51 protein-coding genes and 1 other annotated feature (1 of these 52 running past the window's edge) are annotated in these 57671 nt (G+C 42.4%); of the genes, 14 read left to right on the top strand and 37 right to left on the bottom strand.

The window, feature by feature from the left end; genetic code table 11:
- On the bottom strand, positions 1-2973 hold the 5' portion of the coding sequence (gene dnaE, locus DYE48_RS14200; RefSeq protein WP_115824199.1) for a DNA polymerase III subunit alpha. It extends 381 nt beyond the left edge of the window; 2973 of the gene's 3354 nt are visible here — the first part of the coding sequence; it begins with the start codon at positions 2971-2973; its stop codon lies beyond the left edge, outside the window.
- A 130-nt stretch (positions 2974-3103) separates the two neighbouring features.
- Here dnaE and ytrH point away from each other — a divergent pair, with 130 nt between their 5' ends.
- Entirely contained in the window at positions 3104-3436 is a 333-nt protein-coding gene (gene ytrH, locus DYE48_RS14195) for a sporulation membrane protein YtrH (RefSeq protein WP_089650537.1), read from the top strand.
- Positions 3436-3933, top strand: a complete 498-nt coding sequence (gene ytrI / locus DYE48_RS14190) for a sporulation membrane protein YtrI (protein WP_115824198.1) — start codon at positions 3436-3438, stop codon at positions 3931-3933. Before ytrH ends, ytrI begins: the two co-directional genes overlap by 1 nt.
- Positions 3934-3947: 14 nt before the next feature.
- Here ytrI and DYE48_RS14185 read toward each other — a convergent pair whose 3' ends face one another.
- Entirely contained in the window at positions 3948-4907 is a 960-nt protein-coding gene (locus DYE48_RS14185; protein ID WP_115824197.1) for a DHH family phosphoesterase, read from the bottom strand.
- 119 nt (positions 4908-5026) lie between these two features.
- Between DYE48_RS14185 and DYE48_RS14180 the strand changes: the two genes are divergently transcribed.
- Complete coding sequence (locus DYE48_RS14180) at positions 5027-5329, top strand: YtpI family protein (protein WP_089650534.1); 303 nt, start codon at positions 5027-5029, stop codon at positions 5327-5329.
- 38 nt (positions 5330-5367) lie between these two features.
- Here the strand turns inward: DYE48_RS14180 and DYE48_RS14175 are convergent, their stop codons facing one another.
- From DYE48_RS14175 to DYE48_RS14145, 7 genes are all read right to left on the bottom strand, one after another.
- Complete coding sequence (locus tag DYE48_RS14175) at positions 5368-6681, bottom strand: DRTGG domain-containing protein (protein WP_115824196.1); 1314 nt, start codon at positions 6679-6681, stop codon at positions 5368-5370.
- Positions 6682-6829: 148 nt separating this feature from the next.
- Complete coding sequence (locus tag DYE48_RS14170; RefSeq protein WP_089650532.1) at positions 6830-7510, bottom strand: metal-dependent hydrolase; 681 nt, start codon at positions 7508-7510, stop codon at positions 6830-6832.
- 29 nt (positions 7511-7539) lie between these two features.
- Positions 7540-9087, bottom strand: coding sequence for a polyamine aminopropyltransferase (locus DYE48_RS14165; RefSeq protein WP_115824195.1), 1548 nt, complete (start codon positions 9085-9087; stop codon positions 7540-7542).
- Between the two features lie 84 nt (positions 9088-9171).
- Complete coding sequence (locus DYE48_RS14160) at positions 9172-9567, bottom strand: DUF350 domain-containing protein (RefSeq protein ID WP_115824194.1); 396 nt, start codon at positions 9565-9567, stop codon at positions 9172-9174.
- A 14-nt stretch (positions 9568-9581) separates the two neighbouring features.
- Positions 9582-10253, bottom strand: a complete 672-nt coding sequence (locus DYE48_RS14155) for a DUF4247 domain-containing protein (protein WP_244157014.1) — start codon at positions 10251-10253, stop codon at positions 9582-9584.
- A 164-nt stretch (positions 10254-10417) separates the two neighbouring features.
- Positions 10418-11089, bottom strand: a complete 672-nt coding sequence (locus DYE48_RS14150) for a PspA/IM30 family protein (RefSeq protein WP_089650529.1) — start codon at positions 11087-11089, stop codon at positions 10418-10420.
- Between the two features lie 12 nt (positions 11090-11101).
- Positions 11102-11614 (bottom strand): DUF4178 domain-containing protein, encoded by a 513-nt coding sequence (locus tag DYE48_RS14145; RefSeq protein WP_115824193.1) that lies wholly within the window; start codon positions 11612-11614, stop codon positions 11102-11104.
- A 222-nt stretch (positions 11615-11836) separates the two neighbouring features.
- Here DYE48_RS14145 and DYE48_RS14140 point away from each other — a divergent pair, with 222 nt between their 5' ends.
- Positions 11837-12805 (top strand): bile acid:sodium symporter family protein, encoded by a 969-nt coding sequence (locus DYE48_RS14140; RefSeq protein ID WP_115824192.1) that lies wholly within the window; start codon positions 11837-11839, stop codon positions 12803-12805.
- 191 nt (positions 12806-12996) lie between these two features.
- Here the strand turns inward: DYE48_RS14140 and ald are convergent, their stop codons facing one another.
- Positions 12997-14115: an alanine dehydrogenase gene (gene ald, locus DYE48_RS14135; protein ID WP_115824191.1), complete on the bottom strand. Its 1119-nt coding sequence runs from the start codon at positions 14113-14115 to the stop codon at positions 12997-12999.
- Between the two features lie 153 nt (positions 14116-14268).
- Positions 14269-15027: an SDR family oxidoreductase gene (locus DYE48_RS14130; RefSeq protein WP_115824190.1), complete on the bottom strand. Its 759-nt coding sequence runs from the start codon at positions 15025-15027 to the stop codon at positions 14269-14271.
- 87 nt (positions 15028-15114) lie between these two features.
- On the opposite strand from DYE48_RS14130, the gene DYE48_RS14125 reads away from it, so the two are divergent.
- Together DYE48_RS14125 and DYE48_RS14120 are read left to right on the top strand one after the other, a co-directional pair.
- Positions 15115-16422 (top strand): purine-cytosine permease family protein, encoded by a 1308-nt coding sequence (locus DYE48_RS14125; RefSeq protein ID WP_115824189.1) that lies wholly within the window; start codon positions 15115-15117, stop codon positions 16420-16422.
- A 277-nt stretch (positions 16423-16699) separates the two neighbouring features.
- Positions 16700-17164, top strand: a complete 465-nt coding sequence (locus tag DYE48_RS14120) for a universal stress protein (protein ID WP_089650523.1) — start codon at positions 16700-16702, stop codon at positions 17162-17164.
- Between the two features lie 23 nt (positions 17165-17187).
- Here the strand turns inward: DYE48_RS14120 and DYE48_RS14115 are convergent, their stop codons facing one another.
- From DYE48_RS14115 to DYE48_RS14100, 4 genes are all read right to left on the bottom strand, one after another.
- The gene (locus DYE48_RS14115) at positions 17188-17700 is read right to left on the bottom strand and encodes a MogA/MoaB family molybdenum cofactor biosynthesis protein (RefSeq protein ID WP_115824188.1); all 513 of its coding nucleotides are present in this window, start codon (positions 17698-17700) and stop codon (positions 17188-17190) included.
- Positions 17701-18531, bottom strand: coding sequence for an EcsC family protein (locus tag DYE48_RS14110; RefSeq protein ID WP_115824187.1), 831 nt, complete (start codon positions 18529-18531; stop codon positions 17701-17703). It lies immediately after the preceding gene.
- Between the two features lie 93 nt (positions 18532-18624).
- Positions 18625-19815: an acetate kinase gene (locus DYE48_RS14105; RefSeq protein ID WP_089650520.1), complete on the bottom strand. Its 1191-nt coding sequence runs from the start codon at positions 19813-19815 to the stop codon at positions 18625-18627.
- A gap of 123 nt (positions 19816-19938) precedes the next feature.
- Positions 19939-20931, bottom strand: coding sequence for a class I SAM-dependent methyltransferase (locus tag DYE48_RS14100; protein WP_115824186.1), 993 nt, complete (start codon positions 20929-20931; stop codon positions 19939-19941).
- A gap of 258 nt (positions 20932-21189) precedes the next feature.
- Here DYE48_RS14100 and DYE48_RS14095 point away from each other — a divergent pair, with 258 nt between their 5' ends.
- Entirely contained in the window at positions 21190-21993 is an 804-nt protein-coding gene (locus tag DYE48_RS14095; protein ID WP_115824185.1) for an NAD kinase, read from the top strand.
- A 655-nt stretch (positions 21994-22648) separates the two neighbouring features.
- Here the strand turns inward: DYE48_RS14095 and DYE48_RS14080 are convergent.
- The 5 genes from DYE48_RS14080 to ezrA form a co-directional block, all read right to left on the bottom strand.
- A complete protein-coding gene (locus DYE48_RS14080) occupies positions 22649-24238 on the bottom strand; it encodes an amidohydrolase (RefSeq protein ID WP_115824224.1) in 1590 nt (529 codons plus the stop codon).
- A gap of 205 nt (positions 24239-24443) precedes the next feature.
- A complete protein-coding gene (gene thiI, locus DYE48_RS14075) occupies positions 24444-25655 on the bottom strand; it encodes a tRNA uracil 4-sulfurtransferase ThiI (protein WP_115824182.1) in 1212 nt (403 codons plus the stop codon).
- 5 nt (positions 25656-25660) lie between these two features.
- Positions 25661-26800 (bottom strand): cysteine desulfurase family protein, encoded by a 1140-nt coding sequence (locus DYE48_RS14070; protein ID WP_115824181.1) that lies wholly within the window; start codon positions 26798-26800, stop codon positions 25661-25663.
- A 120-nt stretch (positions 26801-26920) separates the two neighbouring features.
- Entirely contained in the window at positions 26921-27253 is a 333-nt protein-coding gene (locus DYE48_RS14065) for a hypothetical protein (RefSeq protein ID WP_115824180.1), read from the bottom strand.
- A gap of 12 nt (positions 27254-27265) precedes the next feature.
- Complete coding sequence (gene ezrA / locus DYE48_RS14060; RefSeq protein WP_115824179.1) at positions 27266-28957, bottom strand: septation ring formation regulator EzrA; 1692 nt, start codon at positions 28955-28957, stop codon at positions 27266-27268.
- 159 nt (positions 28958-29116) lie between these two features.
- Between ezrA and hisJ the strand changes: the two genes are divergently transcribed.
- On the top strand, positions 29117-29920 hold the full coding sequence (gene hisJ, locus DYE48_RS14055; RefSeq protein ID WP_115824178.1) for a histidinol-phosphatase HisJ: 804 nt from the start codon (positions 29117-29119) through the stop codon (positions 29918-29920).
- Here the strand turns inward: hisJ and refZ are convergent.
- Positions 29910-30509 carry a forespore capture DNA-binding protein RefZ gene (refZ, locus tag DYE48_RS14050; protein WP_115824177.1) on the bottom strand — a complete coding sequence of 200 codons (600 nt, stop codon included), beginning with the start codon at positions 30507-30509 and terminating at the stop codon, positions 29910-29912. The genes hisJ and refZ overlap by 11 nt on opposite strands.
- 122 nt (positions 30510-30631) lie before the next feature.
- Here refZ and DYE48_RS14045 point away from each other — a divergent pair, with 122 nt between their 5' ends.
- Positions 30632-31111 carry a GAF domain-containing protein gene (locus DYE48_RS14045; RefSeq protein ID WP_115824176.1) on the top strand — a complete coding sequence of 160 codons (480 nt, stop codon included), beginning with the start codon at positions 30632-30634 and terminating at the stop codon, positions 31109-31111.
- Between the two features lie 42 nt (positions 31112-31153).
- On the opposite strand, the gene DYE48_RS14040 is transcribed toward DYE48_RS14045, so the two are convergent.
- Positions 31154-33037, bottom strand: coding sequence for a sensor domain-containing diguanylate cyclase (locus DYE48_RS14040; RefSeq protein ID WP_115824175.1), 1884 nt, complete (start codon positions 33035-33037; stop codon positions 31154-31156).
- A gap of 621 nt (positions 33038-33658) precedes the next feature.
- On the opposite strand from DYE48_RS14040, the gene rpsD reads away from it, so the two are divergent.
- Positions 33659-34261, top strand: a complete 603-nt coding sequence (gene rpsD, locus DYE48_RS14030; RefSeq protein ID WP_089650508.1) for a 30S ribosomal protein S4 — start codon at positions 33659-33661, stop codon at positions 34259-34261.
- Between the two features lie 161 nt (positions 34262-34422).
- Here the strand turns inward: rpsD and tyrS are convergent, their stop codons facing one another.
- Positions 34423-35691: a tyrosine--tRNA ligase gene (tyrS, locus tag DYE48_RS14025; RefSeq protein ID WP_115824173.1), complete on the bottom strand. Its 1269-nt coding sequence runs from the start codon at positions 35689-35691 to the stop codon at positions 34423-34425.
- Positions 35692-35781: 90 nt separating this feature from the next.
- Positions 35782-35989, bottom strand: a binding site (T-box leader).
- A gap of 120 nt (positions 35990-36109) precedes the next feature.
- Between tyrS and DYE48_RS14020 the strand changes: the two genes are divergently transcribed.
- From DYE48_RS14020 to DYE48_RS14005, 4 genes are all read left to right on the top strand, one after another.
- Entirely contained in the window at positions 36110-39271 is a 3162-nt protein-coding gene (locus DYE48_RS14020; RefSeq protein ID WP_115824172.1) for a transglycosylase domain-containing protein, read from the top strand.
- A gap of 129 nt (positions 39272-39400) precedes the next feature.
- Positions 39401-40045 (top strand): GNAT family N-acetyltransferase, encoded by a 645-nt coding sequence (locus DYE48_RS14015; RefSeq protein WP_115824171.1) that lies wholly within the window; start codon positions 39401-39403, stop codon positions 40043-40045.
- A gap of 4 nt (positions 40046-40049) precedes the next feature.
- Complete coding sequence (locus tag DYE48_RS14010; RefSeq protein WP_115824170.1) at positions 40050-40697, top strand: acetoin utilization AcuB family protein; 648 nt, start codon at positions 40050-40052, stop codon at positions 40695-40697.
- Positions 40694-41866 (top strand): acetoin utilization protein AcuC, encoded by a 1173-nt coding sequence (locus DYE48_RS14005; protein ID WP_115824169.1) that lies wholly within the window; start codon positions 40694-40696, stop codon positions 41864-41866. The genes DYE48_RS14010 and DYE48_RS14005 overlap by 4 nt, the downstream gene beginning before the upstream one ends.
- Positions 41867-41915: 49 nt before the next feature.
- On the opposite strand, the gene motS is transcribed toward DYE48_RS14005, so the two are convergent.
- The 14 genes from motS to DYE48_RS13935 form a co-directional block, all read right to left on the bottom strand.
- Positions 41916-42701, bottom strand: coding sequence for a flagellar motor protein MotS (gene motS, locus DYE48_RS14000; protein WP_115824168.1), 786 nt, complete (start codon positions 42699-42701; stop codon positions 41916-41918).
- Positions 42691-43518, bottom strand: coding sequence for a flagellar motor protein MotP (gene motP / locus DYE48_RS13995; RefSeq protein ID WP_115824167.1), 828 nt, complete (start codon positions 43516-43518; stop codon positions 42691-42693). Before motP ends, motS begins: the two co-directional genes overlap by 11 nt.
- 51 nt (positions 43519-43569) lie before the next feature.
- Positions 43570-44568 carry a catabolite control protein A gene (ccpA, locus tag DYE48_RS13990; protein WP_089650500.1) on the bottom strand — a complete coding sequence of 333 codons (999 nt, stop codon included), beginning with the start codon at positions 44566-44568 and terminating at the stop codon, positions 43570-43572.
- A gap of 296 nt (positions 44569-44864) precedes the next feature.
- Positions 44865-45923, bottom strand: a complete 1059-nt coding sequence (locus DYE48_RS13985; RefSeq protein WP_089650499.1) for a bifunctional 3-deoxy-7-phosphoheptulonate synthase/chorismate mutase — start codon at positions 45921-45923, stop codon at positions 44865-44867.
- Positions 45924-46128: 205 nt separating this feature from the next.
- The gene (gene ytxJ, locus DYE48_RS13980) at positions 46129-46446 is read right to left on the bottom strand and encodes a bacillithiol system redox-active protein YtxJ (RefSeq protein WP_115824166.1); all 318 of its coding nucleotides are present in this window, start codon (positions 46444-46446) and stop codon (positions 46129-46131) included.
- 61 nt (positions 46447-46507) lie between these two features.
- Positions 46508-46930: a YtxH domain-containing protein gene (locus DYE48_RS13975; protein ID WP_089650497.1), complete on the bottom strand. Its 423-nt coding sequence runs from the start codon at positions 46928-46930 to the stop codon at positions 46508-46510.
- Positions 46931-46944: 14 nt separating this feature from the next.
- Positions 46945-47364, bottom strand: coding sequence for a DUF948 domain-containing protein (locus DYE48_RS13970; protein ID WP_089650496.1), 420 nt, complete (start codon positions 47362-47364; stop codon positions 46945-46947).
- 538 nt (positions 47365-47902) lie between these two features.
- Positions 47903-49198, bottom strand: coding sequence for a UDP-N-acetylmuramate--L-alanine ligase (gene murC / locus DYE48_RS13965; protein WP_089650495.1), 1296 nt, complete (start codon positions 49196-49198; stop codon positions 47903-47905).
- A gap of 198 nt (positions 49199-49396) precedes the next feature.
- Positions 49397-50512 carry a nicotinate phosphoribosyltransferase gene (locus DYE48_RS13960; protein ID WP_115824165.1) on the bottom strand — a complete coding sequence of 372 codons (1116 nt, stop codon included), beginning with the start codon at positions 50510-50512 and terminating at the stop codon, positions 49397-49399.
- A 106-nt stretch (positions 50513-50618) separates the two neighbouring features.
- On the bottom strand, positions 50619-53666 hold the full coding sequence (locus tag DYE48_RS13955) for a DNA translocase FtsK (RefSeq protein WP_244199440.1): 3048 nt from the start codon (positions 53664-53666) through the stop codon (positions 50619-50621).
- 153 nt (positions 53667-53819) lie between these two features.
- On the bottom strand, positions 53820-54425 hold the full coding sequence (gene ytpR / locus DYE48_RS13950) for a YtpR family tRNA-binding protein (RefSeq protein ID WP_115824164.1): 606 nt from the start codon (positions 54423-54425) through the stop codon (positions 53820-53822).
- Positions 54426-54428: 3 nt separating this feature from the next.
- Positions 54429-55247 (bottom strand): DUF1444 domain-containing protein, encoded by an 819-nt coding sequence (locus DYE48_RS13945; protein ID WP_089650492.1) that lies wholly within the window; start codon positions 55245-55247, stop codon positions 54429-54431.
- A gap of 862 nt (positions 55248-56109) precedes the next feature.
- Entirely contained in the window at positions 56110-56427 is a 318-nt protein-coding gene (locus DYE48_RS13940; RefSeq protein ID WP_115824163.1) for a thioredoxin family protein, read from the bottom strand.
- A gap of 34 nt (positions 56428-56461) precedes the next feature.
- A complete protein-coding gene (locus DYE48_RS13935) occupies positions 56462-57490 on the bottom strand; it encodes a PTS sugar transporter subunit IIC (RefSeq protein WP_115824162.1) in 1029 nt (342 codons plus the stop codon).
- Between the last annotated feature and the right edge of the window lie 181 nt (positions 57491-57671).

Here is a 57671-nt window from a genome sequence, read left to right as displayed (position 1 = left end):
CCGATAAGTTTCCGGAAAAAGGACGGCATCCATCTCAGCGGTTTCATCACTAATGGTCAAAAACGCCATAGGATCGCCTCGTTTCGTACGTATTTCACGGAGACCATCAATAACCACGGCAACCTCCACTTGTTTCTTAGTAGAACGGTGAGCCTCTCTAATTGGAAGTATCCCCTTCTCCTCGAGGTCTTTCCGTTGGTGGCCCAATGGATGTTGAGACATGTAGGTGCCCAACACCTCTTTTTCCATCGACAAACGCTTCAAAGGGGGGAATGGATCCACTTCCACCATTTCCATATCTAACTCATTGCCGAAGAATCCCGGTTGATCTTGGAACTCCTTAAAAAGTTCCCCTTGCTCTAAAGCTTGATCGATACTCGCAAGAACACTCGCTCTATTTTGGTGCAGATCGTCGAATGCGCCCGCAAGAACCAGGGATTCTATAACTTTTCTTGTAACAACCTTCCCGTCAACACGTAAACAAAAATCGTTGAGATTCCGAAAAGGTCCTTTCATTCTCTCTTCCATGATCGCTTGGGCGGCCTGGTAGCCGACCCCTTTGACAGCTGTCATCCCAATCCTGATTTCTCCTGAGTCATCATGGTTCAGTGCTTGGCTTCTATTCACAGATGGAGCTTTAACTTTTACGTTCATATCTCTGGCTTCACGAATATACATCGTCATCTTTTCATGATCTCCAAGATGAGCATTCATCAACTCTGCCATAAAGTAAGAAGGATAATGAGCTTTCATGTACGCTAATCTGTATGAAATCAAGCTATAGGCGACCGCATGGCTTCTGTTAAATCCATAATTGGAGAATTTAACAATCCAATCGAACAACTGGTGAGCAATCGACTCAACATAGCCTTTCGCCTTACACCCTTGGACGAACCTCATCCGTTCCTCTTCTAAAACATTGGCTTGTTTTTTACTCACCGCTCTCCTTAATAGATCGGCTTCTCCTAATGAATAGCCCGCCACATGACGAGCGACTTCCATGATTTGTTCTTGGTAAACCAACACCCCAAACGTGTGGGCAAGAATTGGCTTCAAGTCTGGATGTGGATATTCAATATTTTCCCTTCCGTGCTTCCTATCAATATACAAAGGGATGTATTCCATCGGTCCTGGTCTGTAAAGAGCGTTAACAGCGACAACATCTTCAAAATGACTCGGCTTTAAACGAAGCAGCACATTTTTCATTCCTTGAGACTCCAGTTGAAAGACCCCGTTGGTTCTTCCTTCTTTCAAAAGATCAAACGTTCGATTGTCATTTAGCGGAATATGACCGATTGAAAAGTCCTTTTGACGATATCGTTTCACTTTCCGTTCCATTCTTTCAAGGAAAGAGAGATTCCGAAGGCCGAGAAAATCAATTTTAAGAAGTCCCACTTTTTCAAGGTCTCCCATGGCATATTGGGTTAATGAAACAGGGCCTTGGCTTTTCAAAAGCGCCGTATACCTCACAAGTGGTTCTTCACTTAATACGACTCCTGCCGCATGGGTCGATACATGTCGCGGAAGCCCTTCAAGCTTCGTAGCTACTCGGAACAACAGCTTTAAACGATCGGAATTTCTGATGTACTCTTTTAGCTCCTCCGATTTTTTCACAACATCCACGAGTGATGAAGCGGATGTTTTAGGAATCTGATGAAGAATAAAGGAAGCATCACTTTCATCTATTTTCAACACCTTGAACAACTCTCTTAAGACACTCCTGGCAGCAAACGTACCAAATGTACAAATCTGAGCCACATGTTTACTTCCATATTTCTCAGCTACATAGGAAATCACTTCGTCCCTACGATGGTCCGGAAAGTCAATATCTATATCCGGCATTGTAATTCTTTCGGGATTGAGAAATCGTTCGAATAACAAATGATACTCCAACGGATCGACCTGAGTGATTCCCAGCAAATATGAGACGATGGATCCGGCGGCAGACCCACGCCCTGGACCGGCGTGAATGCCGTTTTCCCTCGCAAAACTGATAAAATCCCAAACAATTAAGAAATAATCGCTGAAACCCATAGATGCGATGATAGATAATTCATGATTTAGTCTCTCCACAGCTTGTTGACGACTCTTTGTGTCGTATTTATCAGGCAATGATGATTCACAAAGCTGTCGTAAGTAGTCATCCGAGCTTTTATTTTCTGGGGAAGGATAAGTAGGGAGCAATTGTCTGTCCAATTCCAAATTTACCTGGCAGGCATTCACAATTTCTTCTGTTGCTACAAGTGATTCCGGCCACCATTCTCCAAAAAAACGCTCCATTTCTTCTTGAGACTTAAGATAGTAATGATGATCATTGTTTTCAGGGCTGTAACGTCCCCCTTCATCAATCGCGCGCAAACATTGGAAAGCATCCGCCTCGCCTCGATCCAAATAACGAACATCTCCAATGGCCACGACCTTCATTCCGTTCCTACTCACCCATTCTCTTAAAGGTGTATGTAATTGGCGTTCCGAATGGAGGTCACGATCCTGGATACTCAGGTATAAACGATTCATTCCTAATAGATTCACCCAGCGCTCTCTAGACGTCTCTATTTTGTCAGTCATACGATTAGCGATCGACTCGGCCCACGGAGAACTTGAAGTCATTTGGATAAAAATCAAACCTTCTTTGTACATAGCCAATTGCTCAAGTGTTATGTTTTCCTTTTCTGTTTGAACGATTGTACTTATTTCAAGCAGGTTGTGGTAACCCCCCGTTGTTTCCGCCAACAAAACCATCGGAAAGGAGAGTGTTTGATCAATGACGGTGGTCTTCAGACCAATGATTGGTTTTATTCCTTCGTTCTTACATTCCTCATAAAAAGAGACCGCTCCGCTCATCGTATCCTGATCAGTAAGGGCAACAGCACCAAATCCGGATTCTTTGGCGGTTCGTACAAGGTCCTTGATTTTAATCGTACTGTTCATCAAGCTATAACCTGATTGCACATTCAAATGGGTAAACGTCATTTCGAACACCTTCTTTCATGTAAATTATAGCTACTCTGGGGATTGGATGAAAGCCTTCTGCATAAAGAGAGGATTGAAAGAATAATGGTTAGGTAAGAGACTATTTTCAGACAGCGAAAAGAGGGACAAGATGGAAGATCGTTTAGTCATATCCATGATTCAATGCTTCTTTATCGCGTTCGGAGTCATCGTTGGTGGAACCATTATCGGAAGTATAGGAAGTTTATTAACAGGGGAAGCCGCTTTGACATCCATGTTTCGGATAGCAAAAGGCTTGAGGATTTGGGCCATTGTAGCAGCCATCGGCGGAACATTTGATGCCATAAGCAATTTCGAAAAAGGAATCTTTGATGGTTCCACGTTTGATATCTTCAAGCAAGTGATGATCATTATCGCCGCCATGGGTGGAGTGAAAACAGCACTGCTTCTTTTTGAATGGTTACTGGGTGATGAGGTGACGTAATGCACTTTCCAGCCTACCATAAAAACAAGGAATGGAGACGTTTTTTTGCGGGTCTTGTTTTAGGAGCGATTATTGGTTATGCCTTTTTTATTTACATTCATGGCCAACTGCAGCAAAAATACACAGAAGAACATATAGAAATGACAGCTCAATTAAGTGAATGGGAAACCAAATATGAAGCACTCCTTAACAACCAGGATCAAGAATCAGAAGGCAAGCCTATGAGTGTCAAAGAAATTACCGTCGTGTTTACGAATGCCAAAAAACTTGAAGTCGACCTGTTGACCCAGCATCAGCTGAACGCTTTAGTAAAAGATCAACTGGTGACTGTATCCGGTAAGGATGTCTCCATCGTTGCTGATCAAGTGGATCTCATCATCTCGACGATTGAAAATAAAAACTATGTTGTCGATGATTTCACTTATGAGCTGAAAGTCATGAGATTGATTGTCTCTGAAACCATGACGCTGCACCTCGAAATTAAACTAAAACGATAGGAATCTGAGCAGGCTTAATTCGCCTGCTCATTCTTATACTTCAGACATTCCGCTTCAAGTTCTTTTGCAATTTCATCGGTTTCATCCCATGAAGAAGCAGAAGCGCCTGAGGCCATCGGGTGTCCTCCTCCATTATGGTTGGCTGCGATCCCATTTATCACCGGGCCTTTTGAGCGTAAACGGACACGGATGGTATCTTCTTCCTCCACGAAAAATGCCCATGCAAGCATTCCTTCTACGTCTCCTAGCAAACCTACGAGCTGACTCGTTTCCGAAGGAGAAACGTTAAACTCATCCAACGTTTTACGATCGAGACGGATGGTTGAATACCCAGCTTCATTAACGGTGAAATTTTGTAAAACATATCCTTTCAGCTTGGCGACATGAACAGGAGTCTTATACATTTCGTTATATAACGCTGGTCGATCGAACTCAAAATTCACAAGGTTAGCTGCGTAAGACAGCGTCTGTTTCGTCGTACTCGGAAAAAGGAACCTCCCTGTATCCCCGACAATCCCTGCATATAGAAGCCGAGCTGCCTCATCAGTAAGGACCAATCCTTCCTCTGCAAACTCAGAGTACAATTGATAGATCATTTCTGAAGTGGAGCTTGCTGTTGTATCCACCCATTGGATATCTCCATACGCATCTACTTCTGGGTGATGATCGATTTTTATTAAAAGGTCTCCCTGATCATAACGCTGATCATCGATACGAGCCTGGTTTGCAGTATCACAAACGATTGTAAGAGCTCCTTTAAAAGCTTCATCAGGTACCTCATCCATCGTAGTCAGGAACTCCAGAGAGGGTTCGCCTGTGCCGGTGATCCATACTTGTTTTTGTGGAAAAGTGGCTTGAATCAATGTAGCTAAACCAGCCTGCGATCCATAGGCATCCGGGTCTGGACGGACATGACGATGGATGATGATAACTTCGTGATCCTTGATAGCTTTCATAATGGCCTGTTTACTCATAAAAAAGTCCTCCTCTTTTGCTTTCCGTGTCATTTAATTATAGAATTCTCTGTACAGGTAGCCTTTTCCGAAGAAACAAGCTACAATAAAAGGGAAATTTAAACGCAGGAGTCGATCAAATGATTATTTTTCCGATCCTTATATTAGTCTCTTTTGTACTTTATATCTACTACAAGGTGATGATTGTCCGTTCCAATGACCCTCTAACTCAAGAATACTTAAATAGTAAATCCAAGCTATTCCTTGGAAGTTTCATTTTCTTTTTTGGGATTAACCAGTATGTATTCTACCAAACGAAACTTTCACTTTTTGTAGGTATCGTATTCATTGCCTTCGGTATTTTCCAAGCCCGGCTGGGATGGAAATCAAGCAAGCATTATCAGGCAGAATTTCAAAAGCACCGCACAAGCCCTCAATCATGAATGTCTAAGAAAAAGTCGCTGTTGTTCAGCGACTTTTTTTATCGATCAATGAGCTGGGCCATGAGAAGAGCTTTTCCAACGATAGATTTTTCATGGTGAACCTCGATGTCTACTTTTGCAAATTTCCTTCCGACCTCAAGAATTTGAGGCCGCACTTCTATATCACTTTCGATTTGAACGGGCTTAATGAAATAGACAGAAATGTTTTCAACAACAAGATCGCCTTTTTTATACTTCCTTAATAATCGACTCGACGCTTCTGTAATTAACGAAATGAAAACACCATAGGACATCGTACCAAGTGGATTGGTCATTTGAGGTGTTACTTTCGTTTGCCAAACAGGGGTTGAGTCATCTTCTGCGATGACTTCCATGCGATTTGTCGCAAGATCATCAATTGTTTCGCCTACCTGAGGCTGCCTTTGGATATGCTGCAATGCTTTCAACACATCCTGACGGGAAATGATCCCTTGAAGTTTATGGGAAGGATCGACAACGGGCATTAGTTCAATCCCTTCCCAAACCATGACATGGGCAGCGTTCGCAAGGGAGGTTTTGGCATGGACGGTCATCGGGTTTCGTGTCATGACTTTTTCAATCCGCGTCTCTTTATCCTTTCCAATTACATCTCTTGAAGTGACGATGCCAACCACACGATTCTGCTGATCTACGACAGGATAGCGGCTATGCCCTGTGGCTGTGTTAAATTCATGCCACCTGGCAACTGCATCCGATGATTGCAAGAACTTTGATTCCTCATAAGAAGTATAAATATCATCGACAAGTACAATTTCTTTTTTAATTAATTGATCATAAATGGCTCTATTGATCATCGTTGCGACTGTAAATGTATCATAACTGGTAGAAATGACGGGAAGCTTCTTTTCATCAGCCAGCTTTTTAACCGCTTCACTCGTATCGAATCCACCTGTAATTAAAACAGCCGCCCCTTCTTTCACTGCAAGCTCATGAGCATTTGTCCGGTTTCCTACAATAAGAAGAGAACCCGCTTCCGTATAACGCATCATCGCTTCAAGCTTCATCGCACCTATGACGAATTTACTTAGGGTTTTATATAAACCTTCGCGTCCTCCAAGGACTTGCCCATCGACGACATTCACAATTTCAGCAAACGTCAATTTTTCTATGTTCTCTTTTTTCTTCTTTTCAATTCTGATGGTTCCGACACGTTCCATCGTGCTGACAAGGTCCTGGTTCTCCGCTTCTTTGATGGCCCTGTAGGCTGTACCTTCACTGACATTCAATGCTTTCGCTATTCTTCTGACAGATATTTTGCTGCCGACCGACAGGGATTCAATGTGTTCCAGGATCTGTTCGTGTTTTGTTGCCATATGCCCACCAAACTTTCTAACTGTACTAATCCAAATTCTTTTAATTGTTATTATACAGTTGATACAGATGATCCGCAATTTCTTCCTGAAGTTTCAGAAAAAAAGCCGTTTGTCCCTGAGTAGACAAACGGCTTTGAGTCTCTTATTCTTAGAGGTCAATAGATTCTCCCGGCTTTAATGCATGCCCTTTTCCTGGTTTCACTTCTTGAGCAAATGCATCTCCGTCCTGAGCAATTAAATCAAACGTGTTGTAGTGCACAGGCACGACCTGTTTCGCTTGGAGCCATTCAGCAGCGACGAGCGCATCAGATGGCCCCATTGTGAAATTGTCGCCAATAGGAAGGAAAGCAAGGTCAATATCATTACGTTCCCCAATCATCTTCATATCAGAGAATAAACCGGTGTCTCCGGCGTGATAAATGGTCTTTCCATCAATCGTTAGTAAAATTCCTGTAGGCATCCCTGTATACACGATCGTTCCATCCTCTTCCTGGTAAGAAGAACCATGAAAGGCTTGGGTGAATTTTACATGTCCGAAATCGAATTCGTGACCTCCACCGATATACATAGGATGAGCGTTCAGGCCTTTATTTCCAAGATAAGTAGCTAACTCGAACGGAGCGATGACTTGTGCATCATTTCTTTTTGCAATCTCAAATGTATCCCCAACGTGATCATTGTGACCATGAGTGAGCAAAATCACATCTGCTTTTACTTGGTCAGCATCCAGATCTGTATTCCCGTTGTCCGAAATGAACGGATCAAAAAGAATCGTCTTTCCATTTGCTTCCACCTTCACAACAGCATGACCATGATAAGAAACTTTCATCCATAACACTCCTTTTAAACTTTGCTGATTCAATAGTTTCGCCAAGCTTGTTCATACTTTTGAATGAGATGTGGATTAATTAAGGTATTGGGTTCCAACTTGACCACTTGGCCTTCTCCATTCAAGATTTCCCCATCTTCATCTTTTCCAAACACTGTCATAGATTGAAAAACTTCCTCTGTCAGAAATTCAGTTTCCACAGTAAATTGGACCTCTTCGATCGCAAGCGGTTCCCTTGCGGCCATAATGAATCCCCAATTTCCGAAACTCGGAACATCCACATGGAAATTTTCTGTGTACAGTCCTGTGGAGGCCACCGTTTTATCAATCGTCCAGTACACTTCTGTCGCAAAAAGCGGACTTGTTGCCTGGATCATCACTGCCCCTCCAGGTGATAAATGGTTTCTCACTAAAGAATAAAATTCCCGCGTATAGAGTTTGTTAAGACTTTCGTTATTCGGATCAGGAAGGTCGATAATAATCACATCATAAAATTGATCCGCAGTCTCTAGAAACTTGAACGCGTCTTTATTTAATACGTTAACCCTTGGATCATCTAGCGCTCCCTTATTCACTTGCAGCAGATGATAATTGGTTCGTGCAAGGTTTGTGACAGCAGGATCAAGGTCAACGAGCGTAATTTCTTTGATTTCCTGATACTTTAATAACTCCTTAGCCGCAATCCCATCTCCCCCGCCTAGAATAAGAACATTGTCTTGTTTGACAGAAAAGGCGACGGGTGGGTGGACAAGCGTTTCATGATACCGATGTTCATCGGTTGAACTGAACTGCAAGGATCCGTTTAAGAATAGACGTGTGTCTCCCTGCTCCTTTGTAAGTACGATCCGTTGATAAGCACTCTCTTCCATATGAATAATGGGATCTTTATATAGCTTCTGTTCGAAAGAAAAGGCCATTTCTTCACCGAAAAACAGCCCACCAATAAGAAGAGTTCCAATGATGACTGCCCCTGTCAAATGAACGGAGAACCTCTTAATTTCAGACCGGAATAAATACAGGACCAATACAGCAACAGCTAAATTAATACAAGCAACAAAAAAGGCGCTTTTCACCATACCCATTTGTGGTCTGAGATAGAAAGCAAAAAGAAGACCTCCAATCAACCCACCGGCATAATCAGAAAACAGCACCCTGGCCGTACTTCTGTTGAGCTCCACACCTATCTCATTCGCCTTTCTAATAAGAATCGGCAGCTCAATACCGGTCAGAGCCCCAATGGTAAATGTTACTAGATATAGAAACAGTGCATCTGTACCTGAAGGAGCAAAAGCCGTCATACCAAACATCGTGAAGCTTGAAAAGCCTCCGATTAGTGCGACCATGAATTCAATCCAAATGAACGTGACGATCAATTGTTTCATTACTTTCTCACTTATACTCGCCCCGATCCCCATCCCGGTAAGGAACAAGCTGATCGTCAACGTGTACTGCTTTACACCATCACCGAGAATGTACGATCCGAGCGCACCAAATAACACTTCAAATATAATGCCGCAGATGGAGACAATACCTGAGGCCCAGTAAATAAAATGACTCTTTCTAATATTCGCTTCCACTTTCGTTCACTCCACTTAAACTTGTATGTTAAAAAGCCACTATGAGAATGGTTCATAGTGGCTTCTCTCAGTTGTTCTGACGCCTTATGTAATCGACGCACCAATAACGAAGGCTAGACCGATCGATACCCCCATCGTAATGATTCCAACCGCTGTGTTATTTTCCTTCAATTTCGTTTCAACAGAAAACTTACGTGTGAACAATTCAAATAAAAGGTAGGCAATCATTTGAAGGACAACCCCGTACGCTCCCCAAATCAACGTATCCCATACAGTAAAACTATGATAGATTGCAAACGACAGGACAATACAGATGCCGATGATTTTTCCTGCAATGGACATTGCAACGGCCTGGTTCCCTTGCTTTACCTCTTCCCAATCCTTATACTGCCTAGTTAACCATTCGAAAATAACCAATCCAAGAACAACAATCACAATCGCCATCACAAAATAGCCTAACGTAGCCAAAAATGGTTCCATTATAATAACCTCCTTTATTTTCCTGTGCCAGGTCCTCCACCACGGTTCGAGGATCCTCTCATAGAAGTGGTTCCGCCTGAATTATAATTTCCATACATCCCATATCCACCATAACAGTTCCCTGTTTGTTGGCAATTCGCCCTTCGCCGATCATACCAGTCGTTAGATCCCAACGAACGGTTCAGAATAGATCCTAAAAATAAACCACTAAAGAAACCGGGAGAATAATGATTCCTCACAAAATCATCGGATGCAAGTTCAATTGTAATCACCCCAGGTTCCTCCGTACTTTCCTGGAGGATCACAAAATGATCAGGATAAATGAGGGCTTGCTTATTTTCCTGCTTTTCACTTATTTCTTCTGGGGGAATAACTGAGGTCAAAGAATCTGACACCTCGGTTAACGACAATTCTTTTGTCATATAAATTCTTGAGATGCCCTGATCGGATCTGACCGTATCCAATAGAGGGAAATGATCCTGAATCAGTGATTCAATATCGTTAGCTTCCGAATTTTCTATTCCACTTAGAATCTCTGACCGATCAGGCTCTGAGGGCAGTTCACCATATGTATCTTCGGTATAAGAACCTGACATTCCTCTTTGGTCATTTCCGCCGAATACATTGAACAATAAGAAAAAGGCAATGATTCCTACGACTATGATCCCTGCATAATCTTTCAACATACATCCTCCTTCCAAAGGACAAAGGCTCAGGCTGCACTGAGCGCTAGAGCCGGATGCCGTCACTATTACGGGCAATCCATCCACGACTCGGACTTTGTTATTTATCTAGTCCATAAAATAGCCGTGCCTGACCACTTGGCCAGGCACGAATGTTGGACCAGAGATTATTCTTTGTTCATCTTTTTCTTCAGTTCTTCTAACTCACTGTCCACGCTATCTTTATTATCCAAATCTTCGAATTCGTCGTCTAAGGAGCGGCTCTGTGAGGACATATCCTCACTTGTTTCAGCTTCCGCTTCATAGTGCATGACTTTTTCTTCCATACGTTCAAAACCTTGTCGTGACTCATCCCCACCAATGTTAGACATGGTGCGGTTCATTTTAGTACGTGTTTTCGCAGACTCTGCACGTGCTTTCAAAGAATCTTTCTTCAACTTCATTTCCTGATATTCCTTCTTCATTTCATCTAGTTTCTGACGAAGGTTATTCGCATCCTGCTGGGCACGTTCCCAAGAAGCCTTGAATTGATCTGCTTGATCCTGATGGTTCTTCTTATCTTCCAATGCGCGGCGAGCCAAATCTTCATTTCCAGCCTCAATGGCTTTTTCCGCCTGCTGCATACGCTTATCTACAAGAGCCTGAGAATCATCATATTTACGTTTCAACATTTTTTCATTCGCAATCTGCTTCGCTACCGCACTTTCAGCTTCACGGATGTCGTTCTCCATGTCACGCATGAATTGGTCCAGCATTTTCACAGGGTCTTCTGCTTTATCCAACATGGAGTTCAACTCAGAACCTACAACTGTTTTTACACGATTAAAAAATTTAAACATATTTTTTCCTCCTTATTTTGAACCTGCAAGTATTTTGATTTCATATGCTTCGATGTCATACCCAACACTTACTTCTACTTCACTGCCCCATGATTCAAGGCTTAGATATGTTTCTTCATCTTCAGAAATATACTCCGCATATCGAGAGGTACGTCCATTGATGTTTTTGCTTCTTCCTTCTCCCGTTACGCGTGCTTCTCCTTCTTCATCTTTAAAGAAGGTTTGACCCTCGTATTCGAGTTTTTTAGGGAATGGCAGGGAAACAGGGAGTTTAACCGTCTCATACACCCCTAGTTCCAGCTCATCATCCATTTCAGCAGCGAGCCATTTCGTTTGATCACCTTCCAATAGCTGATAAGAAAACCACTCATAACCACCGTCCCGATACGTAATCTTACCAACAACTTCATAGTCCACAAGATCGTACGTGACAATGTCACCGACTTGGATATTCAACGGTGTTCGCTCTTTCACTTCTGGTGCCTGTTTTTCACTTTTTGAAAACAATCTAGAAAAGAAACCCAAATCTTCACCTCTCCTTCAACTGTGACCCTGTGTACCTGTATGTACGTGCCGCATTTATAAAAGGTTTCATCTTTTTTCTTTTTATTTTACGCAGGATTCAAAAGAATCTCAAATCCTCGGCCTTATCTCATTTTTTTCATTTTTTTCTGTTCTTTGAACCTTTGTTTTTTCTGAAAAGAGCGTATAATCAGAAAATATCTTTTACATAAGGAGTTGAAACAGATGAAAACATTAGAAAAAGTAAGTCAATTTGCAGGCAGCACTTTCGCTGTCTGGGTCCTCCTTTTTGCGGCCTTATCTTTTTATCTTCCAGGAGGATTCACATGGATTGCCCCATATATTGTTCCCTTATTAGGAATTATCATGTTTGGGATGGGATTGACTCTATCTAAACAAGACTTCCAGGAGGTTTTCAAAAGACCGAAAGATGTAGCCATCGGGGTGGGGGCACAGTTTACGCTTATGCCGCTTCTCGCTTTTCTCCTAGTGACCATCCTGCCCGTATCGACAGAAGTAGCGATAGGTGTCATTCTAGTGGGATGTTGTCCAGGCGGAACTTCTTCCAACGTAATGACTTATCTCTCCAAAGGTGACACGGCTCTTTCCGTTTCTATTACAGCTGTATCAACTCTGTTGGCGCCTCTTTTCACCCCTTTACTCGTTTGGGTATTTGCAAGCCAATGGCTTCCGGTTTCAGCAGGAGACCTATTTGTATCCATCGTTAAGGTCGTTCTTATTCCGATTCTTCTAGGGCTTATTGTCCAAGCCATTTTCAAGAATAAAGTACAAGCAACGGTCAAGGCCCTCCCACTTGTATCGGTTATTAGTATCGTAGCCATCGTAGCTGCAGTCGTGAGTGTCAATCAATCTCAAATTGCCGAGACAGGGGCAGCTATATTCGCAATCGTCGTCGTCCATAACCTCCTCGGTTACTTAGCTGGCTATGGTTTAGGGAAGTTGTTTAACATGGAGCCGGCAAAACAACGAGCCATTTCCATTGAGGTTGGCATGCAAAATTCTGGTCTCGGAGCGTCTCTTGCAGCTGTGCACTTCAACCCGCTCGCAGCTGTGCCAAGTGCCATTTTCAGTGTTTGGCACAACATTTCCGGTCCCATCATTGCAACCATCTTCAGAAAACAGAAGGATGCAGACATAAAAGATACAAACCAAAACCATAGCAAATCGGCTTAAAAGAAAGACGTTAGCGATCAATATTCCACAAATGCTCCCTATTCTTGAAAACTCTTCAATACTTTTGTTGAGTGACGAACCCCGTAACATCTCGAAATCAAGTCTTACACAATCCAACCATATTGTGTAAGAATGGTATCATGAATATGAAAAGAGCGTGGACGTGGAGTCCGCGCTCTTTTTATAAATCATTATTTATTAAAAAGTTGCTTAGCCTCTGTATATTCAAGACCTTGAGCCTCGGCGACCGCTTTGTAGGTCACATGTCCGTCAAGCGTGTTGAGACCTTTATAGAGTGCCTCGTTTTCTTGACAGGCCCTCACATACCCCTTATTCGCTAACTGAAGAGCGTAAGGAATTGTTACATTCGTTAACCCGATCGTGGACGTTCTCGGGACGGCTCCCGGCATGTTTGCTACCGCATAGTGAAGCACCCCATGCTTTTCATAAGTGGGATCATCATGAGTGGTGATTCGGTCGGTCGTTTCGAAAATGCCTCCCTGGTCGATGGCTACATCCACAATGACAGATCCTTCTTTCATCGATTTGACCATATCTTCTGTAACAAGGCTTGGCGCTTTAGCTCCTGGTATAAGTACGGCTCCTATGACAAGGTCAGACTCTTCCAAGGCCTCTTGAATATTAAGCGGGTTTGACATCAACGTGTTGATATCAGAACCAAAAATATCATCAAGTTGACGCAGACGCTCAGGGTTGAGGTCAATAATGGTGACATCTGCTCCCAGACCCATGGCGATTTTAGCTGCATTCGTTCCTACAACCCCACCGCCGATCACTGTGACTCTCCCGCGACGTACACCAGGAATGCCCCCTAAAAGAATTCCTTTTCCGCCTTTTGATTTTTCAAGGTATTGAGCACCAATTTGTGAAGCCATTCTTCCTGCTACTTCACTCATAGGTGTTAAAAGCGGTAATGATCCGTTCGGTAGTTGTACGGTTTCATAGGCAATTGAAATCACTTTCTTATTTACGAGTGCTTTAGTCAATTCAGATTCCGGCGCTAAGTGTAAGTAAGTAAATAAGATTAAGCCTTCATAAAAATAGTCGTACTCTTCTGGAACCGGTTCTTTCACTTTCATGACCATTTCCTGACTCCATGCTTTCTGAGCTGACTCAACGATTGTAGCACCTGCTTCTCTGTACTGATCATCGGTGAATCCTGAACCTAATCCCGCATGTGTTTCTACAAACACTTCATGTCCTGCATTGGTTAAGCTGACCACTCCTGCAGGCGTCATCGCTATACGATTTTCATTATTTTTCACTTCTTTTGGTACTCCTATTTTCACCGCAATCCAACCTCCTTGTTCCACTTATGAATATTGCTTCTTCTCATAGTGCTTGTCATTCAAGTCAACCAAAGATTTAAGAAAGCCCTTTCATTGTACCAAACCTTTTACATGTAATGAAGATACTCCAAAATTTGATCCTTACCTTTTCCATTACCGGTGTCTGTGAATAACGTCCAATCCCCCGGTGACTTCATAAATCGTACCTGTAATCATATCCGAGTCTTCTTGACATAAAAAATCAATGGTTCGTGCTACATCTTCCCCCGTTCCTGGCCTTCCAATCGGGGTTTCTTCATCTTTGCTTTTTCTGCTCACCTCAATGCAAGATTCCTTCCACTCTCCTATTATGTTTCCCGGACATATCATATTTGATGTGATTCCATATTCTGCTTCTTCATAAGCAATGGTTTTAGTTAAGGAAACAAGCCCAACTTTGGCTGCAGCAAAAGCAGAACGATAGATCCACCCTGAAGCAGATTGAGCTCCTTGGAATCCATAATTAATGATTCTGCCGAAATTTTGCTTTCTCATATGAGGAACAGTGGCTTTCATAAGGTAAAAAACAGCATCAAGGTTTCCTCGGATCATCGAGTTCCATTCCTCTTCTGTGTAGTCCATCAGTTTTTTTCGTTCAAAGATATAAGGCCCGGCATTATTAATTAAATAATCCACCCTGCCAAAGCGCTTCAATGTTTTTTCTGTAAGGCGATGAATATCTTCTTTCACTGTCACATCAGCCTGTATGATTTGAATTCTGTCATGGTCATCTGGAAAATCATCAAGTAAAGAGAGGGCTTTAGCCTCGTCATTTCTATATGTAACGGTAATGGAATGATTTTGTTTCAGCATATGCTCGGCTACTTTCCTCCCAAGCCCCTTGGTGCCAGCTGTAATCAGTGCATGTCTCATCTTTCCAAACCTCCTTGAGTCTCTATTTTCATTTACACATGAGTCACCTTTCTGTACAATGATTGGGTCAGAAAGGACGTGAACGTTTTGAAAGCTTATGCACCACGGAAACATGTGATCGAACAGTATGGTTTAGAAGCTGTCCCTGTCGACAGACGGGATACACCCTGGTACCGCTTTGCTTTCATACAGATTGCCATAGCTGCGAATGCAGGGAACTTCCTCGTTCCCGCATTGGCTGTCTTGGAAGGAGGACTTTCCTTCTGGACAGGAGTCATCTCCACGAGTATCGGAGCACTCCTCGGCTTCTTACTTGTATCCTTTTTATCCTTGCCAGGTGCTAGACTTGGCATCCCGGCTCAATATGCACTTCGTACAATTCTTGGAGTAAATGGAACCCGTTTTTTATCTGCACCGATCCGAACCCTCACTTCGCTCTATTGGTTCAGTGTACAAACCATCGGCGGCACTTATGTCATCCAACAACTGATCTTACGTTTAACAGGTATAGATCTCCCGTTTTGGGTCTATTCTATACCACTTTCTATTCTCATGGTTACACTTGCGATCGTTGGTTTTAATGCGGTAAAACAAGCCATGAGCTATTTTTTACCTTTATTGCTCCTGGGTGAAGCAACGATCTTGTATGTTTACTTTACTACAAATCAAACACCTGATTCACTGATGGTGCTTCAAAATGGAGGCTTGGAAGGGTCATTCTCCTCCATGTTCTTTTTTGCAAGCCTTGCTTTTGTTCAATATGTATCAGGCGTAAGCGCATCAGCGGATATGACAAGGTATGCAAAATCCCCTTCTCAAGGGTTTTATGGATTACTCATTGGTAATGGAATCGGCTTCTTTATTACAGCGGTTATCGGGTGTGCATCCGCCTATCTGTTTCACGATATTAACCCTTATGTATCCTCCACGGACTTGACAAATTCCCCGCTTCTTATAGCGATTATTACAGGGACAGCCATCATTTCCATGATCAGCATTAATGTAAGTAATGCTTATACAGGGGGATTCAGCCTTTTGAATACCTTCCCAAAACTTTCTAGAGTTCAAGCTGCCATTACATTCGGCTCAGTAGGTGTGTGCCTTAGTGGTTTCCCTGCCCTTGTAAATGAAGCAGAATCATTTATCTCTTTGCTCGGCGGGTTGATCATTCCGATATCAGCTGTTATCTGCAGTGATTACCTCATTGTAAAAAGAAACTATTTGAGTGAAGAAGATTTGACTCTATTGACGAAGCCACGCTATGTGAACAGCTTAGCTATGGGAGCGATTATGGCAGGGAGCCTGCTTTATTTCCTTCTTCCGGATGAATGGTCTCCAGGGTTCTTAACATTCTTGGTCATCTTTACGGTTTACCCTATTTTTATAAAAAAATAATAATTTCATTGCCCCAACAGCTTAAGGCTGTTGGGGCTTTTATTAACGTGAATCTTCTTTTTTACTTCCAGATTGGTAACTTTCATTCATCGCCTGCATGAGTTGTTGTTCCTGTTCCATATCTTTTTCTCTTTCGATTGGATTCTTCGGTTTCTTCATGTAAACACCTCCCTTGTTTAGTTTTCGAAAAATTGTTAAAATTATGCGCGACTTGCGCGTCTATCCAATAAACAGGCATGATATAATAAAGATATAGAAAAGAGAGGAGGCATCCAGCATGACTTTTGAATACAAAGATATTGTTGTGGCGGTCGACGGTTCCGTTACGGCAGAAGTGGCATTTAATAAAGCCATTGACATTGCGAACCGGAATGAGGCGAAGTTGGTTTTAGCTCACGTGGTGGATACTAGAGCCTTTGCGACCGTAGAAGCTTATGACCGATCCCTTGCGATCCGTGCCGAACAATATGCGACCGAATTATTAAATGACTACCAGGAAAAAGCAGAAAAAGCCGGTGTGAAGAATGTAGTTGTTGATGTTGAATACGGATCTCCAAAAGTTAAAATTGCTAAAGATGTCGCTCCGAAATATAATGCTGACCTTATCATCTGTGGTGCAACTGGTTTAAATGCAATGGAACGTTTCTTTATCGGTAGTGTGTCCGAACACATAACAAGATACGCTACCTGCGATGTGCTTGTTGTTCGACCGGATGACACGGAAGAAAGCCAAGACAAATAAAAGAGCCCTGTTTCGGGGCTCTTTTATTTGTCTTTATTCAGTTCTCCAACAATGTGTCGAAGTTCAGGAAGAATTAATCGATCCATCGCAAGTGTGACAGCACCAGAAGAACCCGGGGTTGAGAAAACAGCCGTTCGTCCGGATACACCAGCGATAGCCCGGGATAAGATAGCTGCAGATCCAATATCTTCTGTGTAGCTAAGCATTCTGAAGATCTCTCCGAAGCCAGGCATCTCTTTATCCAGCACCTTTTCGATCACTTCAATCGTTACATCCCTTTTAGCCATCCCTGTACCGCCGTTTATTAAAACCGCATCGATTTTTGGGTCGTCCACTCCTCGTTGCATATAGGCACGAATTTGACTTTGTTCATCTTTCACAATATGGTATTCACTCACTTTGTGCCCTTCATCTGTAAGCTTATCGATCATTAGCTTACCGCTTTTGTCCGTTTCTTCTGTGCGTGTGTCGCTCACTGTGAGTACAAGGCAGGAAATTGAATCACTTGCCCTTGCTTTATGTTCTTCTACGGTCAATCAAGACGCTCCTTCCTTGTTCATAAGATGACGGTATTGATAAAACTTCATGGCGAACTCTGTCACTTGTTTTGTTAAATGATAGTTTGAATAAGCCCCTATCGCAATACTGATGAATGGTAAACCTTGAATGAGCTTTTTTCTGAACATGAGGATAAATAAGGATTTGAAACATTGTTTCATCGGTTGTTCCATCCAACCTTCATCTGTCAATTGGTCCTCACCTGCAAAAATATAGGGGTGCTCTTTCTTCTCCACTTCTTCAATTAAATCATTCCAAGCACTCGCTTTCAGTCTTTTCGGTAAGGTAGCGGCATGGAAAACTTTGAGGGAGATCATCATTTCGTAAGGATGGTTCATCTCATGACCAAATGTCAAACCAATCAGTTGAATGGCTCTTAGGTTCATTAACATCATCAGAGGGTAATCCATCCCTAGGAAAAGCCAGCCACCTGCTCCTGTCAAGCCACCCTGGGCAAAGGAATAAAGTCTCCCCCGAGCCATCTGCTGCTCGGCTATGTAGGTCAACTGTTCTACGGTCAACTCTTTCTCCATATCTTCGATTTTTTCAATCTGATTAGAAAAAATTCTTCCCACCGTTAGTATTCGTTCTCTAGCCTCATATTGATAGGAGGTTCCTTGTAAAAAAGCATGCGTATGGAAGAACCAGGCATCTAATTTTGAGAAAAATGCTTTTTTCACTTGAGGATCCACATTCATCAAATTTTGTTGAACCCAATGATCATAAACCATTTCAAAATCATTCGGCTGATACTGCTGGTATTGCTCTAACCATGTCTTTAACTCCGTACATATGCGTTGGTGTGACAAAGCGCTCCCTCCTCGTCTTTGTTCCTTACCATATATTGTAGACTGAAAGCTCAAAAAAAAGCAATCGCACCTAGGGTACGATTGCTTTTTCTATTATAGTCCTTTTTCAACCGTGTCACGAGCAATCATGACTTCTTCGTTTGTTGGAATAATCATGACCTTCACAGGGGAGTGAGGGTAGTTTACAAAGGCTTCTTTTCCACGAACTTTGTTAAGAGCAGGGTCCCAATAAACGCCCATGAACTCAAGGCCTTTCAACACACGTTCACGCATAGTAACACTATTCTCACCGACACCGGCAGTGAAAATAATTCCGTCGATGCCGTGCATACGCGCAGCGTAAGAACCGATATATTTGTGGATACGTGCGGAAAAGACTTCAAGAGCGAGCTCCGCACGCTCGTCTCCTTCTTCTGCACGCTTTTCGATATCTCTCAAGTCACTGGAGAAACCAGAAAGAGCAAGCATACCACTTTCTTTGTTCAATACATTCATGACTTCATTCGCTGTTTTGCCTGTTTTTTCCATGATGAATGGAATCAATGCAGGATCGATGTTACCAGAGCGAGTCCCCATAGTAACCCCGGCTAGTGGTGTGAAGCCCATAGATGTATCGATGGATTTGCCGCCTTCAATAGCTGCAATACTAGCACCGTTTCCTAGGTGGCAGGATAGGAGGCGAAGCTCTTCTACCGGGCGCCCCAGCATCTCTGCTGCACGTTCAGAAACATACTTGTGAGAAGTACCATGGAAACCATACTTACGGATCCCATATTCTTCATAGTACTCATATGGCAGGCTGTATAGGTAAGACTGTTCCGGCATGGACTGGTGGAATGCCGTATCAAATACAGCTACGTGAGGTACGTTCGGAAGTACTTCACGGAAAGCGTTGATTCCAGTCAAGTTTGCAGGGTTATGCAATGGAGCCAAATCGGATACTTCCTCAATTTCTTTGATCACTTCATCCGTGATGAGTACAGACTCGCTGAAACGCTCGCCTCCGTGGACAACACGGTGTCCCACACCATTGATCTCATCCAGTGAATCGATGATTCCGTTCGCTGTCAATTTATCAAGAAGCATTTTTACAGCTTCTCCATGATCAGGGATATCTGTTACGGTTTCATCTTTTTCATCATTTACTTCAATTGTAAATACAGCATCATTCAAGCCGATACGCTCTACTAGACCTTTGGTAATTACAGTTTCTTCAGGCATTTCAATCAGTTGGAATTTCAGTGATGAACTACCTGCATTTATAGCAAGAATTTTATTACTCAACGTTGCTCATCCCCTTAGAATTTAGGTTCGTAATTTTCTACCACTACCATTTAATCACCCGTTTTCAACGATTTCAAGGTCGTTAACCGATGATAACGTTTACTTGTTATATTCGTTATTTTCTCACAATTGCGTTCTTTTATATTCATCAAACCATTGGTTCATCTGGGTAAGAATATCCGCCATCCCATTCGGATTCTTGAAGGAAGGAAGCTTGGCTAATAACGCTTGCTTCGGCGCCTTCGTCTCTTGGCCTTTCTTTTGTAAAATCAAAATGCTCTTTCCGTGCTTTTCATCTTTGAATAAGCTATCAGAAAGTTGAAGCATCCCAACGATGTGAGCATGTTCACGCAAGAATGCATTCAGCGCCTTAGACTGCTCACTCTCAAAAAGGAAGTTCGGCACAATGAACATAAGGAAGCCGCCTTCTTTTGTATAATTCAATCCCTGCTCAATAAACAGATGATGGGCATAGGACAAGCCTTCGTCCGCTTTCAGCTTATATCTTGCTGCTTGAGCGTCATCCGGATAATAACCAACAGGAAGATCAGCCAGTACAAAATCGACAGGCTCCATTAAGAAAGGGGCCAGACTGTCCTGGTGGAAGAATTCAATTTCATTTTTTTGCAGATTGGCATTCGCTACGGCAAGCTGAATGAGCGTAGGGTCTACTTCACTGGCATACGCTTGCAGCGACATATCCAGCTGGTTCATGACGGAAGTAATTAAATTCCCGCTTCCCGAAGCTGGATCGAAGAGTTTCAAGCTTTCTTTTCCTTCAAACAATTTGGAAGCTAGATAACCCATGAACATGGCCACTGAATCCGGCGTGATCAAATGTTGCTGCTGAGTGGCTCCTTTCATGCCCTTTAGAATGGCAAGTTGAACAGCTTTTCGTATTTCTTCTTTTTCAAATTCTTCTTTTTTCACTTTAACCAGTTCATTCGTCAGAAAGGTCTGCAAAGAATCTCCCATGTCATCAAAAGGTTGTCCATTGAATAGGACATCCATCGTTTCTGCGATCGCTTCTAAATAGGTGATATTCAAGTCTTCGGATATGACCGTTGAAGTATCATCAATCCATTGAAATAGTTTTTCCACTCGTTCCTGCTTCATAATCATTCTCCTTAAAATAAAATCATGCTCTCTCACTTGGTATACTTAATAGAACCATCTCAAAAGAAATTGGCGCAGCTGTTTGAATCAAACATGATGCGCCAACCTTCGTTTACGTTTTCATCTATCTCCACCATATCGAATTCCACCCCTCAATTCAACAATGTTAAACTTTCCCGATTTGTTTGAAAATTGTGTGCGGTTTCAAAGATGAAATGATAAAATGACATCAAGCTATACATAAGAGGAGGATGCTAGATGAACGACCAACGAAGAAATTTATACTTTTTTTATCAACAAACGGAAGAATTAAATGATAAATTAGAGTCCTTATTCCAACTCGCTCGTGACAACGATTTTCATATCGTTGAAGATTCCACAGATGCTAACATCATTATCGCTGTAGGCGGAGATGGCACCTTCTTGCAAGCTGTTCGTAAGACGGGTTTCCGTCAAGACTGCCTGTATGTAGGGATCCGAACCGGGCATGAAGCAGGTCTTTACTGTGACTTTGACATCGATGATCATGATGAAATGATCGATGCGATGAAGAATTCTGAAGTTGAAGTACGCCGCTTCCCAGTCATTGAAACAACGATCAATAATGAATCCACCTTCATGTGCCTTAATGAATGCAGTGTCCGCTCGACGTTGATCAAGTCAATCGTCATTGATGTCCACATCGATGACTTGCATTTTGAAACTTTCCGTGGAGACGGCTTAATTATTGCCACCCCTACTGGGAGCACCGCTTACAATAAATCCATCAACGGTGCGGTCGTGGATCCGAAACTTCCGTGTTTCCAGATCAGTGAGCTTGCTTCACTTAACAATAACCGCTACCGTACACTCGGCTCTTCCTTTATTTTAAGCGGAGAACGGTCATTAAAACTCAAAGTCCGCCAAGATGGAAATGACCATCCGATTATTGGCATGGATAACGAAGCCTTTTCCGTTCGTAACATTCACGACGTCACGATCAACCTCAGTGAAAACGTCATAAAGACTGTTAAACTTAAAAACAATACGTACTGGGACCGCGTAAAACGTACGTTCCTATAAAATTCTCTGAAACCTAAAAAGGAACTTCCAACACATCGGAAGTTCCTTATTTAATTTAAGAATATCGATACTATAAGATAAGCTCCCGATCGTGGAAGAGTCGGTTTCGAGACTTTTATTAAGTGGATAGGGCTTCGGGGAATGGCTCGCTTTCCGCGGGAGCGCGGTGAGCCTCCTTGGACTGCATCCTGTGGGGTCTCACCATGCACTTTTTTCCCGCAGGAGTCCCGCCATTCCCCTCCACCCCTTTGCCATATTAGTATCTCGAAAACACTTCTGGAATAAGCTGCTTTTATGCACACGGTAATCGAGGGGATGAACACATAAGGACGCTATTCTTCATGCAAAAAGCTTGTTATAGAGCTCTTTATGCTTATTATACCCGCTAGTGGAAGGCACTCTCCCACAGGAAAGGGGTTCGTTTCTCATCTTCATGGAATGGGGTGGTTTGGAAGCTGCGAGACTCCCGTGGGAGAAGGAGATAGGCGGTATCCCGCAGGACGAAGTCCGAGGAAGCTTGCCACTCCCCCACAGGAAAGCGAGTAGCTTCCCAACCACTCCTGACGCTCAACCAGACAACGAACCCCGGGAACATTTCGAAATCGAGTCTTCAACAATCCTGCTAGTTTGTTGAATAACCGTTAATGATCAGAGGTCATGAGCGTTGGTAGACGATTTCTTCGTCTACAACGGTCATAGTAACCGTCGCGTCTGCTAGTTCATGAGATTTCAGGGCAAAAAGATCCCTATCTAATACTGTAAAGTCAGCAAGGAACCCTTCCTGAATCATCCCTTGTTCATTCTCCTTGTGGATCGCTTGAGCACTCCCTTTCGTATAAAGAGAAATGGCTTCATAAACGGTAAGCTTCTCTTCCGCTTGATAAACGGCGTGATCATAAGATGCCCTTCTGTCTACGGCTGCCCGTATGCCAAGCAGAGGGTTGATTTCCTCTATAGGGGCATCCGATCCTCCCGCACACTTAATTCCTGCATCCAGCAGCGTTTTCCAGGAGTAGGAGTTCTTCAGTCTTAAGTTTCCCAGGCGTTCAATGACCCACGGAAAGTCAGAAGCAACAAATGTTGGCTGAATATCCAAAACGATATTTAAGCGCTGCAATTGGTGAATTAACGCAGGACTTAGAATTTGCGCATGAATAATACGGTCACGTTCTCCATTCTTAAGAGGATTGGACGCAATGGCGTTCGCCACCGCTTCTACAGCTCCGTCACCAATGGCGTGTACAGCCACTGGCATGTCTCTTTTTCTTGCTTCTTTCACAAGTTGATCAAGCTCTTCATTCGTGTGGATGGCCACTCCATGGTTTTCCGGATCATCTGCATACGCATCTTTAAGCCATGCCGTCCTTCCGCCTAACGCTCCATCAGAGAAAATTTTCAACGCCCCTAATTCTACAAAATTGGTCCCTTTTTTGAACCCCAGCCCTTCTTGATCCACCTGTTCAATCACACCGTGGTGAATGAGAAGGTGGGCCCGGAATTTTGTTTCCTTACCATCAATGACATGCAGAAAAGCGTCGTACGTTTTTCTGAAACCACCATAATAATTCAAGTCTTCACTATGGCCGCCTACAAGACCAAAAGAATGCATATCCTTAACAGCTAAGTCCGTGGCTTTTCTTAGATACTCAGGCGTAACTTCAGGCATGGCACCTTTAATAAGTTCCTGTGCCTGATCATGGAAGTATCCAGTCGCTTCTCCTTGATCGTCTCTTACAATTACCCCTCCCTGCGGGTCTGGGGTGCTTTTCTTAATTCCAGCCATGTTCATAGCTTTTGTGTTGGCTAGTAAGGCATGTCGGCATACCCTTGTCAGCATCATCGGGTGTTCGGAAGAAATTTCATCAAGCTCATCTTTATGTATGATGCGTTTTTCTTCCCATTGATTTTCATTCCAACCATCACCAATGATCCATTCTCCAGGCGGCAATTGTTCTGCATGTTGTTGTAACGCCTGTTTCACTTCTTCTGCAGACTTCATAAACGAAAGATCAAGCCTCATTAGGCGTTCCCCATGGCCGATGATGTGTAAATGACTATCCGTAAATCCAGGATACATGACAGCCCCTTTTAAATCGTGTTCTTCTGTGATTTGATCTTTGTAGGTTTGATATAAAAGCTGTGTATCGCCAACTGCTTTCACCTTTCCCTCGGAAGTCACAATCGCTTCCACCCATTCTCCTTCTTTTTTCATCGTATATATTTTTCCACCATACCAGAGCTTCACTTTTAACACTCCCTCTTTCTTCCTTTTATCTATACCATAATCTATATGTGGACAGAATTGAAGTACAAGCCATTGAAAGAGCAAACAGAAGTGTCTGGGCTTCAGCGAAATGTTCAAGTTTTGACCGATTGATCTACAGCTTAAGATTTAATTATTTCCTAGACAATAAAAAACCCCTGGCCTTTGAGGCCAGAGGATAAATGATTTACAGTAAATCATCAAATTCGTCGTCTTGTTGACCCGATTGTCGATCCGGGGAGACTTCAACGATATAGGATTCTCCCAATGCTTTTTCAATATCACGGGTGAAATCTGAATTAGATTCATAATAATTGGCATTTTTTCGTGTAGGTTTCGTCTTAGGTGCTTTCGGCACAAAAACTGTACAACAATCTTCAAAAGGGCGGATGGAAATATCATACGTTCTAATTTTCCGGGAAATATCGATAATCTCTATTTTGTCCATAGAAACAAGCGGTCTGATAATTGGGTAATTGGTAACCTCATTGATGGTATTCATGCTTTCCATCGTCTGACTGGCTACTTGTCCTAAGCTTTCACCTGTAGTAATGGAGAGAAGTTCATTTCCAGCGGCAACTTGTTCACTAATTCGCATCATCATTCGGCGCATGATTGTCATGCTGTAACCTTCTGGCATTTCACGATGAATTTTTTGCTGGATTGCCGTAAATGGAATGACGTGAATTTTCACTTTCGAACCGAACTTGGATAGAGCTTGAGCAAGATCGATGACTTTCTGTTTCGCCCGTTCGCTTGTGTATGGAGGTGAATGAAAATGAATCGCTTCGATTTCAACCCCGCGTTTCATTGTCAGATAACCTGCGACTGGACTATCGATTCCGCCTGAAAGCATCAACAAACTTTTCCCTGTCGTACCAACCGGCAGACCACCCGCTCCTGGGTAATCTTGTGCCGTAACATAACATCCTTCATGACGAACTTCTACTTTTATTTCTACATCTGGATTATGCACATCAACCTTTACATCTTCCGTTTGACGGAGGATATGTCCACCTAATAATGGGTTGAGCTCCTGTGAAGGAATAGGGAAAGTTTTGTCCGTACGCTTTGATGATATTTTGAACGTGCGAGCATTCCTTGCGTCATGAAATGCCAGCATCACAGCTTCTTTCATTTTCTCTTCTTCTTTTTCCACCATCACAGCGAAACTAAGGCTGTGGATACCGAATACTTCCTGGCATTCTTTCATTACTTCATGAGGTTTTTCCCCATTCAGCAGGACAAACATGCGCCCTTGAGTTTTCTTTATCGTTGTATTTGGATATTTTCTCAGCTTTATGGCAATATTGCTTTGCAGTTTTTGTTCAAATGCACGTCTATTTTTCCCTTTCAACGCCATTTCACCGTACCGAATCATAATCCGATCGAAATTCATTATGCTCACCCCATCGTCGCTTGTAAGTTTTCAACTGTTTGATCTAATTTTTTCAAAAACAGATCGATTTCTTCTTTTTCATTCGTTGTAGAAAGACTAACGCGTAAAGCAGAAGTCGTCCGCTCATAATCCAAGTTACACGCCTTGAGTACAGCACTCACGTCCGGCTGTTTGGAAGAACAGGCAGATTTGGTGGAAATGAAAATCCCTTCTTCCCCTAGGGCGTGAATAATGACTTCGGGTTTATATCCTGGAATGGAAAAATTTATTATATGAGGGGCCCCGTCCTCCGGTGAATTGATTTTACAATAGTCTCGAAGCATAAGCCCTTCCCATAGTATTGTTCTCATTCTACGTAAGTGGTTAACTTTTTGTTTGTGATCTTCATGAAGCAGCCGCAGGGCTTTTACAAACGCTACCGTTCCAGGTAGGTTTTCTGTTCCCGCTCTGACCTCTGCTTCTTGGCTTCCTCCATGCAACAGAGGAAAAACACGCACGTGCTTTTGCATGAGTAGAGCCCCGGTCCCTTTCAATCCATGAATTTTATGCCCGGAAAGGGTACAAAGGTCAATGCCCCACTCTTTAACGGAAAGCTCTATTTTTCCCAACCCTTGAACATGATCAACATGAAAGAATACTTTAGGATAAGCTTTAAGCAATTCCCCGATTTTTTGAACGGGCTGAATGGTACCAAGCTCATTGTTCACACTCATCACGCTGACAAGAATCGTATCGTCTCTTAACGCTTTCTGAATATCTTCGGGATTAACTTCCCCGTTCTGATCAACATTTATATAAGTGACTTCAAAACCCAATGTTTCCAGTGCCTTGAATGCTTCCATCACAGAAGGATGTTCAATCAGAGTCGTAATTAAATGTTTCCCTCTATTTTGATGTTGAAGCGCAATCCCTTTGATTGCCATGTTATTTCCTTCGGTCCCCCCGGATGTGAAAACCACTTCCTGAGGATCGACGCTCAAAAGCTGGGCCGCTTGTTTCCTCGACCGATCCAATAGACGTTCAGCTTCACTCCCGAAACGATGAACGGATGAGGGATTGGCAAAATATTGGTCTGCGACCTTTTGAAAACTCTCCAACACTTCGTAGTGTGGATGAGTTGTGGCACTATTATCTAGGTAAATCATGGGCTTTGACTCCTTTATTTTCGAATTGCAGCTCATTATTTTATCATAACACGAAGTCAAATGAAACACCTGCCCTATGAACAATAAAAGAGCATCTGCTTTATGCAGATGCTCTTCACCCTAACTATTGTCGGTATCATTTAATTCAAGAGAATTAAGGAGGGTGTCGATACTAAGTTTTCCATCTTCACGAACATCGTTGACCCAGTCTTTCGTCAATGTTTTTTCTCCAATGATCGTTCGTATCTCATTGTCCACTTCTATGTTTCTTTCAAAAAAATCAGCGGCTATTTGATCATTCAAGCTTTTGCCTTCAGTATGGATGGACCTAGTAAAACCATGCTCCCTGCTATCTAACACCTTCGCATTCGAAGTCAGAAAAAAAACGGTAAGAACACTTGCCCATATGAGAACTGTTCCCGAAATTAATCCGATGATGATTCGCTTCTTCAACTGAACCACTTCCTAAACCAGGACTTCTTCCTCTTTGTCAATTTTGGACAGTGCAGCCGGATCCACTTCCTTAATTGCCTTTGTAGCAAGCGTCAGTGCTTGTTCATAGTGATAAGACCTGAATTTCTCCTCTGCTTCAAGGAGTTTAGCTGCTAAGATTGGATATTTGCTCCGGTAGCGATTGCCGCATTGAATCACTCGTTCTGCAAGCTGAGCTGTTTCCATAATCTTTTCAGCATCCTGACTCAACTGCTCTGTCATTTCCATTGCCTCATCCAGTTTTTCATTGACTACAGCCATATCAAGCGGCTGTGCTTCAAGACTTTGAAATACCTCATCCACTTTATGGCTCGCTGCTTTCATATCTTCATAGATAGATGTGGGAATCCCTGGAATATTGCTTCTCTTCAATCGACGATGAGTATCTAAAAGAAGGCTTTCCATCTTCGTCATTTTCTGCTTAGCTTCTCGTTCATCTTTTCTCAGGTTTTGAACACGCTCATGGAAATACCCATGCTGTTCTTCGAGCTCTTTCAATTGTTTCTCCGTATCTTCCACTTCTTCACGGAGAAGGGCATATGAGGTTTCTCCATCTGCTCGTCTGAAATCGAGACTTGTTACGCGTTTGCGCATTTGATTAAACCACTTGATCAAGCTTCGGTGAGACTCCAAATGTCCTTCCTCCACTTGATACGTTTGTTGTATTTCCTCTAATTCCCGCTCCGTGTCTGCCAAAACATATTCCAACTCATCCAACTGAGCTTTAAGCGGTACAAATTGCTTCTCCACATAATGATGAGCCACTGCTTCTCTTTCTAGCAGCTGATACATTTCCTGTATTCTTGTCTGAATTTCTGTTAAAGCATCTTCAACCCCTGATTGGTCTCCCTGCTCCATTTGCGCAAGCATTTCCTCCAGAGACCGCTCATAGTTATGTAACTCTGGAAGAAAATCGAAATGAGAGATGCGGTAACCTTCCGCCTTCATCTCTTCCACACCGTTTTTCAGCTCTTTCAGCTGTTCAGGTAATTCAATCTTCACTTGTTTCAAACGATCAGGGAAGTGATGGACATCCTCCTGCAATTGTGTAGTCTCTTGACGTATCGTTTGCACAAGGGTATTGGCTTCGATGTAATCCCCTTGATCGGTTAACTGTTCATATTCATTGAGCTTATCCTTCAATTCACCCACTCTTTGTTCAAAAACACGGACCGCTTTGCCATATTGATGGCGGTTTTGAATAAGGAGTTTAGTAAGCTCTTTCAATTCCGGCTCCATCGATTCAATTTCCAAACGGCTTTGCTTTTCAGAATCAAGGAGGTCTTCCAGTTCTTGAAGCATCATTTTGATGTCTTCCTCAATGGCTACTAACTTTTTCTCTGTGTTTGCCAAGACGACTTTTACGCGTTTAAAACGATAGCGATCCGCCGCTTCTTCTGCATCGAAAAGGTCTTCCTCCAGCTCAGGCAGCTCTTTTGTCAAAATTTGATCCCAACGAGCCCGCCACGCTTCGAACTTTTCCTGAGTCTCACCAGAAAGGTTTAAACTTTTCACTTTGGATAATTCTTCGGTGACGCGCCGGTTCATGATATCCATTTTCCAACCTTCCAGGCGATCCACTTCATCATAGACCTTTTTCCGCCAGATCAGCCCTATGATGAACAATGCGATGAGTAGTAAAATAGCCCCGATGACGTACTTCATAAATAGCCTCCTTACAATAAACGTGCCATACGGATGTATTACGTTCCGAATTGTGATTTAGTTGTTTATAATGATACCATGTAAAACATCCTTTTGGCTAAAATATTTCAAATTTATTATCATATTGACAAAAAATTCAAGCACAAAGGAGAGACGACTATGATTGATGGTCACATCCATACACCTTATTGCCCCCATGGCTCTTCAGACACCCTTAAAAGTTACATTGAACAAGCCATAAAACGTGGGTATCAATCCATGACATTCACAGAGCACGCGCCGCTTCCTTCCACATTTGAAGATCCCGTTCCAGACAAGGATAGCGGGATGTCTTTTCGACAAGTGGAAGAATATTTAAAGGAAATCGACCGGCTGAAAACAGAGTACAAACGGGAAATTCACATTCAGAAAGGATTTGAAGTAGATTATATCGAAGGGTATGAAAAAGAGGTGGAAGGCTTTCTAAATACCTATGGACCCTCTCTTGATGACAGCATCCTATCCGTTCACTTCTTAAAAGGTCAAAGTCAGTGGTACTGTATCGACTACAGCCCGGACATGTATAGAGAAGCCATCCATGATTTCGGTGGAATCGATCGACTTTACCAAGCCTACTACAACACGCTCACCCAATCGGTTCTCAGTGAGTTAGGTGAATACAAACCGAACCGTGTCGGACATATGACGCTTGTGAAGAAGTTCCAATACCTCTATCCCGCACCGGAAAATTGGGAAAAGCAGGCTCATTCGTTCCTCGAACTCGTTCAGGATCATGGATATACCCTTGATTATAACGGGGCAGGAGTAGTGAAAGAGCATTGCAAAGAGACTTATCCGCCATTACAAACGGCCAGACAAGCCTCTTCTATGGGCATACCTTTAATCTATGGTTCTGATGCTCATACGGCAGCAGGGCTCGGGCAAGGATACGATTCTATCGACTCTCAGCTTCTCAAGCTTTAGCAAGCTCCTGGACGGAACGGTGATCGTTCATTAGCCCGCTATACATTTCTACAAAATGATTAAGAGAAGCGTCTGTAATAAATGGATCTTTAAACTCATGCGGCATCATGAACGGAGCGTTTAATAATCCCTTTAGTTGTAGTAAACATAGCTTTTCTTTGAACGTGACATCAATATGGGAGTTTTTATGGAAAAGAATTTGAGTAAGTAAATGATTCTCTTTCGCCAAATAAGTGACAAGCATTTCTCTTGCAAACATTGTGTTCAACGTCAGCTCCCTATTTAACAAACAAGATAGTTGATAATTCGACTGTTTATAATGTAGAATTTTTTTCACTAAATCATTTAGACGATATTCGCCTTCTGAGGGTTGCTCGTTTTCCAGCATTTCAAGATAGGGCTCAAAATAGCTGACGGCGAGCGATTCAAAAAGGCCTTGCTTGCTCTTAAAGTAGTAATGGATCAACGAGACATTTACATTAGCTGCCTTCGCGATATCTCGGACGGATGTTCCATTGAAACCTTGGCTGTAAAAAAGGCGACAGGCAACATCTAATACTTTGTCACGCGTTACATTTGGTCGGCTCATTATTTTTCCCCCTCAGGAAAAGATTCTCTCTATTTGTTGGATTTCCTGCTTGCAATCGTCCATCAAATACCGACAGAAAATTCTGTTTTTTGTCGAATACTATAAACTCAGGAGGTATATTGATGTTTCAAACGACTTCATATTCAGGTTCAAAAAAAGAAAAATACGATCTGGTCATTAAACAATTAAAAGCTCTCATCGAGGACGAACCCGATCAAATCGCAAACTTGTCTAATGCATCCTCCCTTCTCAACCAGTTTTTGGATGATGTCAATTGGGTCGGCTTTTATTTGTGGAAAGAAAGCCAGCTTGTTCTTGGCCCTTTTCAAGGCCTTCCTGCATGTGTTCGAATTCCATCAGGTAAAGGGGTTTGCGGAACAGCAGTAGCCGATAACAAAGTTCAACGCATTGAAGATGTTCATGCGTTTCCAGGACATATTGCGTGTGATGCCGCAAGTCAATCTGAAATTGTTGTACCTATCCTGAAAGATGGCGAAATTTTTGGTGTCCTCGATATCGACAGTCCTACCAAAGGAAGATTCGATGAAGTGGATGAGGAGAAACTAGTCGAATTCGTACAAACCTTACAAAATTATATTTAAAAAGAAGCCGCTGAAGTGTTTTTCACTCCAGTGGCTTCTTTTTTAGCTTCTCTCTTTAATAGGATGAGCCGTTACAATTCGGTTTCTTCCAGAACTTTTAGCTTTATATAAAGCTTGGTCCGCCTGTTGGACAATCTGCTTCCGGTTCGGCCTGAGCCATTCTGCCTTCCACGGAGCAATCCCACAGGAAACCGTTACACCAGGGGAAGTCGAAATCGCAATCTTTTCACGAATCATTTCCGTTAAATCATGGGCTTTTTCAGATGGAAGCATTGGAAGGTATACCGCGAGTTCTTCCCCTCCCCACCGTGCTGAAAGACCTTGATCCCCAATGACTGACTTGATGATATCAGCCACTTGGCAAATGACCTCGTCGCCTACCTGGTGGCCATAGGTGTCATTGATGTTTTTGAAATTATCAATATCAAATAGAATCAGACTACCCTTCTCATCATGCTTGACATGTTGTTCCACACAATGGTCCAAGTGAACCCTGGAATGAAGTTTTGTTAGATAATCAGTGATGACTGCCTTCTCCAACTCTTCTCTCAGGATTGAATTCGCAAATGCCAGCGTAGAATGGGCGACAAGCGATTGCAGAAGTTTGAAGGACTCAAACGTAAAATAATACGGCTCTTTATGGAGGACAATGGCAAGACCACTGATATGTTCGTGATCTTTCATTGGCACGGCCATCAAAGAGCGATATTGGGGTACATGTTCAATGGGTTTCCCCTCCAGATCACTTATGAAAAGCGGGCTATCTTGATGAGACACGGATTCTTTCACATAATGCACCAGCGTACTTGATTCGGATGAAGCAAAGTATTCTGTACTCCCCTCAAGAACGTGATGACTTAAAAGTTCTTCATACGTAACAAAACCAACTTCATCCGCATGAAAAGACTGTTGAATTTTATACGCCATATAACTAATCTTTTCAGTTAATCGCATGTTGGAGTTGAGTTTTTGTGAGGTGGAGTTAATTAATTGCAGATCACTGTTTAACTTTCTTGATTGCTGGTAAAGCTGGGCATTTTCAAGAGCTTTCCCAGCTGTGTTTGCTATGAAGATGAAAAATTCGACGTCTTTTTTAGGAAAATATAAGTAGCCCGGGGTCACAACCTTCAATACTCCATAGATGCCTTGTTTACCTTTAAGCGGAGCATATAAAATCGAGCACTTTTCTACTAGGTGATCTTCTATTTGTACTTCTCCTGTTATATAGGCCTGTGTACTTGCACTTGACTCAAGATCCATGTCGTAGGTGAGCTCGCGGACAGGGAGATCATTATCTTTCGTATAATCATTCGACAACAATAAAAAGTATTGAAAATCTGGATAGGTTTTTCTTAGGGTGTCTATAATTTCTTTTAACACTCCATCCGTATCAATAGAGGAATGGAAGTGAGAAGTCACTTTGTATAACAACTCGTACTTTTTCTCTTCCTCCATGGACGTGTAAAAACCCTCGACCTTTTTTATCCATTTCGTAACCTCTGAACTAATCGCCAGCAGCAACTCCTCCTCCATCTGTACAGCAGACACCCCCTTCAGAACTAGATATCCAAAGATCGTTTGGCCAGAATGTAGCGAGGTGACTCTTAAAGAAGAACCAACTGCTTTTGCATCGATGATCTGTTGCACACCTGATTGACTTGTCGTTTGGGTATATAAATCATCCAGAGAAAAGTGACTTCTTAATGATTCTTTCACAACCCCATCCTTTGAATGTATTTGAAAACGACCTTTCCACTCATCCAGCAAATAAATGGCACAAAAAGAAGCTTCGGAAAACTTTTTTATTTCATCAGTCAGGTTGACAACAAACTGTTCATACGTATAGGGTGATTCTGAAATAAAATATTGGAACAGACGGCTTTGTAGTTTTTCAATTCTCTTTTTTATGAGGGATTGGACAATCATTCGACTCACCTATCTTCCCTAACAAACGATTTGAGTATATTGTACCATTACTTTAATCACAAAAACGACCATGAATATGTAAAAAGATCTTTATAAACTGTTCACTATTATATCATCCTATTTCTCTCTGTTTAGAATCATCTATCTTTGAATTTTATCCTTAAGTCGTACCTTCTTTTGTGAGAAAAACGCTTCTTCAAAACAGAGAGGACCAATAGGGAGTAATAGTAAGTAACCTTACAAAGATATAAGATTAATGAAAATTATAGAACTGAAGATGATTCAGGGATCCCTTCCCTTCACTATCACCTAGAGTCCTTATTTCAAATATCGTGAAATATAATGATTACAGTGTTTTCATTATCATCTAACCAATTCGCATCATCATTTTTTATTTCGAGCCCCTTGACTTCCATCCCTAATAAGATTACAATATTCGTTGTGTAAAATAAATGGCAGCCTATGTGAACCACCATTGTCATCATTTTGTTCCTCTCCTTGAGGTGCATCGTGTAACTCTCTGCTGCTGGGGCGAAGGTGCATGAAAACATAATGAGCAATGATCGAAGGGACACACTGTTTTTATTTTATGCAAAATAAAATAAAAAGGAGGAAATTCCTATGGCACGTTATACAGGTCCAACCTGGAAAAAATCACGTCGTTATGGTATTTCTTTAAGCGGAACTGGTAAGGAGCTTGAAAAGCGCCCTTACGCTCCTGGACAACATGGTCCAAACCAACGTAAAAAACTATCCGAATTCGGTCTTCAACTACAAGAGAAGCAGAAGCTTCGTTTCATGTACGGTTTGACTGAGCGTCAATTCCGTCGCTTGTTTGAAGAAGCGGGTAACATGAAGGGGATCCACGGTGAAAACTTCATGATCCTGCTTGAATCCCGTTTGGATAACCTTGTTTACCGTCTAGGTCTAGCTCGTACGCGCAACCAAGCTCGTCAGCTAGTTACTCACGGTCACGTTACTGTAGATGGCGGTCGCGTTGATATCCCATCTTACCGTGTAGCTCCTGGTCAAGCGATCAGCCTTCGCGAAAAATCTCAAAAGCTTAACGTCGTAGAAGAAGCAATCGAAGTTAATAACTTCGTACCAGAATATCTTACTTTCGACGAAGACAAGCGTGAAGGAACGTACACTCGTTTCCCTGAGCGTTCTGAGCTTCCTTCTGAAATCAACGAAGCTCTTATCGTTGAATTCTACTCTCGTTAATCTCTGCTTTTGCAGAATTACGGAAAAAAACGCCTTTGGAATGTTACTCACATTTCAAAGGCGTTTTTATTATAATCAAGGCAGAAAATAAAATACCGGAAAAGCTGGTATTCTCACCAAAAACAAAGAGGCAGACCGAAGTGGTCTGCCTCTTACTTTTATTATTGGAACTTAACCAAGAAGTACTTTTTCTTCCCGCGACGGATAATGGTAAAGCGATCCTCGATGCGATCTTCCTCACCAATTGTATGTTTCAAATCTTGGTTACGTTCTCCGTTAATATAAACAGCACCATTTCCGATATCCTCACGTGCCTGACGCTTGGAAGAGGAAATGCCAGCATTTACAAGAAGGTCCAAGAGCTGCGGCTCTTTTTCTTCAGACTTGTAAGTCGGAACATCTTTGAAGCCTTGCTCAATTTCTGCACCTGATAATGACTTGATATCCCCGCTGAACAATGCAGCAGAAATGCGCTCCGCTTGTTTTAAAGCTTCCTCGTCATGCACCAGCTTTGTCATTTCTTCAGCTAGACGGCGTTGAGCAACTCGTTTTTCTGGTTGAGTTTCTACTTCGTTTTCCAGTTCTGAAATTTCTTCTAAGCTTAGGAACGTGAAATACTTCAAGAAGCGGATGACATCGCGGTCATCTGCATTGATCCAGAACTGATAGAATTCGTAAGGGGATGTTTTCTCAGGATCTAGCCAGATCGCTCCACCAGCTGTCTTCCCGAACTTCGATCCATCCGCTTTCGTAATTAATGGAACAGTCAAACCATAGGCTTCCACTTCTTCTTCACCTGCAGCAGATCGTCTCAACAATTCAAGCCCCGCTGTAATGTTCCCCCACTGATCGCTTCCTCCGATTTGAAGCGTGCAATTCTCTTTTTGATACAACTGTTGGAAGTCAAGAGACTGCAAGATCATGTAAGAGAATTCTGTATAGCTGATTCCCTGCTCAATACGGGACTCTACAGAATCTTTTGCCAACATATAGTTGATTCCAAAATGTTTTCCTGTATCTCGAAGGAAATCAATGATTGTCATTTGGGATAACCACTCATGGTTATTACGCGCAACCGCCGCATTTTCACCTTCATCAAAATTCAGGATCCTCGCCAATTGTTCTTTAATACTTTCACTGTACCCGTGAACCACCTCTGCACTGTTGAGTTGCCTTTCACTTGAGCGGCCACTCGGGTCCCCGATCATGCCTGTACCGCCACCAACAAGTGCTATAGGACGATGTCCTGCTTGTTGGAACCTTTTCAACATAAGCACTGGAAGCAGATGCCCAATATGAAGACTGTCCGCTGTCGGATCAAACCCACAGTAAAGCGTTACTTGTTCCGTTTCGAGGTGCTTTTTCAATCCTTCTTCATCTGTCATCTGATTGATCAAACCACGTTGTTGCAAATCCTTCAAAATATCCATTGGATCACTCCTCAATCTGTTATAAGTAGACTTGTGCTAAGGTCTTAGAGATGAATTTTCTGAAAACAAAAAAAGACCTCACCCCTTATAAAAAGGGACGAGGTCTCGCGGTACCACCCTTGTTGCACACACGTATGATGTGCCACTCCGATCGATAACGGCATTTCACCGTCTCCTGATTCATACCAGAAGAATGCTCCAGGTCGTAATTCAAAAACAACTGTGTACCGGCTCTCACCCACCGCCGGTTCTCTGAGACAGGGAATTGTTTTTTACTCCAGTCCTTCAACGCACATATATTCATCTACGTATATATTTATCACAACACAACCCAAAAAGCAATAAACCAGGGGTAGAATTATATCCTATATCCCCTGGGTGTGTTATAATATTGGTGGATTTTTTAGGAGGTATTATCATGTCTAATAAACCGGAAAACGGGCGGAAAAAGCTGGATATACGCTCTTTATGGCAGAGTGGCACCATCCAGAAAAATGGCCGGATCACCTATGATGTCGTTTGGAACGTCATCTTATTTTTTATCATCATCGGTGTGATCGGGTTATTTTTCGCAGGTGGTGTAGGCGCCGGCTATTTCGCTTCTCTTGTGAAAGATGAAGAGGTCAGAAGCGAAGAACAAATGAAAGAAACCATTTATAACTATTCAGAGACCTCGACCATGTTCTTCAAAGATGGGAAAACAGAGATTGGAGACGTCAGATCAGATCTCTATCGTGAGGAAGTCCAATTGGAGCAGGTCAGTGAAGACTTAAAAAATGCTGTAATTGCGACAGAGGATGAATACTTCGGGGAACACAAAGGTGTGGTTCCAAAAGCGGTCATGCGAGCCGTCGTTCAAGAAGTAACCAACTCCTCCGTAAAAACAGGTGGTAGTACATTGACCCAGCAGCTGGTCAAAAACCAAATCCTGACGAACGAAGTATCATTTGAACGTAAAGCCAAGGAAATGCTGCTGGCTTTGAGAATTGAACGATTCTTAGATAAAAATGAGATTTTGGAAGCCTACTTAAACATTGTACCTTTTGGCAGAAATGCGAATGGACAAAATGTGGCAGGCGTACAAACCGCCGCTCAAGGCCTTTTTGGTGTGGATGCCAAAGACTTAACATTAGCACAATCCGCTTTTATTGCAGGGTTACCTCAATCCCCGTTCGGATATACCCCTTTCTATAATGACGGATCTATTAAAGAACCAGAAAATTTAGAAGCGGGAATCGACCGCATGCACGAAGTTCTGGAACGTATGCTTGAGGCCGGGTACATAACCCAGGCAGAGTATGATGAGGCGATGAAGTTCCAGATCAATGAAGAAACATTAGCCGATCCAAAAGCTACTGTTCTCGGTACTTACCCCGCCATTAACCAGGAAGTACACAAAAGAGCAAAAGGCTTGATAAAAGATCACTTGATGAAGCAGAACGGCCATACAGAAAAAGATCTTGCAGAAGATGATGCCCTACGTGAGGAATATAACACGATGGCAGAGCGTGAACTTTCTTCAGGGGGATACCAGATTCATACAACACTAGACAAAGAAGTCTATGACGCCATGCAGAAAGTGAGAGATTCCTATACGGAAGGAAATTGGCCTTGGGGGCAAGAAACGGTCTTGAACAGCGATGGTCAGGAAGAAAAGGTTAAGTCTCCTCTGCAGCTGGGGAGTATGATTATTGAAAACTCGACTGGTAAAATCTACGGATTCATCGGGGGGTATGATTTTGAGGAAGAAAACCTCAACCATGCCACCCAAGCCCGCCGCTCAAACGGTAGTACAATGAAGCCGCTACTAGTATATGGACCGAGTTTTGATATGGGTGCAGCTCAACCTGGTTCTGTGATTGCAGATGTTCCTTACTACTATGATAGCGGGAAAGAAGTTCGTAACTTCTCGAGAAACCATAAGGGTTTTGTTTCTGCCCGTTATGCTCTTGCCCAATCTTATAACGTGCCTGCTGTAAAACAATACAAAAGTATTCAATCTCAAGAGCCTGTAGAAAACTATCTGGTAAAAATGGGAATGGAAGAGAACTTAGTTAAAGATGACTACACGAATGAGTCGATGGCACTTGGTGGACTTAGGTACGGAATTACTGTTGAAAATAACATAAATGCCTATGCTACATTCGGAAACAATGGTAAATTTGTGGATGCGTATATGATTGAAAAAATCGAAACGAAAGATGGAGAAGCCATCTATGAACATCAAGTGGAAGAAACAGAAGTGTACAGCCCTCAGGCCGCTTACTTAACCATTGATGTCATGCGTGATGTATTGGAATACGGAACAGGGTCAAGGGTCCGCGGTATGCTGTACAACCGAGGTGTTGACTGGGCCGGAAAAACCGGAACATCACAATCAACCCGAGACTCTTGGTTTGTAGCGACAAACCCTAATGTCACGGTCGGGATGTGGACAGGTTTCGCAGAAGGAAATATGCAGCACTTGAACTACAACCAGCGCACGCAGGGCTTATGGGCAGATGTTGTCAATGCTGTTTCTGAAATTCGACCAGAGTTGATGGTTCCAGAGAACGATTTCCAAAGCCCTGGCGGATTGGTAACACGTTCTTATTGTGCAACATCAGGTTTGCTGGCATCTGATCTCTGTTCTTCTGTCGGTCTTGCTAAGAGCGACCTATACGATGCCGATTATGCCCCAACGAAAGTAGATGACAGTTTGATCAACGGTGACTTTGTACGCGTCAAAGATCAACTAGTCGTAGCAGGTCCGAATACGCCTGGCGAATTTATTATCGATGGTGGCGGGGTTACACTCAGCCCTGAATTCTTAGAAGAAAATGGATACACAAGCTCTGAAGTACTAAGAGAACTTTTACCGAACTCAGGGGCATGGTCCAATGTGGCCCTTCCTTCCACACAAAGTATAGGATCAACAGCTTCTTCCATCGATAATGATGGACAGGCACCAGCGGCACCAGGTTCCGTAAGTGCCAGTGGATCAGCAATTTCTTGGACACCTTCATCCAGTAGTGATGTTGTAGGATACCGCGTCTATCGCGCTTCTACTCCAGGTGGATCCTTCACGTTTATTGGAAATACGACAGATAACTCCCTCGGCTTCTCAGGAGGAAGCGGGATTTATGCTGTAAGAGCCGTCGATTACTTCGGTCAATCTTCAGGATTATCCGGAACGACAACCGTAGGTAATCCTGGCGCACCAGAACCTTCGGATAATGATGACACCTCATCAAATAATTCTGGAGGAAGTTCCAATTCAGAGAATGGCTCTTCCAACAACGGATCATCCAATGATGGAAACGGAAACTCTAATGGTTCAAACGGAAATGATTCTGGAGAGAGTAACTCTGGTGAAGGAAATTCAGATGGTGGAGAATCAAATGGTGACGATGAAACTGGAGATAATGATTCTGGAGATAGTGGGTCCGGAGACGACGACTCCGGAGAAGATTCTGGCGGAGAAGGCTCCGGCGATGGCACTGGAGATGGTTCCGGTTCTGGAGAAGGTTCTGGATCTGGTGATGGTTCAGGAGGAAATGATTCTGAATCAGATGATGGATCAGACTCTCAGGAAAATTAAACAATGAATAAAAAATCCGATCGGCTTGCCGGTCGGATTTTTTATTCATCATGAAAAACAAGCATGGTTTCATGTATAATGGAGGAAATTAGTAAAATAATCTATTAATCTATGACAGGTGGTGGCTGAATGAATCATGAAAAGACCTATCATTACGAGGCATTTGACACAGAACATGGACCTGTCATCGTAGAAGGTCCATTACCCTCTGAAGATCTTGAGAAATACACATTCCATGAAGGTTTGACGGCCTTCCGTCCTCCAGAAAAACAATTCGAGGCCATTAAAGGGATTGCAGACTTTGAAGAAGGTCGCATTATTATCGCAAGGCACAATGAAGAAATCATTGGATATGTAACCTATCTGCATCCAGACCCTCTAGAACGATGGTCAGAAGGCAGTATGGAAGATCTCATAGAGCTTGGGGCTATTGAAGTCATTCCAAAGTTCCGTGGCTATCGGATCGGCTCACGTCTATTAAGAGTTTCCATGATGGATGAGTATATGGAAAACTATATCATCATTTCTACCGAATATTATTGGCACTGGGATCTCAAAGGAACGGGGCTGAATATTTGGGACTATCGAAAAGTCATGGAAAAAATGATGGCAGCGGGTGGACTCACTCCTTCTCCCACCGATGATCCAGAAATTATATCCCATCCTGCAAACTGCTTGATGGTGAAAATAGGACGCCATGTCTCCGATTCTTCTGTGGAACAATTTGATAAATTGAGGTTCTTAACAAGACATCAATACCGGACGAGGAGGTAGTTATATGTTAGTGGAAGAAATCATGAAAGAGAAAGTCATTACCCTTTCTCCTGAAGAAACCATTGAAAAAGCTCTGAAACTCCTTCACGAACATCACATTCGCCATATCCCAATCATCAATGAAGAAAATGAAGTCATTGGCATCGTCTCAGACCGTGATGTCAGAGATGCAAGCCCTTCAATCTTTGACAAAGAAACCCATCATGAAGAGCTGAAAAATCCAATTCGATCTGTCATGACCTCACCCGTGACAACGGTCCACCCACTGGATTTCGTAGAGGAAGTGGCATCGATCTTTTATGAGCAGGAAATTGCCTGTGTACCCGTGACTCGAGATGAAAAACTGGTCGGAATTATTACTGAAAAAGATATGTTGTACACGCTCATTCAACTGACGGGCACACACGTTCAAAGTTCACAGATTGAAGTGAAAGTGATCAACAAACCAGGAATTCTTCCGCAGGTCACTCAAGTGTTCGGTAAAAGAAAAGTGAATATCAGCTCTGTCCTCATCTATCCTTATAAACCTGATCCTAAATATAAAATCATTGTTGTGAGAATTCAAACAATGAATCCCTTGCCTACGATTGAGGACTTAAAATCTGAAGGTTACGAAGTTCTGTGGCCTCAAATGCCAGGGATTCCATCATGACGTGTCATGCTGGATTCGTGTATTCCGAAGAATTTACGACATACCGCTTTCGTGACGATCATCCTTTCAATCAAATGCGTGTGGTAATGACAAAAGAATTGTTAGAAGCTGCAGGTGCGTTATCTGAAAAGGACATCATTGCTCCACGATTGGCTACAGAAGAAGAATTGTCGCTGGCGCACAGTAAAAAGTATATCGAAGCTGTCAAAAAAGCAGGGCAAGGGTTATTGACAGAAGATGAAGGTATGGAGTACGGGATAGGTACCGAAGATACTCCGATTTTCAAAGGCATGCATAAAGCGTCTCAGTTGCTTGTCGGGAGTACGTTATCCGCAATAGATGCAGTGATGGATGGAAACGTGCAGCACGCATTGAACCTTGGCGGTGGCCTGCACCACGGTTTTGAACGTAAAGCGTCTGGATTTTGCATCTATAACGATGGAGCCGTTGGGATTAAATATATACGGGAAAAGTACAAGGCTAAAGTCCTGTATGTGGATACCGATGCGCACCATGGGGATGGTGTTCAGTGGGCATTTTATGATGACCCGGACGTATGCACTTTTTCCATTCATGAAACAGGGCGATACCTCTTCCCTGGCACTGGAAACGTGAATGAACGTGGTTTAAAAGAAGGCTACGGCTACTCATTCAATATACCGATCGATGCCTTTACAGAAGATGAATCTTTTTTAAGCGTTTATGAATCCGCTTTCAGAGAAATTGTCGATTTTTTCAAACCGGATGTCATTCTTACACAAAATGGTGCGGATGCCCACCATTTTGATCCTTTAACTCATTTATGCTCCACAATGAAAATTTACGAAGCCATTCCCAAATTAGCTCATGAACTCGCTCACGAATATTGTGAAGGGAAATGGATTGCTCTCGGAGGTGGCGGATATGACATCTGGAGAGTGGTCCCACGTGCGTGGGCACAAATTTGGAAAGTAATGAGCGATCAAACCCCTTTCCAAGGTTCCTTACCAGTGGAATGGGTTCAAAAATGGCAAAAGGAAGCGCCCGTGAACTTGATGGAAACATGGCATGATCCACCTGATGCTTTCAAGCCAATTCCACGCCGGGAAGAAATAACGGAAAAAAACAAAAAAGTGTTAGCCAAAGCCTTACAACTAATCCACAATCAAAAAAAATTCAATTCTATGTAATAATAAAGAAGCCACTACTGAGATACTCTTTTCAGTAGTGGCTTCTTTATTAAGTAGAGGAGCTTTTATAATCCGGATCAAGAATCACAATTTCGACTCTCCGGTTTTTACTCCAATTCTCTTCCGAATCATTCGGTGCTACCGGTCTTGTGTCCCCATAAGCGACGGCAGTAAAACGTTTGGGATCTAAGCCTTCCGTATTGGCAATGATATAGCGTATGACGCTGCTCGCTCTAGCACCAGATAACTCCCAATTTGAAGGATAACGATAGGTGTTGATCTGACGGTTATCGGTATGACCCTCCACTTTCACGAAATTAGGAATGTTCGTTAACAGTGTTCCGACTTTCGTCAAAAAAGGTTTCGCCCCATCCAGAATTTCAGCACGGCTCGTTTCAAACAGCAATTGTTCTTCTAATACCAGTACGACACCCCGCTCTGTTTGAGTGGCAGCAATGATGTCACTGAGTTCGTTTTCCTTTAAGTATTCATCAACTTCTTTTTTTAATTCTTCAAGGTCTTCCGTCTGCTCAGCCTCATTAGATGCCACATGATCCGGGTTTTGTGTGGGGTCTTCAAACTCATTATTTTTCTCCCCATTTTCTTGAATCTTCGTCTGTTCTGTAGGATAGTCGCTCTCAATAGCCGATGGATAAAAATCAAAAATCATCCGATTACGAAAGGACTCTGCTATGGCTTCAAATTTCACTAGGTTAATTTGAGACATGGAGAATAAAAGAATGAAAAACACGAGCACCAATGTGATCATATCCGCATATGTAGTCATCCATTTAGGTGCACCTTTCTTTTTGTCCTTTCTTCGCTTAAGATTCATTAGCCGTAGCTCCTAATGTATCTTCCTCTTGTTGTTCCTTTTCTTCTACTTTTTTATCACTTTCAGATAAAAATGCGCTCAGTTTCTCTTCTAAGATTTTAGGGTTCTGCCCAGACTGAACTCCAATGACACCTTCAATAATGATTTGTTTTATGAATATTTCTTCATAAGTTTTGTTTTCAAGCTTACCAGCCAAAGGGATAAAGACAAGGTTGGCAAGCAATGTACCGTAAAAAGTAGTGAGCAGTGCTACAGCCATTTGAGGGCCAAGAGTTGCAGGGTTGGATAAGCTTTGTAACATGAGAACAAGTCCGATTAGTGTCCCAATCATTCCCCAAGCAGGTGCATACTCCCCTGCTTTCTCAATGATTGCTCTGCCTCTTTGATGACGCTCCTCAACGGCCACGATTTCAGCTTTCATGATGTCGTTGATGACCTCTGGTTCAATGCCATCTACAGCAAGAAGAATTCCCTTCTTAATAAAAGGATCTTCCACTTCTTCCAGCTCTGTCTCAAGAGCAAGTAAACCTTCTCTCCTTGCTTTCTCAGATAAGCTCACGAACAAAGAAATCAATTCTCTTAAATTCATATCACTCGTTTTAAAAGCCTCTTTGGTCACACGGAACGTCAGCTTTACTTCACCCAAATTGAAGTTTACTAGAATCGCTGCTGCAAGCCCCCCAAGAACGATAAAGATCGAAGACACTTGAATAAACGACTTAAACCCTCCGAACCCGGCGTTTGCCATGATCCCAAACATGACCATGGCAAAACCAACCGTGATTCCGATGGGAGTCAATAAATCTTTTTTTGTCATTCCACTCTCTCCTCAGTTTCGAACAAGTACCTTATAGTACATATATCGGTACTATTTTTGCTGAGTTGAGTTTCTTTCGATAATTCTATGTGGCAAAATGACGTTCTGTTCTTCCACTTCTTCTTTATTCATGAATTTCGTAAGAAGACGCATGGCCACCGCACCAATATCATACATTGGTTGCACCACTGTAGAAAGCGTTGGACGTACCATCGTAGCTAGACGGGTGTTATCAAAGCCAAAGACCTCCATGTCCTCTGGAACACGAATGCCGCGGTCTTGTGCCCCGTGTATGACACCAAGAGCCATTTCATCGGAAGAAACGAAAATAGCAGTTGGCTGGTTGTCCATCTCCACGATCTGTTCTAAAGCTTCGAGCCCAGAATCATAAGAGTAATCGCCCGTAACCATCCATTTTTCCGGCTGGTCCTCGCCACTTTCCTTCATGGCACGTTTAAAGCCTTCTACTTTTTCAGTATTAATGACCGTATTTTCAGGTCCTGAAACAAAAGCGATTTGTTTGTTATTCTCAAGCAGCACCTTCGTTGCATCATAAGCAGCTTCTTCATAATTAATATTTACGGATGGAGTTTCTTTTGTCTCATCCACCGTTGCAGCCAGTGCAATCGGGACAGATGAAGTTTTGAATTCACGGATATGATCTTCAGTGATATCTCCGCCCATGAAGATCAGGCCATCCACTTGTTTTCCTAACATGGCATTGATTAAATGAAGTTCTTTATCTTTATTCTGATCCGAGTTACTCAGAATAATATTGTAATTGTACATGGTTGCGATATCTTCAATTCCGCGCGCGAGTTCAGCAAAGAAAATACTGGAGATATCAGGAATGATCACTCCGACGGTTGTCGTTTTCTTGCTTGCTAATCCACGAGCGACAGCGTTTGGTCGATACCCTAGTCTTTCTATGGCGTCATGTACTTTCTTCCGAGTCGCCGGTTTCACATTCGGGTTCCCATTTACAACCCTTGATACCGTCGCCATCGATACATTAGCCTCTCTTGCTACATCATATATTGTTACATTCATCATGCATCCTCCTTCGTCAAATCCAATCGTTCATTTTGTTCAATAGGATAATCATACGATAAATCGCTTACCCGCGCAATATTCGCAGCTTTTCTCTGTATTATTATACCCTAATTATTATAACGGATAGCCGTTTCGCTGCAAATGAATAAGATAAAGATAACCTCAAATCTTGAGATTTCCATCGATTAGTCACATGGGAGTCCGAAAACACAAAAAAGTTAGGCTAGCTGACCAGCCTAACTTTTTCTCTCAATTGCTCCATAACTTAGCGCCCATGACATGTAGGGCTTTATTTATTTTTTTAACTCTTCCATGAAAGCATGGAACGTAGGGATATCCATCTGTTGTGCTGAGTCGGACAGGGCTACTGCTGGATCTGGATGAACTTCTGCCATGACTCCATCTGCACCAATGGCTAGAGCGGCTTTGGCAGCAGGTAGTAATAGATCACGGCGCCCGGTAGAGTGTGTAACATCCACCATGACAGGCAAGTGAGTTTCTTGTTTTAAAATGGGTACAGCAGAGATATCAAGGGTGTTTCTCGTCGCTTTTTCATACGTTCGAATGCCACGTTCACAAAGGATGATATCCTGGTTCCCTCTTGAAATGATGTATTCCGCTGCATTGATGAACTCAGAAATTGTAGCAGACATTCCTCTTTTTAGTAGTACCGGCTTATTAACAGAACCTGCCGCTTTCAGAAGTTCAAAGTTTTGCATGTTACGTGCACCAATCTGAATGACATCCAAGTAATCCAGAGCTTCTTCAAGATCCGCAGGGTTTACGATTTCACTGACAACAGCCAAATCTTGTTCGTCTGCTGCCTGCTTGAGCATTTTCAAACCTTCGATACCCAACCCCTGGAAGTCGTAAGGCGACGTTCTCGGTTTAAATGCACCTCCACGCAATAGTTTAAGCCCTTCATCTTTCACAGCTTTTGCAACCGTTGATACTTGTTCATAACTTTCTACGGAACAAGGACCCATGATGAACGAAGGAGCTCCATTGCCGACCTTTTCTCCTTTGATTTCTACAACGGTGTCTTCAGGTTTCTTCTTCCGTGATACAAGCAGGGCTTTCCTGTGATCATCTTCTTGCAGCTCCAGGGCTGCTTTGAAAATTTCTTTGAATAAGTGAACGATTGTTGAATCCTCGAAAGGACCCTTATTATGTTGAGATAATTGATTGAGCATTGCTCTTTCCCTCACAGGATCAAAGCGGTTCATCCCTTGCTGCTCTTTGATTTGACCAATTTCCTTTACCAGATCACCGCGTTTATTGATTAAATTCAGAAGCTGTAAATTAACCTCATCTAATTGGCTACGTAACTGGTCAAGATTTTGATTACTCATTATGTTCGTCCCCCTACCAAGAATTTTGTGTGATGAAATGGATGAATACTTTAAATAATTAGGGACAATTATAGCTAATATTTCGACAGTTGTCACCCCTAGAAAAGGTTTTCATGAAATTCTTTCACAAAAGTTTACCAAACCTTCATCCAACATATTGTCCTAAACAAAAAAAGGCCTGCTTTTTTTACAGGCCTTGACGAAGTTAAACTTCCAATAATCTTTCTTTAGTAATGGCCGAATGACTGTCATGCCAAACAGCTTCTCCTTCTTGAAACTGAATGACCTGAGGAGACTCATGACGAATTCCTGTGAATTCAGCAATATGGCTGGATAACTCTCTTGATTCCTGTACATAAAGGATGAAGCACGGAACCGATGTTTCTTCAGCAAAACGCTCAAACTGCTGATGAGCAGCTGCACTGATTGGGCAAGTTAAACTATGCTTCAATAAGAAAAACTCTTTATATGCTTCTACGATGTTGATAAATTCCTCTTTATTTTTAATTACTTCTTGTTTCACGTTTATTCCTCCTCAACAGAAAAGATGGAGGTTGAATGTTCAACCTCCATCTCACTTTTCATTATAAATTAGATGATGTCGTGGAATCTTGTTGTTTTTCAAGCTCTTGTGCAGCTTCTTCAATGGCTTCTGCCACTTCTTGAGCTGCTTTTTCAGCTTCATCTTCTTCATTCGAACGGAAGTTCTTCACTTTATCTTTCACAGCTCCACTGAACTGCTGGGATTTTTCTGTTACGTTTTTAGAAAGTTGAGAAGAAGACTCTACAGCTTTATCTTTCCATACGCCACTTTTTTCATAAGCGACGTCTTTCCATTCACCAGCACGCTCTTTCCATTCACTGGAATTGCTATTGATATTTTCTCTAAGTTCACGACCAGACTTTGGTGCAAACAGTAGGGCTACGGCAGCTCCTACGAGTCCACCAATTAAGGAACCTAGTACGAAATCTCTTCCATTACCATTTTGTTGATTTTGTTGACTCATAACCGAATTCCTCCTTAAGATTTAGTCTCTTCTTTCTTTGCTTTTTTCCACAAATTGATGGCCACTTGACCCCATTTCATGGCTTGAGCTGCTGTATCCGTGTTTTCATGGGCTGACTGGGTTAACCCTTTGGATACAGATCGAATGGACTGGTTGAACTCTTGAACTGTGTCACCAATTCCCTTGACTCCGTCAACTAAAGTATTTAACTTTTGTGACTTTTCTCCTACATCTTCAGCCAATTTATTGGTTTTATTCAAGAGCTCGGTTGTCTCTAAGGTGATTCCTTCCATTTGCTTTTCCACACCTTCAAGTGTGTCAGCAACATTGTTCATTGTACGGCGCACGGCCGTCAGCGTTCTCGCCAAAAATATGACAAGAACAGCAAAAGCCACTGCTGCAATTAATGCAGCAATGTACAGAATAATAATCATTCCCCCTGCACACTCCTTCTTATGTAATCAACACAGTTTAGTTTATACCCTAAATGGGCATTTCTAAACGTGGTGGCTACTATAAATGGACTTATTCGCTATCCTATCCCCAAATTCCTTCACCATTCGGATATTTTGTTCGAAAAAGTTCCCTTTTACTTTTATCCTACAATTAAAATTACATTCCACCGAACACTTACAATACTGGCAGACTCATTTTCGTCCAAAGGCTTACCATGACAAACAGCTGATTATAGAATGCTTACTCTTATAAATCATCGAGGAAAAAAAATATCCCTTTGAGTACAGGGTTCGTTTTTTCTCTCCATCAAATGGGGGTGGTTGGGAAGCTGCGAGACTTACGCTGAATGGATGGGCTGGGATAAGCCCATGGAACGAAGCTCGAAAAGGCTTGAGGTCATATGGGAGCAGACCCTAGTTATTCCGAAATCAAGTCATCCACAATCCTACCATTCACTTTAAAAAGGCTCATTGAAAAAGAAAAAACATGCGGCTTTTTTTAAGCCGCATGGTAGTTTTAGTCGTTCTGCTTTTCATAAGCCTCTTGGAACTTTTGAATATCTCCTGCTCCCATAAACAATAGAACACCATTTTCATGTGCTGAGAGTTGTTCGACTTCCTCTAATTGTAAAACGCGGGATTCTGGTATCAATTCCTGCAAATGATTGATGGTCAACTTCCCTTCATTTTCTCTTGCAGAGCCGAAGATATCACAAAGATAAACTTCATCCGCTTCGTTCAGACTTTCTGCAAATTCATTAAGGAACGTTTTCGTTCTAGTGAACGTATGAGGCTGAAAAATCGCGACAACGGGTCGATCCTTATACTTTTTACGAGCCGTTTCAATCGTGGCGGTAATTTCGATTGGATGGTGGGCATAGTCGTCGACTAATATCTGGTCATGCCACTGTTTTTCTGTAAACCGCCGTTTGACACCCTTAAATGTAGCAAGCTTTTTTATTTCCTCTGGTTGCATGTTTTCATAGTGACATAATGCTATGACACTTAACGCATTCAATACGGTGTGATTGCCATACTGTGGAATGGTAAAGGTATCATAATAATTGTTTCTGACGAAAACATCGAATGAAGTTCCTTCTGATGTTTCGGTTATGTTCTGAGCTTGGAAATCATTTGTATCTGCCAGTCCATAATACAGAACCGGTACATTTGCTTGAATATGTTGGAGATGCTCATCATCCCCGCAAGCAATGATCCCTTTTTTCACTTGTTTCGCCATTTCCTGAAAGGCCTGGAATACATCATCAATACTACTGAAATAATCAGGGTGGTCGAAATCAATATTCGTCATGATGGCGTAATCCGGTTCATACGAAAGGAAGTGACGTCGATATTCGCACGCCTCAAAAGCAAAGTATTGACTATTTTCATGACCCTTACCTGTACCGTCTCCAATAAGATAAGAAGTTGGGTAGTTCTCAGATAAGACATGGGCCAATAATCCTGTCGTAGAGGTCTTACCATGAGCGCCAGTCACTGCAATACTTGTATAGTTTTGCAGCCACTCCCCTAAAAATTCATGATAACGATAAAACGGTAATCCCTGTTTTTTTGCTTCTTGAATTTCCTCATGATCATCGCTAAAAGCATTTCCAGCAATGATCGTCAATCCTTCTTGAATGTTTTCCTTTGAGAAAGGCAAAATTTCTATATTCTTAGATTCTAAAACTTCTTGAGTAAAAAAACGTTTTTCAACATCTGATCCTTGAACTTTCTCACCAGAATCATGAAGAATCTGGGCAAGCGAACTCATTCCTGTTCCTTTGATACCAATGAAATGGTAAGTTGTCATAAACAAGAACCTCCAAAATAAAGTGGGTCACTTTAAGTATAGTATATGTAATATTCATGGATATGCGATTTAAAGTTGCACTCTTAAAAAACTACGCATCTGCATTTCCTAATCATATCACGGAATGGACTGCAGAAAAAGTAAATATGACCCAATCAAAAGGCACAAACAACCGATGTCCGTGCCTTTCTCAAGCGATCATTCCTCTGCTCCAGTATATTCAACATATTCCAAGCGTGGATTATGTTTGTACCTTCTACCTTCTTTCGCTTCAGGTTCACCATCGATTAATACATTATCCCCTGTAAAACCGATTCCTATTTTCAATAAACTACCACCGACACCATACATATCTACAGGTACTTTCTTTTCTTCAAACGCACGAATTCGTTCCTTCGTGAATCCGCCGCTGACTACAATTTTCACATGCTTGAATCCTTCCTGATCCAAGGCACGTCTGAGGGCAAAAATTAACTCAGGGTTCACTCCCCTCGGATCAAAAGTACCCATGAGATGCTGATTTCTTAAAAAGTATTTATCCACCAAGTTACGTGAAGTATCTAGACGAACACCTTTCAATTCATCACCAAATTCTCGAGCTACCTTTAAGGAATCAGTAATGACATCATTGTTGTAATCAACCAGAGCCATCAGCTGGTCATCTGGAAATTGTTGATGATAGGCTTTCGTTGCGGCTACAACATCCCCTTTGAACATCTGGATCAGTGCATGAGGCATTGTTCCCATGCCCTCTTTCCCCCACCACTCATTCATCGCGTGTGTCGCTTGTGCCGTGGACCCACCGATAAAAGCAGAATATCCATCGCCGGATTGCTGTGTGAAATGATCATCCCGGTCGCCCATAAAAATGATTGGCTTCTGCTTGCCGGATGAACGAGCTGCTTTGACGACATTATATACATTGGTAGCGACAGAGGTTCTTCTCGCTAATATCCCGTCAATGATTCCTTCTAAAAACCCAAAATACTGATAAGGACCAGTCACTGTAAGAACTGTTTCATAAGGACTGATTTTATCTCCGTCTTTCAGAGAATGGATCTCTAGCTCTCCCGGGTGCTCGGCGAACGTATGGATCAATGCGATGACTTCATCGGTTCCACACAATACCGCATGATCCTTTTGAAAGAATTGCATCGTTACTTTATTATCAGGTAAATGATTTTCTACAATATCTCTTGTCTTTAAAAAGTAGACAGCAGAAAACCAGCCTTCTGCTACACGTTCATCAAACTTAAACGTTTTATTTGTTAATCGGCTGATTTCTCCATTTAACTTCAGTGCTATTTCCTTCATGGCTTAACTCCTTAAACATAGAGGTCATGATCACTCTCGTTTTCATTCATTGTTAATCATATAAAATTGAGAAGTTTTGCACAAGGTTTTTGCCGAAATGATGAATTTACTCCATCAATTCTTCGATTTGCTGCCTCGTTAATAAAATGTCTCTCGGCTTGCTTCCTTTTTGTTCAGAAATAATCCCATATGCTTCCATCTGATCGATTAATCTGGCAGCACGATTATACCCTACTTTGAAACGGCGTTGAATGAGTGAAGCACTCGCACCATTCTGCTGGACCACAAAATCTACAGCTTCGTCAAATATCTCATCCGTTTCTTCTTCTGTTGAAACCTGCTTCATCAATTCTTCCTGGTGAAAAAGGTATTGAGGTGGAGCGATCTTTTTAACATGGTGAGTCACTCTTTCAATCTCATCATCAGAGACGAAAGCTCCCTGAATACGGACAGGCTGACCTGAACCATTCTCAACAAACAACATATCCCCTCTCCCAAGAAGTTTTTCCGCTCCACCTGAATCAATGATGGTTCTAGAATCCACTTGTGATGACACACTAAAAGCGATTCTTGTCGGTATATTCGCTTTGATCAATCCGGTGATGACGTCCACAGATGGACGCTGGGTTGCTAACAGCAAGTGAATCCCACATGCCCTTGCTTTTTGTGCAATGCGGCAAATGGCATCTTCGACATCCTGTGGTGAAACCATCATTAAATCGGCGAGTTCATCAATGACAATGACTAAATAAGGAAGTTTTTCAGAGTCTCTCTGTTGCTTCTTCATTTTTTCATTATATCGCTCAACATCACGAACGCCTTCTTCTACGAATTTCTCATACCGTTCTTCCATTTCTTTTACAGCCCACTTCAATGCTGTTGTGGCAGCTTTGACGTCTGTAATGACCGGAGACACAAGGTGTGGGAGGTCATTATAGGGTGCAAGTTCAACCATTTTTGGATCGATAAGCAAAAACTTCACATCTTCATGGTGTGCTTTATACAAAAGACTGATCAAGATGGTGTTGATGCATACACTCTTTCCTGATCCCGTCGCACCCGCAATCAATCCATGAGGCATTTTTTTCAGATTCGTTACAATGGAATCTCCACCAATATCCAAACCTAAACCAACAGTCAAAGGAGAATTGTCATTTTGGAAGGCATCGGATTCAAATATCTCCTGCAGTCCGACCATCATGGATTGTTTGTTAGGAATTTCGATACCCACGGCTTGTTTTCCAGGGATCGGTGCCTCAATTCTTATATCTCTGGCAGCCATACTAAGTTTGATATCATCCGACAGGTTTGTGATTTTACTCACCTTGACTCCTGGTTCCGGCTGCACTTCAAATCTTGTGACTGTCGGCCCCTTCATTGCATTTACAACTTTAGCACGCACATGGAAGTGTCGAAGAGTCGTTTCAAGAAGCTCCATCTGTTCTGTTATCCAACTATCATCAAGTGATGTCGGACGTACCGGGTCTTCAAGCAAGTGTAGAGGCGTATGATACTCGACTCTCTTGCTTTTTTCTTCTTCCACATCCCTGGCTGCAGGCTCATCTTTTTTTGGTTCAGTCTTCTCATGATGGATGTTTGGTTTTTTCTCGTGATCGCGGTTTCTTTTGTCCCGTGGCGTCATAAGGACATTAAAAGGCACACGACGCTTTTGTCCATCTTTCTTTTTCGAAGGCTCATGCGAATTCGAAAATGTTTTATTTTCCGTTTCATTCTGTAATTGAGGCTGTTCTTCCCTATTAGTTTTTTCCACTTCCGCTTGTTGATACATTTCCGTTTTTTCTTCGGAAGGTTCAGTTGAGGTCGAGTGATCGACTCCATCCTCAACAGGTTGTTCTTTAGCCATCTCGGATTCGGATTGCTCCGTTTTCCCTTTGGCAATCATCTCATCTTCTCTATTAGAGGGGAAGGGTTCTTCTTGATGGCGAGCTAGCACTTCATCATGGTTCACATGCTCGCTTTCTATATCCGTTTGTTCATCGTTCTCCTGCGTCTCCGTCACTTCAGGCTCTGGATCATCCAGCTCTCCATCTTCCATACCATCCATGGTCAAGAGGGATTCTTCTTTCTCTTCCATCATGGACAAAGTTGATTCTTTGTCTTGATTGAATTTTGGGAGTTCCATATGTTTTTCTTCATTTTCTGTCACTGAACTTGTCTGCATTTCATTCGTTTCTTCTTCACCATCAGAAGCTTCCGATCTCGTATCCTCTTCTTTATCTTCGCTCGCTTCTTCCGTTTCTAATGAGTCTTCTTCTCCTCTTTTAATCGCCTCTTGCAGAGATTCTGAAAGGTTCTTTTGTCCATCCTTTTCTACTTCAACCTCTTGGTATTCTTCATCCTTTATTTTTTCTAGAGTTTTATCCTGGTTGTCCGTTTCACCAAAACTTTCATTTTCCAGAGGTGAATTTTCATCTAGCTGGTCGTCTTCTGCTTGCCCCAGCTCATCATCAGCGAATGTAAGGCCCCGATAATCTTTTGATAAATTCGGTCTAATGTTTTCTGTGTAATCACTTCTGCGCTCTTCCTCTGTCTCCTCAGATAAGGTGGTTTCCGTAGTAGCCGCCTCTTCACGGTCAAGAATTTTCGGTAGCTCGGAAGCAGGTTTTGGCCTGGAGTTTTCTTCATCAACACGCGCTCTCATCCGTTTCCGTAGTTCCTGCCATTGTTTTTCATCATTGGAATCAGTGAAAAATTCCGGCTGTGATTGTTGTTCTTCTACGGCATACTCTAACCTTTCCAATCCTTTTGTGAGTTGTCGTGCTTGGTAGCCGTATATAGGAGATGGAACATCGGTCGGTGTAAAAGGAATCGATGAAGTTTCCGGCAACTCCTCAGGAGCCTTTTCTTCCTTCCTAGGCCTTTTCTTTCTTTGAGACATACCCTCCACAGGTTCTTGTTTTTCAACGGGCTTTTTGCGTCGAGGACGTTGATAACTTTCATTTTCATTTTGAGCTTTTCCTGGTGCATCTGGAATGACAGGAAAACGAAACTCTCCTTGTTTCGGATAGCGGTAAGTCATTTTTGTTTTAGCGTTTACGTCATTTCTTTCTTCTATATTATGTAGCGTCTCCTGGTCATTTTTTTCTTCTGTATCGAGCAATTTTTTCATCTTATTTCTTAAGTCTTTCCACATTACGTTCACTCTCTTTTCAATTTTAAAATCACTTATAGGATTATCCCTATTTTAACAGGTTTGAGGCATTGGTTGGTTTACAATACCTTTAAAAATGACTTTTGAATCAAAAAAAGCAAAGCAGCTGGGCTACTTTGCTTATCTCTATCCTGATTAAACTTCAAAAGGCTGCCCAATAACAGCATCTTCGTCAAGAACTAAGATTCCTTTTTCTTTTGGTGCATCTGGTAGATTCAACTCTTTTGCGGAACAAATCATGCCTGATGAAGGAACGCCTCTCAACTCTGCATCTTTGATCTTCATCCCACTAGGCATAACCGCCCCTACTTTAGCAACAACGACTTTCTGCCCTTGATCGATGTTCGGAGCACCACAGACAATCTGCAACGTATCCTCTCCGACATCCACTTGGCAGACACTTAATTTGTCAGCATTCTCATGTCCCGCTTTTTCTTTTACGTAGCCAACGACGAATTTAGGACTTAAATCGAAGTCGAGAACATCGTCGAGCTGATTTTTTGTAAAAAGATCTTTGATTGGGGATAGCATCTCTTCGGTTAAACGCATTTTCCCTTGGCCATCGAGGTTGAAATACTTAGAAGCATTGAAAATATTGTAACCGAGCAAAGAACCGTCCTTGCTATCCGTTATTTTCACTACATCTCCGTAAGCTTCTTCTTTAAAAGAATCGCGGTCTCCTTCTTTGATTGGAATAATCAGGACATCTCCAATTCCTTGCTTGTTGTAAAATACATCCATGTTCTACTCTTCCTTTCGATCCTTATTCGGTTTCTTCTGAGCAAGAATGAAAATCGGTTCCAGCTGCTTATCCTCATATAAAAACGATAAGGAGGTAACAGGCACCGTTCCTTCTGCAAAGAATTTCATAGCCATCTGAGCTAATATATCATATCCTTCTGAATTTTGGACATCTGCAAAAATAATGACATCCTGGTGAGGAATGCTGATGGCAAGCTCTCCTTTACACTCGGCTTTGAGCTTTTCAAGAAGGGCTTCATTTAGGATACGGCTAGCATCATAGCCGTCTCTTGCCGAATGGAAATAAAAGTCATTTCCATATACGCTGTCTTTTTTCATCTCAACAGGAAGAGAACGCACATTAAAGCCAGCCACTTCCTTGATCCTGTCTAGAGACCAACCCTCGTCTTCTAACATTTTCTCATCAATTAATTGATAAGATTTGCCTAAATCCAGAGCATAATATATACGTGTTTCTGCCGTATGGTCGACATAAATCAACTTTTTCCCCTGCTCGGTTTCTGTCGGAAAAGAACCGGCTCGTATGACAGGGAAAATGTGCTGTTCTTTCCCTGTCAGCTTATGATCTTCATTCATAACCCGAAGAGCTTCTTTCACATGGTCTTCAAGCTCATCAATGGCTTCTTCCCCGCGTGCTTCATACTTTGAAATCACATTTGGCAATGTAATAGTAATTCCTTTTCCAGTGTTGTTCCACTCGACACGGAAAGTATCTTTATCTCTATTGAATGTCGTTTTCCATTGGTCATTCGCTAGACGTTCTTCTAGTTTTTTCTTCATCTTAATACTTGTCATCTTCATCTTTTTTCCTCCTTTATTATGGGAAGAAAGAATTTGTTCTCTATTTTCGTTTCTTCAAACTACATCGTTTTCTATTATACACATTTCCCCCTACATAACAAAAGCACAACGCTATTCAACGATATGGCAGGATGGTTGAGGACTTGATTTCGAGACTTTTGTTGAGTGAATTGGGGCTGCGGGGAATGACTCTCTTTCCGCGGGAGCGCGGTGAGCCTCCGCGGACTGCGTCCTGCGGGGTCTCACCATGCACTTTTTTCCCTCTTCGATATCCGGTTCCGGCGCCTAGCGGCTAGTGAGACTTCCCTCGCTTCTGTACAATAAGTCAACATCGAATCGCTACGCTCTTCGTGTTTCCTTTATCTCCGCCAGCTCAGTCCAGTCCATACGCCGCTGATCGAGGCGCCTGCACACTTAAGGTAGGAGTCTCGCCATTCCCCTCCGCCCCTTTGCCATGGAAGATTCTCGAAACCACTTCTAGAAAATCAGCTTGTATGATTGAGGGAAGTGGATAATATAAACATCTCCACAGCGGGCATTCACAATGTAAAAGCTTGATACAGAGCGCTTTATGCCTGCTCAGGAGGGAAGAGTGGGAGACTTCTCCCTTACATGAATGGGGTGGTTTGGAAGCTGCAAGACTCCGTGGAAGAAGGAGAAAGGCGAGATCCCATAGGGCTTTAGCCCGAGAAGCTCGCCACTCCCCCACAGGAAAGCGAGTAGCTTCCCAACCACCCCTGACTCCAAATACGGCAAAGGAACCTCGGTTATCTCGAAGCTGATTCTTCCACAATCGGGAGCTTTAGTGATGAAATTAGACTGAATAAAAAGAAACAGGCCGTGCTTTGGCACGGCCTGTTTTTTACTGGTCAAGTTTGTTTATGAAGTCTTCAATCTGTTCTTTTGTTTTTCGGTCCTTACTGACAAAGCGGCCAACTTCTTCGCCATCTTTGAATGCGAGGAAACTCGGAATGCCGAACACATCGTTTTCTGCGCAGATATGAATGAATTGATCGCGATCAACATATACGAATTTCCAGGCTGCGTACTTTTCCTCCAACTCTGGAAGGAATGGTTCAATCACTCTGCAATCTGGACACCAATCTGCAGAAAATAAGAAAATAACAGGTTCATTATTTTGAAGTTCTTTCATTTGTTGATCTGATTCTAATGTAATCATTTCAGGTCACCTCCAACGTTATTCTAGCACACCATTAATCGTATTGAATAATCATATCCCCTGGTTGGATCCACCCTTTCTTGCGGAACCAATAAGCCACAAGATAACTAATCAGGGCGGGGCCAATAAAATGAAAACTGATGATGATCCAGAAGATTTCCCAAGAAAAACCCATGGACTCAAACGTCATAATTTGACCGACAAATCCGCTTGTCCCCATTCCTGAACCAGCTGCATTGTTTTCTACACTTAACCAAACGGTTGCGATAGGGGCCAAAACAGCTCCTGCTATGGTTGGAGGAAGAATGATAAGCGGTTTTTTGACTACGTTTGCAATTTGAAGCATGGATGTTCCGACTCCTTGAGCGAGCGCACCACCAAATCCGTTATCTCTGTAACTGATGGTGGCAAAACCGATCATCTGTGCTGCACAGCCTACAGTGGCTGCTCCGGCTGCCACGCCATCTAAGGAGAGCATCAAAGCAATAGCAAGGCTGGATATAGGTGCTGTCAAAGCAATTCCCATTAAAACAGCCACAAGTGCTCCCATGATGATCGGCTGTTGTTGTGTAGCCCAGTTAATAATGCCCCCTACTCCTGCCATAAAGCGTCCAATAGGCGCCCCGATAGCTGCCGCCACACAATAACCCACAATAATAGTGATAAAGGGAGTCAGTATGATATCTATTTTGGTTTCTTTACTGACGATTTTTCCGAATTCCGTGGCTAATAAGGCTGCTATATAACTTCCTGCAGGGCCACCTAGCTCTGCGCCGGAGGCTCCACTGAATAAAGCTGCAAAAATTACAAGTGGAGGCGCTTTAAGACCATAAGCAATCGCAGCTCCAATAGCTCCACCCCATATTTTCGTGTCCATTGCAAAAGTACCCATCTCGATGAATGATTCAGAAAGAACGATTATATCTGTCTGCTCGCCAATCGTTTTAATAATTAATCCAATAATTAGTGAAGAAAAAAGCCCCAATGCCATGTAGCTTAACGCTGTGACAAAATAAGCCTGAAAGGACAATTGGACGCCTTTTCTTTTTAAAAAAGTAAGCATTGCTTAACCTCCTGAACTGACCAAAACTATCATACACCCAATTCAAACAGGTGTAAATACACTTCCGTGAAGTCGATATAAGTCAAAAGACTCCCGTCATTGCGTGTTCCCCTATTGTTTTACTAGATAAAAAGATCTATAATTAATCAGTATATAGAGAAATTTGTGAATATTTAAAAGG

It is taken from the genome of Halobacillus trueperi, from assembly GCF_003386945.1.
In the GTDB taxonomy this organism is placed as follows: Bacteria; Bacillota; Bacilli; order Bacillales; family Halobacillaceae; genus Halobacillus; species Halobacillus aidingensis.
The sequence above is the reverse complement of the archived record's forward strand: the minus strand, read 5'-3'. Positions and strand labels throughout refer to the sequence as shown.

Excerpts from the sequence above, each read along its gene's own strand:
- DYE48_RS13975 (WP_089650497.1), bottom strand. The coding sequence starts at position 46,930 with ATGAGTCAACAAAATCAACAAAATGGTAATGGAAGAGATTTCGTACTA.
- DYE48_RS13970 (WP_089650496.1), bottom strand. The coding sequence starts at position 47,364 with ATGATTATTATTCTGTACATTGCTGCATTAATTGCAGCAGTGGCTTTT.
- DYE48_RS14160 (WP_115824194.1), bottom strand. The coding sequence starts at position 9,567 with ATGGAACCATTTTTGGCTACGTTAGGCTATTTTGTGATGGCGATTGTG.
- DYE48_RS14045 (WP_115824176.1), top strand. The coding sequence starts at position 30,632 with ATGTTTCAAACGACTTCATATTCAGGTTCAAAAAAAGAAAAATACGAT.
- DYE48_RS14170 (WP_089650532.1), bottom strand. The coding sequence starts at position 7,510 with ATGAAAGTTTCTTATCATGGTCATGCTGTTGTGAAGGTGGAAGCAAAT.
- refZ (WP_115824177.1), bottom strand. The coding sequence starts at position 30,509 with ATGAGCCGACCAAATGTAACGCGTGACAAAGTATTAGATGTTGCCTGT.
- DYE48_RS13940 (WP_115824163.1), bottom strand. The coding sequence starts at position 56,427 with ATGATTACATTAGAATCAGATCAACAAATGAAAGAACTTCAAAATAAT.
- motS (WP_115824168.1), bottom strand. The coding sequence starts at position 42,701 with ATGAATCTTAAGCGAAGAAAGGACAAAAAGAAAGGTGCACCTAAATGG.
- DYE48_RS14180 (WP_089650534.1), top strand. The coding sequence starts at position 5,027 with ATGATTATTTTTCCGATCCTTATATTAGTCTCTTTTGTACTTTATATC.
- motP (WP_115824167.1), bottom strand. The coding sequence starts at position 43,518 with ATGACAAAAAAAGATTTATTGACTCCCATCGGAATCACGGTTGGTTTT.
- rpsD (WP_089650508.1), top strand. The coding sequence starts at position 33,659 with ATGGCACGTTATACAGGTCCAACCTGGAAAAAATCACGTCGTTATGGT.
- DYE48_RS13945 (WP_089650492.1), bottom strand. The coding sequence starts at position 55,247 with ATGAAGATGACAAGTATTAAGATGAAGAAAAAACTAGAAGAACGTCTA.
- DYE48_RS14095 (WP_115824185.1), top strand. The coding sequence starts at position 21,190 with ATGAACGACCAACGAAGAAATTTATACTTTTTTTATCAACAAACGGAA.
- ezrA (WP_115824179.1), bottom strand. The coding sequence starts at position 28,957 with ATGAAGTACGTCATCGGGGCTATTTTACTACTCATCGCATTGTTCATC.
- ccpA (WP_089650500.1), bottom strand. The coding sequence starts at position 44,568 with ATGAATGTAACAATATATGATGTAGCAAGAGAGGCTAATGTATCGATG.
- tyrS (WP_115824173.1), bottom strand. The coding sequence starts at position 35,691 with ATGGATATTTTGAAGGATTTGCAACAACGTGGTTTGATCAATCAGATG.
- DYE48_RS14130 (WP_115824190.1), bottom strand. The coding sequence starts at position 15,027 with ATGAGACATGCACTGATTACAGCTGGCACCAAGGGGCTTGGGAGGAAA.
- ytrH (WP_089650537.1), top strand. The coding sequence starts at position 3,104 with ATGGAAGATCGTTTAGTCATATCCATGATTCAATGCTTCTTTATCGCG.
- DYE48_RS14100 (WP_115824186.1), bottom strand. The coding sequence starts at position 20,931 with ATGAAGCAGGAACGAGTGGAAAAACTATTTCAATGGATTGATGATACT.
- DYE48_RS13955 (WP_244199440.1), bottom strand. The coding sequence starts at position 53,666 with ATGTGGAAAGACTTAAGAAATAAGATGAAAAAATTGCTCGATACAGAA.
- DYE48_RS14015 (WP_115824171.1), top strand. The coding sequence starts at position 39,401 with ATGAATCATGAAAAGACCTATCATTACGAGGCATTTGACACAGAACAT.
- murC (WP_089650495.1), bottom strand. The coding sequence starts at position 49,198 with ATGACAACTTACCATTTCATTGGTATCAAAGGAACAGGAATGAGTTCG.
- DYE48_RS14120 (WP_089650523.1), top strand. The coding sequence starts at position 16,700 with ATGACTTTTGAATACAAAGATATTGTTGTGGCGGTCGACGGTTCCGTT.
- DYE48_RS14140 (WP_115824192.1), top strand. The coding sequence starts at position 11,837 with ATGAAAACATTAGAAAAAGTAAGTCAATTTGCAGGCAGCACTTTCGCT.
- DYE48_RS13960 (WP_115824165.1), bottom strand. The coding sequence starts at position 50,512 with ATGAAGGAAATAGCACTGAAGTTAAATGGAGAAATCAGCCGATTAACA.
- DYE48_RS13935 (WP_115824162.1), bottom strand. The coding sequence starts at position 57,490 with ATGCTTACTTTTTTAAAAAGAAAAGGCGTCCAATTGTCCTTTCAGGCT.
- ytpR (WP_115824164.1), bottom strand. The coding sequence starts at position 54,425 with ATGGATGTATTTTACAACAAGCAAGGAATTGGAGATGTCCTGATTATT.
- DYE48_RS14005 (WP_115824169.1), top strand. The coding sequence starts at position 40,694 with ATGACGTGTCATGCTGGATTCGTGTATTCCGAAGAATTTACGACATAC.
- DYE48_RS14155 (WP_244157014.1), bottom strand. The coding sequence starts at position 10,253 with ATGTTGAAAGATTATGCAGGGATCATAGTCGTAGGAATCATTGCCTTT.
- hisJ (WP_115824178.1), top strand. The coding sequence starts at position 29,117 with ATGATTGATGGTCACATCCATACACCTTATTGCCCCCATGGCTCTTCA.
- DYE48_RS14070 (WP_115824181.1), bottom strand. The coding sequence starts at position 26,800 with ATGATTTACCTAGATAATAGTGCCACAACTCATCCACACTACGAAGTG.
- DYE48_RS14185 (WP_115824197.1), bottom strand. The coding sequence starts at position 4,907 with ATGAGTAAACAGGCCATTATGAAAGCTATCAAGGATCACGAAGTTATC.
- DYE48_RS14020 (WP_115824172.1), top strand. The coding sequence starts at position 36,110 with ATGTCTAATAAACCGGAAAACGGGCGGAAAAAGCTGGATATACGCTCT.
- DYE48_RS14040 (WP_115824175.1), bottom strand. The coding sequence starts at position 33,037 with ATGATTGTCCAATCCCTCATAAAAAAGAGAATTGAAAAACTACAAAGC.
- DYE48_RS14010 (WP_115824170.1), top strand. The coding sequence starts at position 40,050 with ATGTTAGTGGAAGAAATCATGAAAGAGAAAGTCATTACCCTTTCTCCT.
- DYE48_RS13985 (WP_089650499.1), bottom strand. The coding sequence starts at position 45,923 with ATGAGTAATCAAAATCTTGACCAGTTACGTAGCCAATTAGATGAGGTT.
- DYE48_RS14150 (WP_089650529.1), bottom strand. The coding sequence starts at position 11,089 with ATGTTTAAATTTTTTAATCGTGTAAAAACAGTTGTAGGTTCTGAGTTG.
- ytrI (WP_115824198.1), top strand. The coding sequence starts at position 3,436 with ATGCACTTTCCAGCCTACCATAAAAACAAGGAATGGAGACGTTTTTTT.
- DYE48_RS14175 (WP_115824196.1), bottom strand. The coding sequence starts at position 6,681 with ATGGCAACAAAACACGAACAGATCCTGGAACACATTGAATCCCTGTCG.
- thiI (WP_115824182.1), bottom strand. The coding sequence starts at position 25,655 with ATGAATTTCGATCGGATTATGATTCGGTACGGTGAAATGGCGTTGAAA.